Annotated in this window: 50 protein-coding genes, 2 pseudogenes, 1 CRISPR repeat array and 2 riboswitches (2 of these 55 only partly in view); of the genes and pseudogenes, 6 read left to right on the top strand and 46 right to left on the bottom strand. The window is 37.1% G+C overall.

The genetic code is table 11. The features are described 5' to 3' along the window. From JZO76_RS01340 to JZO76_RS01315, 6 genes are all read right to left on the bottom strand, one after another. On the bottom strand, window positions 1–730 hold the 5' portion of the coding sequence (locus JZO76_RS01340; protein WP_206902366.1) for a glycoside hydrolase family 3 protein. 443 nt of this gene lie to the left of the window's left edge; the window shows 730 of its 1,173 coding nt (coding positions 1–730); its start codon is at window positions 728–730; its stop codon lies off the left edge, out of view. 280 nt (window positions 731–1,010) lie between these two features. After that, window positions 1,011–1,538 carry a folate family ECF transporter S component gene (locus tag JZO76_RS01335; protein ID WP_206902365.1) on the bottom strand — a complete coding sequence of 176 codons (528 nt, stop codon included), beginning with the start codon at window positions 1,536–1,538 and terminating at the stop codon, window positions 1,011–1,013. Window positions 1,539–1,577: 39 nt separating this feature from the next. Further along, window positions 1,578–1,679: riboswitch (THF riboswitch) on the bottom strand. Window positions 1,680–2,250: 571 nt separating this feature from the next. After that, window positions 2,251–2,874 carry a hypothetical protein gene (locus JZO76_RS01330; protein ID WP_206902364.1) on the bottom strand — a complete coding sequence of 208 codons (624 nt, stop codon included), beginning with the start codon at window positions 2,872–2,874 and terminating at the stop codon, window positions 2,251–2,253. A 341-nt stretch (window positions 2,875–3,215) separates the two neighbouring features. Continuing rightward, a complete protein-coding gene (gene rsmA / locus JZO76_RS01325; protein WP_206902363.1) occupies window positions 3,216–4,103 on the bottom strand; it encodes a 16S rRNA (adenine(1518)-N(6)/adenine(1519)-N(6))-dimethyltransferase RsmA in 888 nt (295 codons plus the stop codon). Continuing rightward, a complete protein-coding gene (gene rnmV / locus JZO76_RS01320; protein ID WP_206902362.1) occupies window positions 4,087–4,680 on the bottom strand; it encodes a ribonuclease M5 in 594 nt (197 codons plus the stop codon). The genes rsmA and rnmV overlap by 17 nt, the downstream gene beginning before the upstream one ends. Continuing rightward, window positions 4,677–5,447, bottom strand: coding sequence for a TatD family hydrolase (locus JZO76_RS01315; RefSeq protein ID WP_206902417.1), 771 nt, complete (start codon window positions 5,445–5,447; stop codon window positions 4,677–4,679). The genes rnmV and JZO76_RS01315 overlap by 4 nt, the downstream gene beginning before the upstream one ends. Before the next feature lie 547 nt (window positions 5,448–5,994). Between JZO76_RS01315 and JZO76_RS01310 the strand changes: the two genes are divergently transcribed. Continuing rightward, the gene (locus JZO76_RS01310; RefSeq protein WP_206902361.1) at window positions 5,995–6,597 is read left to right on the top strand and encodes a hypothetical protein; all 603 of its coding nucleotides are present in this window, start codon (window positions 5,995–5,997) and stop codon (window positions 6,595–6,597) included. Window positions 6,598–6,790: 193 nt separating this feature from the next. Beyond that, window positions 6,791–7,642: pseudogene (locus JZO76_RS01305) on the top strand (metallophosphoesterase); the annotation flags it as partial. Between the two features lie 344 nt (window positions 7,643–7,986). Here the strand turns inward: JZO76_RS01305 and yfcC are convergent. The 10 genes from yfcC to JZO76_RS01255 form a co-directional block, all read right to left on the bottom strand. Continuing rightward, entirely contained in the window at window positions 7,987–9,711 is a 1,725-nt protein-coding gene (yfcC, locus tag JZO76_RS01300; protein ID WP_206902359.1) for a putative basic amino acid antiporter YfcC, read from the bottom strand. A gap of 384 nt (window positions 9,712–10,095) precedes the next feature. Then, window positions 10,096–11,124: a 3-deoxy-7-phosphoheptulonate synthase gene (locus JZO76_RS01295; RefSeq protein ID WP_206902358.1), complete on the bottom strand. Its 1,029-nt coding sequence runs from the start codon at window positions 11,122–11,124 to the stop codon at window positions 10,096–10,098. A gap of 371 nt (window positions 11,125–11,495) precedes the next feature. After that, complete coding sequence (locus JZO76_RS01290) at window positions 11,496–12,173, bottom strand: uroporphyrinogen-III synthase (protein WP_206902357.1); 678 nt, start codon at window positions 12,171–12,173, stop codon at window positions 11,496–11,498. 117 nt (window positions 12,174–12,290) lie between these two features. Next, a complete protein-coding gene (locus JZO76_RS01285) occupies window positions 12,291–12,593 on the bottom strand; it encodes a nitrite reductase (NAD(P)H) small subunit (protein WP_206902356.1) in 303 nt (100 codons plus the stop codon). Further along, complete coding sequence (nirB, locus tag JZO76_RS01280; RefSeq protein ID WP_206902355.1) at window positions 12,593–15,022, bottom strand: nitrite reductase large subunit NirB; 2,430 nt, start codon at window positions 15,020–15,022, stop codon at window positions 12,593–12,595. The genes JZO76_RS01285 and nirB overlap by 1 nt, the downstream gene beginning before the upstream one ends. Window positions 15,023–15,205: 183 nt before the next feature. Further along, the gene (locus JZO76_RS01275; RefSeq protein WP_206902354.1) at window positions 15,206–15,664 is read right to left on the bottom strand and encodes a precorrin-2 dehydrogenase/sirohydrochlorin ferrochelatase family protein; all 459 of its coding nucleotides are present in this window, start codon (window positions 15,662–15,664) and stop codon (window positions 15,206–15,208) included. After that, the gene (locus tag JZO76_RS01270) at window positions 15,645–16,358 is read right to left on the bottom strand and encodes a CbiX/SirB N-terminal domain-containing protein (protein ID WP_206902353.1); all 714 of its coding nucleotides are present in this window, start codon (window positions 16,356–16,358) and stop codon (window positions 15,645–15,647) included. Before JZO76_RS01270 ends, JZO76_RS01275 begins: the two co-directional genes overlap by 20 nt. A gap of 25 nt (window positions 16,359–16,383) precedes the next feature. After that, complete coding sequence (locus JZO76_RS01265) at window positions 16,384–17,016, bottom strand: response regulator transcription factor (RefSeq protein WP_206902352.1); 633 nt, start codon at window positions 17,014–17,016, stop codon at window positions 16,384–16,386. Between the two features lie 12 nt (window positions 17,017–17,028). After that, window positions 17,029–18,012, bottom strand: coding sequence for a sensor histidine kinase (locus tag JZO76_RS01260; RefSeq protein ID WP_206902351.1), 984 nt, complete (start codon window positions 18,010–18,012; stop codon window positions 17,029–17,031). Further along, window positions 18,009–18,446: a GAF domain-containing protein gene (locus JZO76_RS01255; protein ID WP_206902350.1), complete on the bottom strand. Its 438-nt coding sequence runs from the start codon at window positions 18,444–18,446 to the stop codon at window positions 18,009–18,011. Before JZO76_RS01255 ends, JZO76_RS01260 begins: the two co-directional genes overlap by 4 nt. A 97-nt stretch (window positions 18,447–18,543) precedes the next feature. Here JZO76_RS01255 and JZO76_RS01250 point away from each other — a divergent pair, with 97 nt between their 5' ends. After that, window positions 18,544–20,025 (top strand): amino acid permease, encoded by a 1,482-nt coding sequence (locus JZO76_RS01250; protein ID WP_206902349.1) that lies wholly within the window; start codon window positions 18,544–18,546, stop codon window positions 20,023–20,025. 265 nt (window positions 20,026–20,290) lie between these two features. On the opposite strand, the gene JZO76_RS01245 is transcribed toward JZO76_RS01250, so the two are convergent. The 3 genes from JZO76_RS01245 to JZO76_RS01235 form a co-directional block, all read right to left on the bottom strand. Then, window positions 20,291–21,619 carry a DUF438 domain-containing protein gene (locus JZO76_RS01245; RefSeq protein WP_206902348.1) on the bottom strand — a complete coding sequence of 443 codons (1,329 nt, stop codon included), beginning with the start codon at window positions 21,617–21,619 and terminating at the stop codon, window positions 20,291–20,293. Beyond that, window positions 21,620–21,850, bottom strand: a complete 231-nt coding sequence (locus tag JZO76_RS01240; protein WP_206902347.1) for a DUF1858 domain-containing protein — start codon at window positions 21,848–21,850, stop codon at window positions 21,620–21,622. It abuts the gene before it with no gap. Window positions 21,851–22,106: 256 nt separating this feature from the next. After that, the gene (locus JZO76_RS01235; protein WP_242595716.1) at window positions 22,107–22,850 is read right to left on the bottom strand and encodes an oxidoreductase; all 744 of its coding nucleotides are present in this window, start codon (window positions 22,848–22,850) and stop codon (window positions 22,107–22,109) included. Between the two features lie 185 nt (window positions 22,851–23,035). Here JZO76_RS01235 and JZO76_RS01230 point away from each other — a divergent pair, with 185 nt between their 5' ends. Further along, window positions 23,036–23,875: an aldo/keto reductase gene (locus tag JZO76_RS01230; RefSeq protein ID WP_206902346.1), complete on the top strand. Its 840-nt coding sequence runs from the start codon at window positions 23,036–23,038 to the stop codon at window positions 23,873–23,875. A gap of 114 nt (window positions 23,876–23,989) precedes the next feature. Here the strand turns inward: JZO76_RS01230 and JZO76_RS01225 are convergent, their stop codons facing one another. From JZO76_RS01225 to JZO76_RS01185, 9 genes are all read right to left on the bottom strand, one after another. Next, entirely contained in the window at window positions 23,990–24,775 is a 786-nt protein-coding gene (locus tag JZO76_RS01225; RefSeq protein ID WP_206902345.1) for a Cof-type HAD-IIB family hydrolase, read from the bottom strand. Between the two features lie 174 nt (window positions 24,776–24,949). Beyond that, window positions 24,950–25,973: a CRISPR direct-repeat array (repeat unit 36 nt; unit sequence GTTTTGGAGACATTCAAAACAACATAGCTCTAAAAC). Window positions 25,974–26,089: 116 nt separating this feature from the next. Continuing rightward, the gene (gene csn2 / locus JZO76_RS01220; protein WP_206902415.1) at window positions 26,090–26,749 is read right to left on the bottom strand and encodes a type II-A CRISPR-associated protein Csn2; all 660 of its coding nucleotides are present in this window, start codon (window positions 26,747–26,749) and stop codon (window positions 26,090–26,092) included. Then, window positions 26,739–27,080: a CRISPR-associated endonuclease Cas2 gene (cas2, locus tag JZO76_RS01215; protein WP_206902344.1), complete on the bottom strand. Its 342-nt coding sequence runs from the start codon at window positions 27,078–27,080 to the stop codon at window positions 26,739–26,741. Before cas2 ends, csn2 begins: the two co-directional genes overlap by 11 nt. Further along, the gene (gene cas1, locus JZO76_RS01210; protein WP_206902343.1) at window positions 27,077–27,943 is read right to left on the bottom strand and encodes a type II CRISPR-associated endonuclease Cas1; all 867 of its coding nucleotides are present in this window, start codon (window positions 27,941–27,943) and stop codon (window positions 27,077–27,079) included. The genes cas2 and cas1 overlap by 4 nt, the downstream gene beginning before the upstream one ends. Further along, on the bottom strand, window positions 27,944–31,924 hold the full coding sequence (gene cas9 / locus JZO76_RS01205) for a type II CRISPR RNA-guided endonuclease Cas9 (RefSeq protein ID WP_206902414.1): 3,981 nt from the start codon (window positions 31,922–31,924) through the stop codon (window positions 27,944–27,946). It abuts the gene before it with no gap. Between the two features lie 334 nt (window positions 31,925–32,258). Continuing rightward, window positions 32,259–33,530, bottom strand: coding sequence for a hypothetical protein (locus JZO76_RS01200; RefSeq protein ID WP_206902342.1), 1,272 nt, complete (start codon window positions 33,528–33,530; stop codon window positions 32,259–32,261). A 15-nt stretch (window positions 33,531–33,545) separates the two neighbouring features. Next, on the bottom strand, window positions 33,546–34,061 hold the full coding sequence (locus JZO76_RS01195) for a hypothetical protein (RefSeq protein ID WP_206902341.1): 516 nt from the start codon (window positions 34,059–34,061) through the stop codon (window positions 33,546–33,548). 221 nt (window positions 34,062–34,282) lie between these two features. After that, window positions 34,283–35,248, bottom strand: a complete 966-nt coding sequence (locus JZO76_RS01190; protein ID WP_206902340.1) for an AEC family transporter — start codon at window positions 35,246–35,248, stop codon at window positions 34,283–34,285. A gap of 18 nt (window positions 35,249–35,266) precedes the next feature. Then, window positions 35,267–36,889 carry a malolactic enzyme gene (locus tag JZO76_RS01185; RefSeq protein ID WP_206902339.1) on the bottom strand — a complete coding sequence of 541 codons (1,623 nt, stop codon included), beginning with the start codon at window positions 36,887–36,889 and terminating at the stop codon, window positions 35,267–35,269. A gap of 159 nt (window positions 36,890–37,048) precedes the next feature. Here JZO76_RS01185 and JZO76_RS01180 point away from each other — a divergent pair, with 159 nt between their 5' ends. Then, the gene (locus JZO76_RS01180) at window positions 37,049–37,960 is read left to right on the top strand and encodes a LysR family transcriptional regulator (RefSeq protein WP_206902338.1); all 912 of its coding nucleotides are present in this window, start codon (window positions 37,049–37,051) and stop codon (window positions 37,958–37,960) included. Between the two features lie 36 nt (window positions 37,961–37,996). On the opposite strand, the gene JZO76_RS01175 is transcribed toward JZO76_RS01180, so the two are convergent. The 8 genes from JZO76_RS01175 to JZO76_RS01140 all read right to left on the bottom strand — a co-directional run bounded on the left by JZO76_RS01175 (window position 37,997) and on the right by JZO76_RS01140 (window position 47,136). After that, window positions 37,997–38,320, bottom strand: coding sequence for a hypothetical protein (locus JZO76_RS01175; RefSeq protein WP_206902337.1), 324 nt, complete (start codon window positions 38,318–38,320; stop codon window positions 37,997–37,999). Between the two features lie 9 nt (window positions 38,321–38,329). Next, window positions 38,330–38,424, bottom strand: a riboswitch (SAM riboswitch). 55 nt (window positions 38,425–38,479) lie between these two features. After that, window positions 38,480–38,947 (bottom strand): flavodoxin domain-containing protein, encoded by a 468-nt coding sequence (locus JZO76_RS01170; protein WP_206902336.1) that lies wholly within the window; start codon window positions 38,945–38,947, stop codon window positions 38,480–38,482. A 259-nt stretch (window positions 38,948–39,206) separates the two neighbouring features. Beyond that, window positions 39,207–41,054 carry an ABC transporter ATP-binding protein gene (locus JZO76_RS01165; protein WP_206902335.1) on the bottom strand — a complete coding sequence of 616 codons (1,848 nt, stop codon included), beginning with the start codon at window positions 41,052–41,054 and terminating at the stop codon, window positions 39,207–39,209. A 12-nt stretch (window positions 41,055–41,066) separates the two neighbouring features. Next, window positions 41,067–43,457, bottom strand: coding sequence for an ABC transporter transmembrane domain-containing protein (locus JZO76_RS01160; RefSeq protein WP_206902334.1), 2,391 nt, complete (start codon window positions 43,455–43,457; stop codon window positions 41,067–41,069). Window positions 43,458–43,471: 14 nt separating this feature from the next. Then, window positions 43,472–44,164 carry a TetR/AcrR family transcriptional regulator gene (locus JZO76_RS01155; protein ID WP_206902333.1) on the bottom strand — a complete coding sequence of 231 codons (693 nt, stop codon included), beginning with the start codon at window positions 44,162–44,164 and terminating at the stop codon, window positions 43,472–43,474. Window positions 44,165–44,737: 573 nt separating this feature from the next. Then, window positions 44,738–45,475, bottom strand: a complete 738-nt coding sequence (locus tag JZO76_RS01150) for an alpha/beta fold hydrolase (RefSeq protein WP_206902332.1) — start codon at window positions 45,473–45,475, stop codon at window positions 44,738–44,740. Window positions 45,476–45,490: 15 nt separating this feature from the next. Further along, a complete protein-coding gene (locus tag JZO76_RS01145; RefSeq protein ID WP_206902331.1) occupies window positions 45,491–46,012 on the bottom strand; it encodes a dihydrofolate reductase family protein in 522 nt (173 codons plus the stop codon). A gap of 164 nt (window positions 46,013–46,176) precedes the next feature. Beyond that, window positions 46,177–47,136 carry a DUF4767 domain-containing protein gene (locus tag JZO76_RS01140; protein ID WP_206902330.1) on the bottom strand — a complete coding sequence of 320 codons (960 nt, stop codon included), beginning with the start codon at window positions 47,134–47,136 and terminating at the stop codon, window positions 46,177–46,179. Window positions 47,137–47,389: 253 nt separating this feature from the next. On the opposite strand from JZO76_RS01140, the pseudogene JZO76_RS01135 reads away from it, so the two are divergent. Next, window positions 47,390–47,551, top strand: a pseudogene (locus tag JZO76_RS01135) (site-specific integrase); the annotation flags it as partial. A gap of 90 nt (window positions 47,552–47,641) precedes the next feature. Here the strand turns inward: JZO76_RS01135 and sufB are convergent. The 10 genes from sufB to JZO76_RS01085 all read right to left on the bottom strand — a co-directional run. Further along, entirely contained in the window at window positions 47,642–49,033 is a 1,392-nt protein-coding gene (gene sufB, locus JZO76_RS01130; protein ID WP_206902413.1) for a Fe-S cluster assembly protein SufB, read from the bottom strand. A gap of 63 nt (window positions 49,034–49,096) precedes the next feature. Beyond that, a complete protein-coding gene (gene sufU / locus JZO76_RS01125) occupies window positions 49,097–49,594 on the bottom strand; it encodes a Fe-S cluster assembly sulfur transfer protein SufU (protein WP_206902329.1) in 498 nt (165 codons plus the stop codon). Continuing rightward, window positions 49,581–50,816, bottom strand: coding sequence for a cysteine desulfurase (locus JZO76_RS01120; protein WP_206902328.1), 1,236 nt, complete (start codon window positions 50,814–50,816; stop codon window positions 49,581–49,583). The genes sufU and JZO76_RS01120 overlap by 14 nt, the downstream gene beginning before the upstream one ends. After that, window positions 50,813–52,093, bottom strand: a complete 1,281-nt coding sequence (sufD, locus tag JZO76_RS01115; protein ID WP_206902327.1) for a Fe-S cluster assembly protein SufD — start codon at window positions 52,091–52,093, stop codon at window positions 50,813–50,815. Before sufD ends, JZO76_RS01120 begins: the two co-directional genes overlap by 4 nt. A 16-nt stretch (window positions 52,094–52,109) precedes the next feature. Further along, complete coding sequence (gene sufC / locus JZO76_RS01110) at window positions 52,110–52,880, bottom strand: Fe-S cluster assembly ATPase SufC (protein WP_206902412.1); 771 nt, start codon at window positions 52,878–52,880, stop codon at window positions 52,110–52,112. A 186-nt stretch (window positions 52,881–53,066) separates the two neighbouring features. After that, window positions 53,067–53,972 carry a hydroxymethylbilane synthase gene (gene hemC / locus JZO76_RS01105; protein ID WP_206902326.1) on the bottom strand — a complete coding sequence of 302 codons (906 nt, stop codon included), beginning with the start codon at window positions 53,970–53,972 and terminating at the stop codon, window positions 53,067–53,069. Further along, on the bottom strand, window positions 53,962–54,960 hold the full coding sequence (gene cobA, locus JZO76_RS01100; protein ID WP_206902325.1) for a uroporphyrinogen-III C-methyltransferase: 999 nt from the start codon (window positions 54,958–54,960) through the stop codon (window positions 53,962–53,964). Before cobA ends, hemC begins: the two co-directional genes overlap by 11 nt. A gap of 120 nt (window positions 54,961–55,080) precedes the next feature. Continuing rightward, a complete protein-coding gene (locus JZO76_RS01095; RefSeq protein ID WP_206902324.1) occupies window positions 55,081–55,929 on the bottom strand; it encodes a MetQ/NlpA family ABC transporter substrate-binding protein in 849 nt (282 codons plus the stop codon). Between the two features lie 51 nt (window positions 55,930–55,980). Further along, window positions 55,981–56,667 carry a methionine ABC transporter permease gene (locus JZO76_RS01090; protein ID WP_206902323.1) on the bottom strand — a complete coding sequence of 229 codons (687 nt, stop codon included), beginning with the start codon at window positions 56,665–56,667 and terminating at the stop codon, window positions 55,981–55,983. After that, window positions 56,660–57,671: the 3' portion of a methionine ABC transporter ATP-binding protein gene (locus JZO76_RS01085; RefSeq protein ID WP_206902322.1), read on the bottom strand. Its footprint extends 23 nt past the window's final position; only the last 1,012 of its 1,035 coding nucleotides appear in the window; its start codon lies beyond the right edge, outside the window — the gene reads right to left on this strand; its stop codon occupies window positions 56,660–56,662. Before JZO76_RS01085 ends, JZO76_RS01090 begins: the two co-directional genes overlap by 8 nt.

Below are 57,671 nucleotides of genomic sequence, written 5' to 3'. Positions count from 1 at the left end.
GATTATTCCCATAACCGGGAAAATGTTTTAACGTCGAACCACTTTTTTCTCCCTTAAGCGCCTTTACCACTGTCTCGACATACTCACTTGTTCCCTGTGCATCTAGCCCAATCGTCCGATCATAAATAAAAGCATTCGGATCTGTCGCCACGTCAGCAATAGGAAATAGTCCTGCATTAATGCCAAAGTCGTGCAAAACTTTTGCCTTATTAATTGTATCTGACTTAATCGCTGCAAAACCACCTGCGGCATAAAGTGCTTGGGGTGAGGCGAAAGGTTCAGCGACTAAATTAGCATTCTGACTTACCCGCGTGACAGTACCTCCTTCTTCATCTGACCCAATTAACAATGGTATTTTGCTAGCAGATTGATAACTTGCAATTTTTTGTGTCAGACTTGTTTGGCTTTCATTTTCCATATCGCGGCCAAAAAGAACATAGCCACCTAAATGATAGGTTGTTATATCTTCTACCTGATTGACTTCTGGCACGCGAACGAAAAATAATTGCCCTACTTTTTCTTCCAAAGTCATGTTTGCCACTACTTCTTTTATCGGATCTTTTTTCTCACTACTAGAAGTTGTTGCAACACTTTCATCCACAGCTGTAGAACTAACGGAAGTTTTCTCATTTGTTTGATAATTTGTAAAACCAAAGAATAAATTCAAAATAAAAAAACCACCTAATACTAAAATAATTGCAACTAAAAGAATGATCAAAAATCGTTTCATAATTTCCTCCAAAGGATACGTATAATCTCATCTTTCATTTTAACATGTTAGCGAAAAATTTTTGGTGAAATATGCATAAAATCTTCGTTTCATCTTCTTTTTTATCCTTAGTAGTAAATCTTGGTAGCAATAAGGAAAGTGTATTTGCAATATGACATGTTGCATTGATCATGCTTAAACGATTTTGCTTTAGTAGCATTTATAACCATCAAAAAAAACTGTAAAACTAGAAAATTTACTAGTCTTACAGTCTGCGCCCTGGGATGGAGGACGTTAGTGATTAATTTGAGTGTAGTTTTTTTGCCAAACGTTGATAAGGTAATGCTCGGCCTACGATATAGATAATCATCGTTTCTAAAGGAATCATGATCACCGCTTTAATCAAGCGGGTTGTCCATAATCCCGGATTAGTTAAATCCATGCCGTACATCAAAGATAACCACAGTGGCGTTAAGCAAAAACTAAAGACCACGGTGTTAACTAAGACACACAGAAAAGAATTTTTTAACGTAATTTCTTTTTTGTAAAAGAAAAAACCATAAATAAGTCCACCTAAAAAGGCATTAAAAGTAAAGCCAATAAAAAATGGGGACTTAGCCAATAAAGTATTTCCGATAACATCGGCTATTACTGCCCCAACCCCAGTCCAAAATGGACCAAATAAAGTTGCCATCACCACTTCTGGTACAAAGCTAAAAGTGATTTTTAATAATTGGGTTTCAAACCCGAAAACTTGCGATAAAACAACCATCAAAGCAATTAACATTGCCATGACCGCAATCTTATAGGCATCTAGTTTTCTTTTCATAACTCAGCATCTCCTTAATAGAGCTGCCGCATAAAATAATGCAGCGAATGCGAAAATAAAACCGCGAATTGCATGCAATCCTTCGTCCCAAGGGCAACATCCCATCCCTCAGACACTTAACGCTTTATTTCCTACTCTGTCATATTTGAGGTTTAAAAACCTCGCCTAAAATATAGCACGAATAAACTGCTACAACAAGCTAACGAACTTTTGTGCTTAAAATTTTATAACGAACGTTAGGAATCTAACCGCTTGCAGTATTAAAAACTGAGAGCACTCGGGCAACTCTTTCGCAATAAGACGGAATCTTGATAAATTGCTTCTCAAATTTCTCAAGATTTGGGCTTATTGTCGCTAAGAGTTAGTGCGTGAAGTTAGATATTTAAAAGCTGAATAAACTGCCCTCAGCTCGTAAAAAATAAATAATAAATTTCCGGAAATTGTTCCTCAAATTTTTGGAAATTTTGTTTTATTTCTTGACGTGCTAGTTTATGAAGCTAGATATTTAAAAACTGAGAGCACTGGGGCAACTCTTTCGCAATAAGACAAAATCTTGATAAATTGCTTCTCAAATTTCTCAAGATTTGGGCTTATTGTCGCTAAGAGTTAGTGCGTAAAGTTAGATATTTAAAAGCTGAATAAATTGCCCTCACCTCACAAAAAAATAAAAAAATCCTGCCGTAAGTTTACGGCAGGAAAATATTTTTAGCTATTATCGGGCAGTTTTCACATTGCCAGCAACTTCTTTTTGTAATTTCAGAGCTTTGGTAAAGACCGGAATGTCAAAGTGTTTACTTAAAGTACCCGCAACAAAGTACGCAATATTGTAATCCACCAAACTGTGAATTACGCCACCAAATCCTAATAAGACAAAGTAGAAGTAAAAAACACCCCCATCATAGGTTCCTGGTGTACCCAAATTAATCATGTTAAAAGCTAAAACGACCACCACTTCTGCTGCCGCATGAATTAAACCTAAAACGACGTTATACATTTGAAAACGGACATTGGCTAAAGTAAACTGGCCATTTTGCAACACGATTTGAGGATTTTTTTGCAGATATAATGCCCCAATTGTAGCGAAAATTACATGAGTTAAGGCCCGTAATGCAATTACAACAGGTAACCCAGAAACTAAAAACCCAAAAGTTGTTCCCAACGCAACTGCAATCGCTACAGCTGGGGAAAAGAACATCGCAATAAATAATGGCACATGGCTAGCTAATGTAAAAGATGCTGGTCCAATCACAATTTTAGGCATTACCATTGGAATCATGATCCCAAGGCCAATTAGTAAAGCAGCAATCGTTAAATGACGCACAGAATTATTTCTCATTTTTTCCTCCTCAAAAAACTCTAACATTTATTTTTTCGTACTCAACCAACGTGTCAAGACACTTAAGTCTTTTTCATTTTAGTGGTATTTATTTTAAGTGTCAAGACATATATTTCGTTTTTACGAAAAGAGTCTGAAAAATTTCACTTATTTTTTTAATGCAGTTAAATTCAGGTGATAGTTATGTACGCCTTTATTAAAATTATCCTCAAAAAAAGACCACTGCTCTATTCTATTACCTTTATTTTTTTCGCTAAACAAAACAAAATCAGAGGCTACGACAATTTTTCTGTCATAACCTCTGATTAAGATACATTTATTCTAATTTCAAATTGTCTTTTTTATTTACTGATTGTCATCATGGCATTGCTTAAAGCTGCAAATTCAGCTAACGATAATGTTTCCCCACGGCGTTTTGGATCAATGGCTGCTCTCTCTAAGCTTTTTGTCAACCAAGCTTTGGTGGCATCATCTTTTCCATAAGCGTGCAGTAAGTTATTCCATAATGTCTTACGGCGCAATTGAAAAGCAGCCTTCGTTAATTTGAAAAATTCTTTTTCGCTAATAACCTCTACTGCTGGTTGACTGCGACGTGTTAATTTTAAAATTGCGGAATCAACATTTGGTTGTGGTACAAAGACGGTTTTGGGAACGATGAAGGCTAATTTGGCTTCCATAAAGTATTGCACCGCAATCGATAAAGAACCATAGGCTTTTGTGCCCGGCTCAGCTGAGATACGATCTGCCACTTCTTTTTGCATCATCACGACCATTTCAGCTACAGGTAAATCACTTTCCAAAAAGTGCATCATAATTGGCGTCGTAATGTAATAAGGTAAATTTGCGACAACTTTTAGCGGCAGCGAATTATCCGTAAAGTTTTCTGCTGTCAATTTCAGCAAGTCCGCTTTTAAAACATCTTGGTGAATGACGTTAACATTTTTATAGGTATGCAAGGTATCTGCTAAAACCGGAATTAGTCGCTCATCAATTTCAAAAGCTAAAACTTCTTTGGCAGACTTGGCTAATTGCTCTGTCAAAGCCCCAATCCCAGGTCCTACTTCAATGACGTTTGTCCGATCGTCAATTTCAGCAGTGGCAACAATTTTTCTTAAAATATTTGGTTCCGTTAAAAAATTTTGGCCTAAACTTTTTTTGAAGGTAAAGCCGTGTTTTTGTAAAATTTCTTTGGTCTTCGATGGTGTTGCAATATCACGTGTGTCTTTCAAGATCGTCCTCCAGCTCTTTTTTGATTTCTAGCATCGCTGTGTCTAATTCTGCGGCGGTAATGCGAAACATTGCCAGCCGTTTGGTTAATTGTTTACTGTTTGTATAGCCAATTCGCAATTTATCGCCGAGTTTTTCCCGTAATAATTTGGCAGAAGCTCCCGCTATTAAACCATAGTCTATTAAACTTTGTCTACTGATTAATGGAATTTCTTCACTTGTAGTTACAGGCGTCACAACTTTTTTTAACGCCTCCAAAATTGCGGCATCACTCGCATGTTCTACTCCTAAAGAACCATGACTGCGATTAGGTGTCGCTTCTTTGCGTGGTAAAAAAGCATGCTTGGCAGCTGGCACGACTTCCATAATCGTTTTGCGAATTTTCTCACCGGAAAAATCTGGGTCCGTGAAAATAATGACTCCACGTGTTTCTTGGGCATGTTCAATCTGGGTTAAAATGTCCTCATTGATGGCCGAGCCAATCGTTTCAATGGTGTCTGCTTTGACAACTTCTTGCAGGCGTCTTGTATCGTCTTTTCCTTCAACGACAATAATCTCTTCAATGACTGGCTTTTTCATCGATTAATCCCAAAGAGACGATGTGCATTAGCCCGTGTAAGTGCCGCGACTTCTTCAAAGGGCATTTCTCGCAGTTCTGCAATTTTTTCTACGACATAACGGGTATAGCCCGGTTCATTGCGTTTACCCCGATAAGGTACCGGTGCTAAATAAGGCGCATCCGTTTCGACCAAAAGACGATCAAGGGGTACAACCGTTGCCGCTTCTTGCACATCAAGCGCCTTTTTGAACGTCACGACACCACTGAAGGAAACATGCATTCCCAGATCCAAAAAGCGTTTTGCCCACTCGCCACTACCGCTGAAACTATGCATAATCCCGCCGATGTCTGCTATTTTTTCATCTTTTAAAATACGATACGTGTCTTCAATGGCGTCCCGGGTATGAATGCTGATTGGTAAATGCATTTCTCTGGCGATGGCAATTTGGCGGCGAAAGATTCTTTCTTGCACTTCTTTTGGATCTTCCATCCAATAATAATCCAATCCAATTTCCCCTAAAGCTACCACTTTAGGTAAGGTTAGCTGTGTTTGCAATTTTTCTTCAATTTCTTTTGTATAGCTACCTGCCTCAGTTGGATGCCAGCCAATAATGCTATATATGTCAGTATATTCTTGACTTAAAGCTAAGCTTTTGTCGATTGTTGGCGTATCAAATCCCACGACTGCCATTTCAGTGACGCCAAGTTCTTTGGCTCGTTGAATCGTTTCTGGGATATCTTCATTAAATTGTTCGGCATTTAAGTGTGTATGAGAATCAAAAATCACCAAGTTCACATCCTTCATTAATATCATTTCGTAACATTACGCTAAACAAACACAAGTGGTGACAGTCTACTGTAAAAATTTACCCCTTGTTGTCATTTCATTAGTAACTTTAGCACAAAACCGCTTGTGTCTAAAGTAAAGGCCCCGCAAAAAAATGACTTTTGTAAAAATTTAGTTTACTCGGCTGAAAAGAAAAAAATCTCCCACACCACAAAAGATTAAGTAAATGCCCACAATTCTTAAAATAGGGATAAAATGACTGGCCAATCTTCTGTTTTTAGCAATTCCATCTTTTTAGTAGGAGCGATTGCAACATTGTCTCCTGCAATAAATCCGTCTTTGGTCCGATTTATAATTCTCCTTACTCTTTATAATTAAAGTAGCTTTTTTATTAGAAATTAAGCTTACCAAAAATGATTTTCCCGCTTCACAAGTTAACAAACAAAGGTATCGTAAAAATCATTTCATCGGTTTTTTATCACTTACAACCTTGCTTTAAGCACTATCTTACACCAACGTTTGATCGTTTATATAAAGGAGTTAAAACATGGAAAATTTCAACCATAAGTATCCGCAGTTGGCACAATATCTGCGCCAAAAGTATAAAAAAAATACCAAAGATCAAGTTTTGACTTGGAGCCATTTTGCTATTTTAGCTTTATTTGGTCTCTTATTAAAATTTAGTTTTACTGGACAACTGCTGTTAATTTTTAGCTTTATCGCCATTGCAGCACTTGTTAAAGGCCCCCTAATGCTTTTATATAGTTCAATTTATCTCTTTTTAACAAGTTTATTTCCGCCACTAGGAATTCTCTTATCGACTGTTTTATTCGTCTTATCCTTCCTGGAATTAAAACGCAATTGGCAGTTGAACCTCACCGCTTTTTTCTTTTACGGACTGCCGTTACTTACGACGCTCTTATTAACGTTTGATTTTGGCAATTCTTTTTGGTTAAAAAATAGTTTGTTACTAATCGGGATAATTACGCTTCATTTCTTATTGCAAAACCTCTATCGTCAAGATTTCACAAGTTGGTCCCTAATGTGGTTTCTCATTGCCGCACCTTATGAAATGTTGTTATTTATCATTCCAAAAAAGAACAGCCGTTTGCGTCACAATCCTTCAAAAAAACTTCGAAAATTAAAGTGAGGCTGTGCTTTTTTAGATTTCAAATCATTTCAAGCGTCTCCTGTCAACGTTTCGGAGACGTTTATTTTATTTGTAACAAAAACGAAATAATTTTCATCTAAATTTAGCAAAATCTTATCTGATGTTCGATTGCTTTTTCTCAAACTATCTTATATTCTATACTAGTTAGCAGAATTTTAAAGGGGGCCGTTTTGTGCAGTTAATTCTAGGTATCATCGCTATTTTACTAGTATTTTCAATTTATGCATTTTTCATTGAACCTAGCAGGCTCAAACAACGGCATTACCTCATTCGCAAAAATAAACAACGGGTATTGGATATTTCAGATGCTTATGACATGTTCGCCCATGAAGGCGATGTAACAATTGCTCATATTAGCGATCTTCACTTTTCTCGCTGGTTCAAGCCACGCAAAATGAATAAAATCATTCGTTCTGTCATGGAGATGCAACCAGATATCATTGTTTTTACAGGTGACTTAATTGATGATTATAAGCATTGGCCAAAAAAACAAACCGATCGCTTAATTGAAAAATTAAAACGTCTAAAAGCTCCGATGGGAAAAATTGCAGTATTAGGCAATCATGATTACAAGCACGGTGGCCAATACTTTGTCAAAGAAGTATTAAAAGAAGCTGGTTTTACTACCTTAGTTAATGAAGAAGTTTTTGGTTCTGATGCGAAGATTTCCATGAATATCGTCGGAATTGATGATTTAAGTGGTGGGAAACCCAACTATAATTTTGAATCAACATTAGCTGAATGGCATATTTTATTAGCCCACCAGCCTGATCAAATCGATGCTATTAATAATTTGGAACAATACGATTTGGTTTTATCTGGTCACAGTCATGGTGGTCAAATCCGACTACCGTATTTATACATCAAAACAGAAGGCGCAAAGCACTATACTGACAGCCTGTACTTACCAACGAAAAATACAATTTTATCTGTGAACACCGGTATTGGCACCACAATGATCCCTGCTCGTGTTGGTGTGCCACCAGAAATTGTTTATTATCATCTTTCCAATAAACGCCAAATCTTTGAAAATTTTGATGGCAATTTTAATTTTGAAAAACAAATTACGGTCGAAAAAAATGAAGTTGTGCAACAAGAAGAAAAAAATGACTATCTTACACCCGACAGGACAACTGTTCCACAAGAGCCAGTTGAAACACCGACTGATACCCCAGCCAAAAAAAAGACGGATAAAACCGATAAAGTAGTGGATATCAACTTATTCCGCCGTCGTTATAAAAATAAAAAAATTATCTAATACAAAACAAAACGACTTTCAAAATTTGATTTTGAAAGTCGTTTTTTTAGCCTATCCATTCTAGCCTACAACAAAAAAACTTCCTCTAAAAAGAGGAAGTTAATTGCGTGCTATTGTAGACCAATTGCAATTGCGATCACGATGAAAATTGACCCTAATACAAAGAAGAAACCTTGCATCTTGATTTGGAATTTCGCCCATTTGGCCCATTCAATATGTGCGACACCTAAAACCCCAATTAAACTTGCTGAAACTGGTGTGAAGGCATCAACAAACCCTGCACCTAATTGATAAGCTAAAACTGCAACTTGGCGAGAAACGCCCACAAGGTCAGCCAATGGCGCCATAATTGGCATTGTTAAAGCTGCTTGTCCTGAATTTGATGTTACGACTAAGTTGAATAAACTTTGGAAAACATACATTGCCCAAGCACCAACCATCGCTGGAACACCGCTTAATAAACCGCCTACGCCGTGTAGCATTGTGTTTAATGCAGATGGCATGTTCGCATCAGAACCACCTAAGACAAGTAGAATTCCTTTTGCCATCCCTACAACGATCGCTGTGCCGGCTAAATCAGCCGCACCGCTTTGGAAACTTTTGGCAATATCATTCCAACCCATTTCGTCCAGTTTGAACAATACTGCAATAATACCGGCAACTAAGCCCATTACAAAGAATTGAGATGCAATTTCAGGAATATAATACCCTTCTTGGGTTACTCCCCAAACGATCCAAATTAAAACAACTAACATTTCCAACAAAATTAATTTGTGACCTAATAAGAAAGGTTTCTTTTCATCTTTCGTTTTTTGAATTTGATCACGGAAATGCGCATCTGATTCATAAACTTCTGATTTCATTGGATTTTTACGAATACGTTCTGCATATAATGATAAGTAAAGTGCAGAAAGTGCGGTAATAACAAACCACATAACTAAACGGAAGGTTGCACCAGATAAGACTGGAATTCCGGCAATCCCTTGGGCAACTGCCACACTAAATGGACTCATCCAAGAAGCGGCATTCCCCACCTGCGAGGCAACATAAGTCACGGTGACCGCCACAATAGAGTCATACCCCAGCGCTATGACAAAAGGCACCATCACCATTGAAAACGGAATAACTTCTTCGGCCATCCCAAAAGTGGCACCACCAAAAGAAAAGGCAAAGAATAATAACGGAATCGCTAGCCGTTCTAGACCACGCGTTTTGGAAATAAAGGCAAAAATACCAGCATCAATCGCGCCTGTACGCATAATAATCCCAAAGGCACCACCGACGACGAGAATTAAAGCAACAATCCCAACAGCTGAACCGTACTTGTCACCAGAAACTAATCCTTCAAAAACAAAGTTCAAGAAACCAAAACCATTAAAATCATCGGTTCCCCAAATCTTAGCTGTCTTGTGAAGCTTTTCTGACTTATCATAAATTTTGTCACCGTATAATTTATACAGCGCATCATCGGTCAGATTAATGCCATCTAGTGTTTCTTGAGAAAGTTTACTTTCCCCGTCTTTTATGACACCTTCAACATCTTCTTTGGCAACATCTAATTTTTCTAATTCATTTTGATTGCCCGCTAAATCTTCTAGTTTATCAAAGACAAACTCTTTATTTAACGGATAATCATAGCGGAAGGTATCTTGTTCCAAGACCGTCCGTGTTGCTACTTCCCCATTGGCATCTTTGTACTCAACTTCAGTGGTAGAAAACTTACCTGCTGGTACAATAAACGTCAATAGCCACGCCGCGATAACAACCATAAAAATAATGACATAAGTATGGGGCGTACGCATTTTTGTTAAATCACGTTTTTTCTTGTTCTTCATATCTCTATCCTCTCTTTATACGATGACAATATTATAAGTTATTCTAGTCAAAAATCATACGTTTCTTTTGTAATTTTTTTTAGATAAGCTGAATAATTATTGAAATTCCTTTTACAGCAATACCTTGATAGAACGCGATTTTAAAAGTTTTTAATTTCTGAAAATTCAAATTATTACCGCTAACAATGATGCTTTTTCCTTATTTTAATTAATTGGGTAAAGTTATCTTATACAAAATAAATGATAGCTATAAAATAATAATAAAAAATTAAGGGTTGATAATTCCCACCTTTTTAGGCAAAAGAATAACCCAAGATAAATTTTATTTTTTATCTTGGGTTATTTTATTGTCTGTTTCCTGCATCAATTTGTTACTTCAAAAATTTATTCGGCATGTTTTGCAATGTAGCGAACTAACTCTTCTGTTTTTTCCCAGCCGAGACAAGGATCGGTGATCGATTGACCAAAAACGGTTCCATCTGGTTCTTGACGACCATCTTCTATGAAACTTTCAATCATAAAGCCACGAACCATTTTTTTAATTTTTTGATTGTACTTGCGGTTTTCTAAAGTTTCTTTGACAATTCGAATTTGTTCGAAATACTGTTTACCAGAATTATCATGATTGGTGTCCACTACCACAAAAGGATTTTTAAAGTTTCCTGCTTCATAACGATTTGTAACTTCGATTAAATCTTCATAGTGATAATTGGGAATATTTTTCCCTACTTCATTTAGTCCCCCTCGTAAAACAACGTGGGCTAATGGGTTAGAAGAAGACTCCACTTCTGCGCCATTATAAATGAACTCTTGTTTTTGTTGCGCAGCATATAGTGAATTGAATAGAACGGTTAAATTTCCACTCGTAGGATTTTTCATCCCCGTTGGCTGGTTGATACCACTGGCCACAAAACGATGTTGCTGATCTTCTACAGAGCGGGCACCAACTGCAATATAACTTACCAAGTCTTCAACGAACTCTAAGTTTTCAGGGTAAAGCATTTCATCAGCAGTCGTTAAACCTGTTTCAGTTAAAACACGTTTGTGTAATTTACGTACGGAAACAATCCCCCGAATTAAATTACTTTCTCCATTGGGATTTTGCTGATGCAACAGGCCTTTGTAGCCATCGCCATTGGTTCGCGGCTTATTCGTGTAAATGCGTGGTACCATGAATACTTTATCAGCGACTTCTGCTTGTAATTTTGCTAAACGATGTACATATTCCATCACAGCTTCTTCTTCATGGGCTGAACACGGACCAATGATTAATAAAATACGTTGATCTTCACCGGTAATAATTTTTTCTAATTCCAAATCACGTGCTTTTTTTTGCGCCGCCTCTGCTTCTGATAATTTTGCTAATGACTTTACTGACTCTGCGTTAATTTTTTTACTGATTGCTTTAAACATGTCCTTTTACCCCTTTATTTTAAGATTTAAATACAAAGAAAAAGACCTCATCCTTTCAATTTGAAAGGACGGGTCTTGAAATAGACTCGTGTTACCACCTTTTTTTATAGTCTGCTTGCGCAAAACTACCTCATTAGGTACAAAAATACTTATACCCTGGCAAATTTAACGAAGGCACACCATCCGTCGCAGCCTACTTGATTCGGTGCGAAGTTCAAAGAGGAATTCAGTAAAAATAATTGCGCGCCTCTCAATTACCGGCAACTTCCTGTCTTCTTATTTTTACTTACTATTTCTTGTCATCACTTTTATTTATTGCACTTATTGTATACAGCTACTTTTTAATTGTCAAGAAAATTCTAACAATTATTTTAATCAATCTTTTCTACGTCACTTTTCAATCGTGCAGTATACCCGGCTTTTTCAATTGCTTTTTTTGTTGTTTCGCCAATAGCAACAAACTGTAACGGCAAAGCCGAATAATTTTTATAAACCTTAATAAAACGGCGCCAAGCAGAAGGACTCGTAAAATATACGGCGGTGATTTTTTTTGTCTCCAACACCTTTTCTAACTTTTTTTGACTCGTCAGTGGAAAAAGGTTGTCATACGCAATAAAACTCTGTACCTCGTAATTTGCCAGCATCTTTTCCACATTATTATCTGCCAATTGACTTTTCGGATATAAAATACGTATTTTTTTAGGGTAGGCTTTTTGCCAAGTCGTTAACAGCATTTCCTTTGTCTCTTTGGGACTAATAAAAGTAGGGGTAAAACCTGCATTTATCACTGCTTGGGCAGTTTTTTGTCCAATTACAGCGATTTTCACACTAGATTGGGCATGCTTTAAAACACTTTCAACCGGGACTTGACTTGTAAAAAAAAGCCACTGGGTTGCTTTAATTTCTGCAATTTCGTTAGCGGATAATTTTCGTAAGGAAATTTCAGTTAAAGGTAAAATTTGCGTCTGATAACCCTTGGCTATAAAAAAAGCTTGATCCACTTCATTTAAGTCAGCTAAACGTGTTAGCAAAATGCACGCTTTTTTCATGATGTTTCCTTTCTAAAATAAATACCCAAACCATTTTTTAGGTCACAAAAGTTAAAATTGTCGCCACCTAAGCTTAAGTTTGGGTATTTTTGTCATTTTGAGTTACACACGCCAAATTTAGATTTCAACGTAAACTTCATCTTCGTCAATCATAACTGGAAAAGTCTTGATCTGACCTTCATCAGGTTCTTGAATCCTACCGTCAATAAGGGAGATTTTGTAATCCCGCATCGGTTCATAGAGGTAATCCCCTGCAACCATGCCTTCTAAAATCGGTCCTTTTGTTAAGGGACAGTAATCAGCTAAAGCGTAAATTTTCCCTTCAGAAGTCGTAAAAATCGCAATTTTTTCATCCTTAAGGGTGACCGAACGCCCCACTCGTGGAATGAGTTTACTTTTTTTGGTGGCTAAAACTTTCATTACGAAACCTCCACTTTTTCCGGTTTTTCAATCGTATACATTTTTTCTCGTAAATCAACATCTTTTGTAATTGGTCCCCACGGATCCCGCTGACCTTTTGCCTCTAATGATTCACGTAATGCTGTCCATAGCTCTACTCTTTTTTTCGTATCCAATAAGACGGTCTTCACATTATCAAAGCCCATCCGTTCAACCCAAGGCGCTGTCCGTTCACCGTAAACGCCTGTTTCACGATAATATTGCAACATTGCACCACAGAGTTCAATAACTTCAGCTTCTGTTTCAAAAGTCCCTAACATTTTGGCTTCGACAAGTTCTGTTCCGCCGTTGCCGCCAATCATTACTTGAAAGCCATTTTCCACACCAATAATCCCAAAGTCTTTTACCGCCGATTCGACACAGCTGCGAGGACAACCCGAAACACCGACTTTAAATTTGTGGGGCGTATCCAAATACTCAAATGTCTCTTCCAATTTTACCCCTAAGCCCATTGTATCTTGGGTACCAAAACGACAGAAGCTTTTCCCCACACAAGTTTTAACAGAGCGGAATACTTTGCCATACGCTTGGGCTGCAACCATATCTAATTCTTCCCATATTTTTGGCAGGTCAGCTTTTTTCACACCATAAAGGCCGATGCGCTGAGAACCGGTGACTTTGACCAATGGGACATTGTATTTTTCCGCTACTTGTGCCAATTTTAATAATTGTTGCGGTGTTGTTTGACCACCACGCATCCGGGGAATAACCGAAAAAGTCCCATCTTTTTGAATATTGGCATGCATCCGTTCGTTTACAACCCGCGATTCACGTTCATCCTCATGCTCTTTTGGCCAGGCCACATTTAAATAGAAATTGACCGCCGGACGACATTTAGGACAGCCCTCTTTATTTTTCCAGCCGAGGGTTTCAAATACTTCTTTGGTACTCAACAAATGTTTGGCATAAATTTGTGTTACCACTTGATCTCGATTTAAATCTGTACAACCACAGATTCCTGTTGCCGCTGTAACACTATCGCCCAGTTCAGCTTCTAACAAAGTTTGTACTTGCGGTTTACATTTACCACATGAAGTTCCCGCTTTTGTAACTTTCCCAACTTCAGCGACACTGGTTAATCCTTTTTCCCGGATTGAACGGAGAATATCGCCTTTTGAAACACCATTACAGCCACAAACCGTTTCATCCTCATCCCATGATAAAACATCATCGCCTGTGCCAGCACCTTCGCCAATCGCTTGTAAAACTGCGATTGTTTGTAACTCATCTAAAGATTGTCCTTTTTTCATCATGTTGTAATAGCGACTGCCGTCTTCTGTGTCGCCGTACAAAACGATACCGGCAATTTTTCCGTCTTTTAAGAAAATCTTCTTGTATTTTTTACTGCTACTATCAAAAGCTTCAATACTTTCTAGACCTTCTGTATTTACAACATTGCCCGCAGAATAAAGATCTGCCCCCGAAACTTTCAACGAAGTAAACGTCGTTGAACCTTGATAAGGCTTAATATCGGCTTGTTGTGTTAATTTATCTGCTAAAACTTTGCCCTGTTCAAATAAAGGTGCCACCAGACCATAACAAATACCATTATGTTCAGCGCATTCCCCGACTGCGTAAATATCTGGTAAATTGGTTTCCATATAGTCATTTACCACAATTCCACGATTAACCGTCAAGCCGATTTCTAGTGCCAACTCTACTGCCGGACGAATTCCAATCGACATCACAATTAAGTCGGTTGCAATCTCACTACCATCACTAAAGCGCATCCCTTCTACTCGTGTATCCCCTAGAATTTCTTTAGTGTTGTGTTCTAACAAAAATTTCAATCCTTGATTTTCAAGCTCAGCTTGTAATAACTTGCCTGCTTTTTCATCTAGTTGAGTTTCCATTAACCACTTGGCTAAGTGAACGACGGTAACGTCCATTCCTTGGTCATATAACCCTTTGGCTGCTTCTAAACCTAATAATCCACCACCGATTACGACTGCTTTTTTATATTTTGCAGCAGCTTGTAACATTGCTGCTGTATCATCAATCGTACGAAAAGCGACCACACCTTCTTTATCAACACCAGGAATTGGTAAGAGAAATGGATGTGAGCCGGTTGCAAAAAGCAGTTTGTCAAAAGGAACGACTTGTCCAGAATTGGTAGTAATAATTTTGTTTTCAGTATCGACTCCGACAGCTTCATCATGATTAATTAATTGAATGTGGTTTTCTGTATACCAAGCAATTGGATTAGTAATAATTTCTTCCACTGTCATTTTATTTTGCAAAACATTGGATAACATAATGCGATTGTAATTTGGATAAGCTTCTTTACCAATAATAGTTACTTCATAGCGATCTGGATCACGACTGATAATTTCTTCAATCGTTCGAACTCCCGCCATTCCGTTTCCGATTACGACTAAACGTTCTTTCATGGATTTTCCACCTTTATTGTTAATAGCTTCACAATAAAAGAAATCACCCTTGAAACCTATTGGGGAATCCCCTATATTTGTTGTTTATTTCACAAAGCAACCAAAAAAATGCTGCCTTTTCCTGCAAACACCAAAGTAGCCCATCACCTTTTTCTTATCCTTCGGTCAGATAAAAAAACAGCCTCAGCTATTGAGACTGTCTTCATTTCTTAAGATTTGCTGCAATTTTTCTTTTAACTCTTTTGTTTGACTTGGGCTTTTCCCCTTAGAAGAAAGTGCAATTTCAAAATCATGATACGTAAAACTCGCCAAATTAAAAAAATTACTGTTGGCTTTATTTGTCGTATCATTCACAAGTTGTGTTGGTAAAATGTCTCTTGTGATTTCATGATTCACCCTATCGTCATTGGTACAAATGAAAATCATTTGAAAATCAGCAGTGTCCCCTATTTGGTAGATTCGCTTGTGCCACGTTATCTTTTTTGCCACTGCTGCTTTTTGCACATAATCACTGGCAACAGGTGCAATTACCGTCGGACTATTTCCGGCTGCCACTAGTTTTTGAATTTTTCTAGTAGCAATCTTCCCTGCCCCGACAACTAAAATTTTCATAGTGACAACATCAAGCATGATCGGTAACATTGCTATCTGCCAACCTTTCTAAAATCGCTGCGACCACTGCTGGACTATCCGCCAAAGTGGGTAAAATCGTATCTTTAGTTCCTCGTTTTGTCACAATATCTTGTTTAATTTTTGTCGGTAAAAATCCTTCTGTGAGAAAAAGCCGTTGAACAATTAAGGGTGTCGGGATTTGGTTTAAAACTGCTGTATAAAGATGCTCACCATGGTAATTGGCAGGATAAACTTTACGTCCAGAAATTAACGTCAATTTCTGGGCAATCTCTGCTAGCTGCGCATAAGGTTCCAAAAAATGAGGCGTCCCGTGGGCGATTAATAAAACAGATTGTGGTAAAAGTTTTGGTTGCGCTGCTAATTGCTCTGCTAAAAAACGCAAAACAGCATGGGTTGTGCCAAGGGGTTCTAAATAAGTTGCAATAGCCTCTTTGGGCAAAACAGCTCCCGCGCGCATTGGCAACTCTACTTTAACGTGGGTAGCTGCAAACAATAACACTGGCAAAAAGATAAATTCCTGGCAGCCTTTTGCAACAAGTTTTGCAATGCTATCTTCTAACGTTTGATGTTTTCCTTCTAAAAAACCGATGGCAAAAGGAACTGATACTGCTCGCGCTGCCTGTTCAATGGCAGCAATATTCGTTTTGACAATGTGATCTTGGCGTCCGTGTAAAACAAATATAACCCCTTTTTTTGCTGGCACAACTTTTCCTCCTTTAAAAAAACTACTAAAAATCGATCAAATGGTGCTTTAAACTATATTGCAATAAGCTAGCATAACTATCCAACTGCAACTTTTTACGAATATTGGCCTTATGGACTTCCACTGTTTTCACAGAAATAAAAAGTCGTTCGGCAATTTCTTTATTGTTATACCCTAATGCAATCAAAGGTAATATTTCTTTTTCTCTTTTAGATAAGCTGGCATATAAACGATCTTCTTGTCCATGAGCAATTTCATTTAACGCCTCTTCATCATAGCCAGCATAATAACGTTTGCCTAAAAAAACGTTACGAATTCCTGTTAATAGTTCTTCATCAGTGGCACTTTTTAATACGAAACCATCCGCATGTGCCGCTAATGCACCACGTATATAAGATTCTTCATCATGCATTGTCAAAAGAATAACTTTTACATTAGGATGCGCTTCTTTGACCCGTTTAGTCGTAACCAACCCATTTTCTCCTGGAGGCATACTGATATCTAGCAAAACGATATCTACCGGCAAATTTTCAATTTTCATGAAGACCTCGTTGCCATCGGCAGCATCGCCAATAACTTCCATGTCCGCTTGTGCATTAATCATAAAAGCCAATGCGTTACGAACCAAAGCATGATCGTCTGCAATCAAAATTTTCATGGCGCTCCTCCTTTAATTCTTTGCGGCATCACTATGCTCTAATGGTACCGTAATTTTTATTTTTGTACCTTGATTTGGCTCAGTAACTAAACTAAAGCTGCCATTTAAAGCGTGAATTCGCTCTTGCATGTTCATTAAACCTAAGCCTTTTTTTTCCTGCAGTAAATGAAAGCCCCGACCATAATCAACAATTTCAATTGTTAAAAAAGTTTGAAAAGTCAAAGTTAATTGCACTTGATTCACACCCGCATACTTCATAGCATTGGCCACTGCTTCTTGTACCACACGATATAAAGTCGTCCGTACAGTTTCAGATAAGGAAGCTTGCTCTCCTGTAACCGTTAAGTCAATTTCAAATCCCGTCATTTCTTCTGTGCGGGCAATAAATTGCTCCAATGCCGGTACAAGACCAAAGGCATCTAAGGACATGGGACGCAATTCACCAGCTAAATCGCGGACTTCTTCAAGTACCTCAGCAAAATGGCGGTCAATGGCTTGCAACTTTTCAGGCTGCATTTCTGGTGTTATCCACTTTAACCCCCTTGTTTCCAACATCAAACTGTAAATACTTTGGGCAATCCCATCATGTAGATCTTTGGCAATTTTTTTCCGTTCACTTTCTCTAGCGTCATTTAAATACCCAAAAAGCGAATTCACATTATCTGAGGCTTTTTGTAGGGTAATTTGAAGCAAAGTTGCCTGCTTGCCAAAAGTAACTTGCCCCCAAAATTCATGGGGATTTTTATCTTGATCTAGTAAAATGAGAGGAAAGCCAGCTGGGGTAATTTCACCTACAACAAAAAAATTACTTTTCTTTTCAGGCACAAGCTCAGAAGCGGTATTCTCTTCTTTGGCAATCGCAATTATTTTTGCCAAGTCAAGACGATAGCTTTTTTCTAATTTTTTTGCCGCTAATGTCCGGTGCCATTTATTGTCTGCTAAAAGCCAGATAGCTTCAGACAATTGAGCAAAAAGATTTTCCTCAAACATAATCATGACTCCAACTCCTTTAAAGTTGGTGCTAATATTTCAGCAGCTGTCACTACAGCTTTTATTTCAGTGGGGGTAAAGGCGTGAGTATGGCGAAAACCAATCGCCAAAATACCGATTACTTCGTTTTTTACGGTGACTGGAACGGCCAGCATGCTATCCAATGCCTCCACTCTGGCAATCGGGTACTCTAATAATTTATCTGGCTGACTAAAAATAGCTTCATCTGCTTGCGGACGTCCCGTTTTCCAAACCATTCCGGCAATCCCACGCCCAACTTTCAAACGAATCTTCTGATAAGCTTCACTTTTATTTCCGCTAACATAACGCCAACGAATAGTTTGTGGGGCATTTGCAGGTGCACAATTCACCGCAATCCCAATAAAATCGCAGCGCCATAAACTTCTTTTTTCTTGCAACCAATTTACTATATCTTTCATCTGCTACTCCAATTCCCTATATTTCAACAACCAACTTGTAGTTTGTTACAAAACTCACTAATATAATACCGTAATCTTACGAGGAGGCAATCACTTGATGCAAAAAAACATGTCCATCACAACATTAATGTTGCTTATTATTACTACCGTTTATTCATTTTCAAGTATGGCGACTGCCTTTTTTATGCTGGGGACCAAATCATTGGCATGGTTTATTATTAGCGCACTTTGCTATTTTATCCCCTATGCTCTTATTGTAGCGCAATACAGCAAAAAATACGCCCATCAAAAAGGCACTATTTATGATTGGTTAAAAGATTCCTTCTCCCCTAAAGTTGCCTTTATTACTGCTTTTTTATGGTATTGCAGTTATTTCACTTGGATGGTCAGTCTCTTTATGAAATTGATGATTCCTTTATCTATTTTGCTGTTTGGCAGTGATATGACTGGCCAAATGAATTGGTTCAACTTGCCCGCCCAAGTCTGGTTAGCACTTTTAGCTATTCTTGCTGTTTTATGTTTAACCTATTTATTAAGTCGCGGGTTTAAAACTATTTTATCTTTTTTAAAAATCAGTAGCTTGGCCATGGTTGCACTTTTACTACTTTCGCTTTTTAGTAACCTGACTTTATTAGTATTACAACCTGCCAATTTTATTCCAAACTTAGTTAAAAGTTGGCAGGCACCCAGCTTTTTTGCCGGAACGTATGACCACTTTTTTAGCCAATTACCCTTTTTCATCTTTGCAATCACAGCATTTGGTGGTTTAGATACTGTCGCTAGTTTAGCAGATAAAACCAAAGAAAGCCGCAAAAAATTTCCTCAAGCGGTTATTTTCAGTGCAGGAATTATCGCTTTATTATACATCTTAGGCATCATTTTATGGAGTGGAACAAACGATATCACAGCTTTACGTCAAACCAATCAAATGCACTTGGGAAATCTGATGTATGGCTTAACTGGTAGCTTAGCAAAATCATTGGCACAAGCTTTCGGTTTTAATTACTGGCAGACGAATCTTTTGTATCAATTTTATATTCGCTATACAGCTTTTACCTTATTAACAGCTTACTTAGGGCTGCTTTCTTCCATTACTTACGGACCTTTAAAAAGCTTAATTACCGGCACGCCAAAAGAAATATGGCCGAAGTCTTTTATTAAACTCAACCACAAACAAATGCCAGATAATGCCCTCTGGCTACAAGCAGGTGTGATTAGTATTTGTATTGCCGCATTATCTTTTAACAATCAAATTATCGGAAATCTATTCAATCAACTTACCTATATGACCAATGTTTCCCGCGCATTACCCTATTTTGTGGTGGCCGCAAGCTTTCCTTTTTTCATTAGAAAAAATATCGTCGGACAAGAAGAACTTTTAATTTCTGATAAAAGAGTCAATCATCTGCTTTCTATCAGTGTTTGCCTCTGTGTAGCAGTCGCAATTTTTTTTCAAGTCTATGAACCTCTGAAAGCCGGTGAATATAACAATGTGCTCACGTTAATTTTAGGACCAGGCTTATTTGCACTACTAGCCGCCAAATTGTACCAACGCTTTGAGCGTAGCCAACCTATTTAGCCAAAACTTGCTTACAATCAATTTTGTTAAGAAATTGCGGTTTATCTTAGCTAAATAAGAACCGTAGAAATTTAGCTAAGCTTACTTAAAAAAATGCTCATGTTAAAAACTTGTTGTCTTTTTACTCTTTTAGCTTATTATCTTCAAAGTTCTTGTATAAATAAAACTGCGCTAACATTGGCAAAAATATTGGCCTGAAAATTTTTTCATCTCTTAACAACAAAAAACCTAGCGTAACTTNNAAGTTACGCTAGGTTTTTTAGTATTATTTTTGATCTAGTAGACGATTTTGCCCGTTGATAGCTTGAATTTCAGTAATATCTTGCGTGACTTCTAAACATCCCATATATTTACCTTCTTCATCTTGTAACGCAAAATAGCGAATGTATATTTTTCGCTCTTTTAAATCAATCCAAAAATCGGCAGTTTGTCGTGTGCCACTTTTAAAATCATTTAAAATCTGTTCGACAACATGCATACTTTTGGGAGGATGACAATTTACCACTTCCCGACCAATCACTGAACGGGTTCGTGGAAAGACGCGTTTTTGACCTTCCGAATAAAAACGTACCCGATCGTCTTTGTCTACAAAAGTTAAATCTACTGGTAGCACTTCAAAGATTGCAAGTAACTGCTCTAGTTTTAAACTTCCGGTGGGGAAAACTACATTTTCAGCTGAGCTTTGGTCTTGCCAATCGTAGTGTTTGCTTGGAGTTTCTTGGGTGATAGCATCGTGTGCTAATCCTGCAGCAATTTCTGCTGTTGTCTCTTTGGCCTGCGCAATCGCAGCTAAGCGGGCTGGTTTTTGATCTTGTTCATCTGCCAAAGCCTTTTGACTTGCTTTAAAAGCCAGTGGCTCAGGAATAAAGGCAAACCCAATCTCAAAGCTGTCTTTGGCGATTTCTTCCCAGTCCTTCAAACTAAAAACATCTAATGTCATCGGCGCCATGATTTCTTCTTCTTTAAAAATCATTTCTTCGATTTCTTCTTTTAGTGCTTGCCATTTTTCAGATAAAGGATTAAATGCCGCTTTTTCACTGCCAGCGTACTGGATCAAATCTTTTAACATTGCCCGTACTTGGTCGTCCACCCCCCACATAACTTGTGGTGGTGCAGTGATGCCATATTTTTCCATATAGCTAAAAATCAACGTTTCTTTGCGAGCATAATGCTTTTCGATTTGACCCAAATCTTCTAAAGCAGCCAATAAACGCTCCTTGTTTGACCAATCACCTTTTTTCATTTTCTTTAATAGCTCATCCACTTCATCTGTCAGCAAAGACTGCAACACCTGATTTTCCAATTTTAACGTGTGAATGGGATGTCCTGGTTGTTCATGCTCCAAATTAGAACGATGAATCTCATTGATTGCCCCTTTAAAGACAGCAGCATGAATATTGCATAATCGTTGTATTTCAGCTGGATTCAAACCAGATTTAATCAATGCTTTTTCGGCCGCGATAATTTCCGTTACATCGACTCCATCAAATTCTTGATTAAACAAATCTTTGGCTTCTGCAAAGGAGCCACCCTCATGTAGTAAAGCTAAAATTTCTACAATTCGCTCTTGGCGTTGTGCGCGTGTACGTTCCATTTATTTTCCTCCTGTCACGGTAAATCCTGCCGCTTCAAAAGCAGCAATAATTTGCGACAATGGTATTTTTTTCAAGCGGGCACCTTTTTCAATTGTCATATAACGACCGGCAGTTTGTAGCATCCCCGGTTTTTCAATCGCAGCAAAACCAAGCTTTGCCATAATTGCTTTCACTTCAGGATACTCTGTTACCACATCAAAAAGACTGCGCGTCAAATCAAGTTCTTTCAAATTATTCCATCTCCACAGACTATTGAGAATGATTCTCACTGACATTATACCGTGAATTGTGAAGAAAACCACTAGGAGATTTCCCTAATTAAATTTTCCATTACGTCGCTTTTACAAATAAAAAATGAATCAGGCGCTGATTTTTTTCAACTCAATATCACAAAAAAATACAGCAACGACAATCATAGAACAGTCGTTACTGTATTTTTGCATGATGGCTAGTATTTTAAATAAAATAGACTAGTATCACAGATACTCACATCGCCTTTTCAATTTTGTCTTGTTGAAGAATAATTCCCTGCAATTTCTTTGCTTGTAATTGAACATTCGTCAATCCTTTGACGGTCTTCATTTCCGCTATCGGCACAACAATCTCTTTAGCTGCAAGATAGTCTCCAGCCAGCAAGAGTTCTTTGGCCGCCAACAACTCTTTTTGCAATGACTCTTCTTTTGTAGCTACTGCCGTTTCAAATTCCAAAGCCAAGGTATTGCGTTCTTGGCAAATAGTAACCAAATGCGCTGCTTGATCACAAGCTTTATTTAAAATTGTCAATTCACTTTCAGCTTTTACCAAATCGTTTTGTCTCAAGGCTGCTTGTAATTCTGTCAGATTATTATGAAAGGCCTTTTTCTCCTCCTGAAGTTCTGCAACTTTTTCTTGCATCGCTCTAGCCTGTGCTTTTAATTCAGCGGAGCCTTTGGGGATGCGCAAAATCTTTTTACTCTGTGAGGTCACAAAATCAACGTCTAGATCTTGCCCTTTAAGTGCCAGCGCAGGTTCTAACTGCGCTTTATAAGCCAGGGCCTCCTCATCATTTTTTTTAAGAAAAAGAGCCCGTTCCACGTTAATCGCTGCATTACGATAATCCTTTTTTTCAATCGCTGCCTCTGCAGCTGCGAGTGAATCATGGTACAGCTGCTTATTTTGATACAAAAAGTAGCCGCAAGCACCACTTGCTAACACAAGTAACGTTCCCAACAAGAGAAATATCTTCTTCATTTTCGCACCCTCTCTTTCATTCCACTCATTTTTTTCTAATCTAATTGTAACGATTATTAAAAAAGATGACAAGGAAAGTGATGATCACTTTGACTATAAAAGATTAATCAGCCACGACCTATCATTTCACTCAAAATCAATTTAGTGGTAAGTTAAAAAAAAGCACATTTTAAGGAGGAAAAATCATGACAGTACCAAATCTTGTTTTAAACGATGGAAATTATATTCCTGCTCTTGGTTTTGGGACGTATAAAATTCGTGGCGATCATGGCATGCAACAAATTCTAAGTGCCATTCGTGATGGCTATCGTGCGCTTGATACTTCCACAAACTATGATAATGAGGGCATTGTTGGTGAAGCTATTAGACGCTCTGGTATACCAAGAGGAGAATTTTTTGTCACTTCAAAGTTGCCGGGAAAATATCATCATTACGAAGATGCTTTATTGTCAATTCAAGAGTCCTTACGTCGGATGGGATTGGATTATTTTGACCTTTTTCTAATTCACTGGCCTTTACCAAAAAGAGGGCTTTATCATGAAGCCTGGCAAGCACTCGTTACCGCACAAAAAATGGGCTTAGTTCGTTCCATCGGGGTTTCCAATTTTGAGCCAGAGCATTTGGACAAAATTATTGCAGATACACAAGTGATACCTGCAGTTAATCAAATCGAGCTTCATCCTTATTGGACACAAGAAAAAATGCTCGCAGAAAATAAAAAACGCGGTATTATTACGGAAGCTTGGAGTCCGCTAGGTCGGGCTAGCGCTTCTTTAAAAGAACCCTTAATTCAAGATTTAGCGAAAAAATACAATAAAAATGCCGGTCAAATCATCTTACGTTGGCATTATGAACGAGGGATCATCCCAATTCCCAAAGCAAGTTCATTAATTCATCAACGATTAAATCTTGATATTTTTGATTTTGCTTTAATGCCAAATGAGATCGCGGCAATTACAGCTTTAAATAAGCCCGACGGTCGGATTAACGACCAAGATCCTAACGAATACGAAGAGTTTGAATAAAATATAAAACACCTGCTGATATTTATGCTTAAATGTAGCGACCGCTAAAGATTAGATCTTAGTCTAACTTTTGAGGTAGCTACAAAAAACATAAACTTCAAGCAGGTGTTTTCTTTATTTAACTAGCCCTAGCATCTCACATGCATGCCAAATCCCGTCATCTCCGACTCTTTTGGTTACAAACTTCGCTTTTGCTTTTAGCGCTTGGCAGGCATTTCCCATCGCGACCGGATAACCGACAGCATCAAACATCGCCAAATCATTTTCCTCATCACCAAAAGCCAAGGCTTCTTCTGGTTGAATGTTTAATTTTTCCAATATTTCATGTACACCCGTTGCCTTTGAAACTTGAGCTAAGTGAACATCCATTACGACTGGTGCCACTTTTTCAGCTATCAGTAAATTATTTTCCACTTGGAGATAGTTACGATCTTCCATGCGGACAATTAACTGAATAACATCTTGCGGTAATTCTTGAATATCTTTAACATATTCAATATATTTTGCAGCAGCATCTTCTGTCGCAACTTCCATACTTGTTGCTAAAAAACGTTCCGGTGTTTCAATAATGTAACGAATTTTCTGCCGATCAAATTCCGCCATCGTCGCTTTCAATGTCTGCTGATCAATTGGATGAAGCGCTAGCTCTGCTCCTTTATACAAAACCTGTGTACCATTAGAAGCAACTAAACTTTCTACCCCCAACTCTGCTGCAAATTCCCGCAGCATCAAATGATTTCGACCTGACGCAATGACAGGCTCAATCCCATTTTGCTTTAGTTGCCGTAATGCTTCTTTAGCTGATGCTGGAATTCTTTGCAAAATTCCCATCTCATGGGGCAATTCATTGTCAGCTAGTGTTCCATCAATATCAAAAAATGCAATTTTAAATTGTGTCATAGTAAACCTCTTTCTACTTTCTCTTATCTCAATTTTATCAGTTAATGAAAGAGATTACATCGGGAAATAGAAAATACAACTAACTGAAAACAACATAGCTCTAAAACACACTAGAAGCCTGTTCTTGCAACATAGCTCTAAAACGATAGTTAAAGCATCAATAAAAATTAATTTGTTTTGGAGACATTCAAAACAACATAGCTCTAAAACATGGCAATAGTCAGGTTTTACCGAAGGATTGTTTTGGAGACATTCAAAACAACATAGCTCTAAAACTAAGAAAGGACGGTTTCTGCTGTAGTACCTGTTTTGGAGACATTCAAAACAACATAGCTCTAAAACGCCTAAATATCTGACTGATTGACCAGGGTAGTTTTGGAGACATTCAAAACAACATAGCTCTAAAACCAATGAATAACTTGTGATTTCTTCGTTAAAGTTTTGGAGACATTCAAAACAACATAGCTCTAAAACCATCCCAATCCTTGAAAAGAGGTTTTCCATGTTTTGGAGACATTCAAAACAACATAGCTCTAAAACACTCATTTTTGTAGTTAAAACTACCAAAAAGTTTTGGAGACATTCAAAACAACATAGCTCTAAAACTTCAATTGTTTCTTCAACTTTTTTAGCCAGTTTTGGAGACATTCAAAACAACATAGCTCTAAAACAGTTAATTCGTTTGGTGGAAATGTGGAGGAGTTTTGGAGACATTCAAAACAACATAGCTCTAAAACTTTTGAGGTGACTGAATATGACGATTAAAGGTTTTGGAGACATTCAAAACAACATAGCTCTAAAACATATTCATGATCCTAATACTGGCGCTACAGGTTTTGGAGACATTCAAAACAACATAGCTCTAAAACAGTAACAGTAGATGAAATCAAACAGGTTAGTTTTGGAGACATTCAAAACAACATAGCTCTAAAACTTGTTGAGGAAGCTAAAGCAACTAAAGAACGTTTTGGAGACATTCAAAACAACATAGCTCTAAAACGAGGGACAAGATGTTCAAGGTAATTCTATTGTTTTGGAGACATTCAAAACAACATAGCTCTAAAACTCAGGTGAAGGAAAAAAGTTGCAAAGTGATGTTTTGGAGACATTCAAAACAACATAGCTCTAAAACAGTCGGTAAAACTGATGAAACATGTAGATAGTTTTGGAGACATTCAAAACAACATAGCTCTAAAACCTCGTAGATTTTTGGGGTTTCGTAATCGCGCTACTAGTCCATAGCAAGACTTCAATAAAGAATATCTCCGTTTTGTTGAAATTTTATATATTTAATTTTCAAAGAACAAAGAATTACTACACATCTTTTTCTGTTAAGAAAAAATCTTCATCCAAAATAAATTGTCTAACATCTTCTATTTTTCTTGGTTCAACGAAAAAAACGTCCACATTATTCAATGAAATATACTCTTGTAATTCATCAACTTCATCATGTGTTAAATATGAACATGTATTCAAAAAGATTAATAATTTCTTCTTGGAAAGATACTTGTATACTTGAATAATCTCTATCATCTTTTCAAAAATTGTATCACTTCTTGTTTCAATTTTTACACCTAACGCCTTAAAAAGTTCGTTAACTGTAATTTCATCTTCTTCTAAATCTAGTTCATGCTCTAACAATTCATAACCAATCAATTCACTGATTGTAGCTGTCAATTTATCAATCATTGATTTCACTTCTGGCTTTTCACCCAATTGCAGCTCCAAGTCTGCATAAATTAATTTTAGTGTGGCTGCCGAATTAATATCATAACCAAGTACGTCAGTAATCAACATTATTTCAGTCATTTTTAAATTCTTTTGATTGTTATCAAATAGTTTAAGCTCGCTAGTTTCATCATAACTGTAAAGTAGTTTAACAAAATGAGCAAAAGCTTTTACATCCTCGATACAAAAAAAAGTAGCATTTTCTATCTCAATTGCTTTTTCGATTAAATTAAAATTAAACTTCATCATAAGCATCACCTAAAAAGACTAACCGCGTATCTGTATTTCCAATACACTCGTCTCTATCCCCACAAAGATAAACCATTCGTGAAAACTGTTTCTCTGTTACGGTCAAAATATTCACTAACCCTTTACGAGGGTTATTTTGTTTTAATCTCGCCACCATAGCAGTCTTAGCTGACCCATTTAATAAAATTTTACTATAAACAGAAAATTGATGCATGATGAATCCTTCGCTAAGTAGAAACTTGCGAAATTTACGATACGCTTTTCGATCATCACTTGTATCAGTTGGAAGGTCAAACATAACTAACATTCTCATATAACGATAACTCATATCCTAAATTCAGGAACTCCTTTCTTTTCATTATTTAGAACTTTTATAACCTTTTTTGTATAGTCATTGATGATGTTACTTAAAAACATTTTTTGTTTATTGTATTCATAGTTCTCAATGAATAAATCAAACAACATTCGTTTGATTACCGGAAATTCTTCACTTCGATTTTCATATACAATTTGATCTACTAATGGGCGAAAAGGTTCCATCAAATCACTTGCTAGGTTAAAATCGTTAAATTGATTTGAATGCTTTAATCCTAATTGTGTAAAACAACCAGCCTTAACAATCTCTCTGGCAAACATACTCATTAATAATGTGTAGCCATAATCCAAGCCCGCGTTAATTGCTGTTTCCTGTTCCCTAGTAAATGTATTACCAAAAAGCGTATTAAAGTAAATTCTAGCCGCATGTCCTTCTCTATTAGAGGGATCAAATCGTTCTAATCCCTCTAATAAATTCCGTAGTGATTCAACTTTTTCTAAAAATCCACACAACTCTAAATGAATCATCTGATTTCTAATTTTTTGACTGATTATCTCGGTCCAAACATCACCTTGTAAATCAGCATCCCATTGCAATTGTCTTTGTAATTGTAAACTGCTATCATGTCTCGCGTAAAATGGTGCCAATTTTCCTACAGGTAACCGCTTATCATCACAAAAAATAATATCAACATTTTCATCAGCTAGTCTTTTTATCAACATTGTAGTGATAGAAATGTCTGTTGTTTCCAACAACAATACATCAATTTCGGATAAGTGGATTAATTCACTCTGATTAACAGTTTTGTACACCAGATGATTATTTTTATAGGATAATTTGGAATGTGTGTTAACAATGACTGTCCGCCACCCCATCTAATCACCTAGCTTTCTTCTTGTTTCATGTAATCCTGTAATTGAATAGTCGATTAGAATTGATTCATTTATTGTCAATTTATCTTTTTTGCTAGTATAGCGAGTTCGTCCAACTACTGTCATCTTTTTATCATTTTCATCTGTGTACGTTCCTACGGCTGTTGTCCCACTGCTCGTAATATTTAATAGTGAAACAATCACTTCAAATTCTTGTTCTAAAGTTCTATTCTCCGGTATTTTAATTTTCTGAATATCTGCAAGTTGATTTTTTTCAATAAAGGCAAAAATTATATTTTTTAATTCAGTGAAGTACTCGCGATTTTGAAGAATAAAATTCTGATTTTCTTCAGCTGCATCCCCAAACCGTTTTAAGAAGTAAATATATTTCACTAATTTTGGTTCTAAAAATAATTGATTCCATTTTGCTGATTCATTCAAGCTCGATGTATATCGATAGAATCCTTCCGGCTGTAAGAAAACTTGATTTCGTAAAATTTTCAATTGACCTTTATAATGAATTTGCTCAGTCCTCTTTATTGATTTTAATTTACCCTTTTCAATACCAATAAAAGCCTCTTTTTCTTCAATAAAACCGCCATATTTGCTAATTTCTAGTGGAATAAAACTACCATCGCTTCTTTTAAATTTAGACTTAATACAATTCTTACCATTTCCACCTCTGCCACTGATAGATTGTTTAAATAGTAATTTACCATCTTCGTTGGATGCCCTATTTTCTAGTTTTTTAGTAAAATTCATTTGACGGGAACTTAAGACTTTCTTCACTACTTTAATAGAATTTGGAGACCATAGTATTTCTCCTGTTTCTTGATTGACTATCGTTTCTCCTGACGTAAAGAATTTCATCAGATTTGTCATCATTTGTTTTCGCGCTGTAGCTTTATTTTCTTTAAATGAATTAAATTTACGATAATCGCCATATACAAATTCCGGCTTTAGTTTTGGATAAACTTTTAATAAAGTAATAGCTACAACACCATTTAAGTATGCGTCATGGGCATGGTGATAATCATTGATTTCCCGAACTTTATAGAATTGAATTCCTTTTCTAAATTGACTAGTCAAAGCAGATTTAAGCGTCACAATATCTACACGATCATTTTCATCTACGTTAAATCGTTGATTTAAGATTCTAGCGACATGTTTGGTTATTTGACGTGTTTCGACAAGTTGGCGATGTATAAAGCCAGCTTTATCTTCATCAGTTAGCTTCCCACGGGTCAAATTATCGTATTTGCGTTGCGTCATCAAACCAGATTTCAAAAATGAATCCCAAACAGTACGCATTTTTCTAACTACGTCCTCGCTAGGTACATCGTCTTTTTTACCTCGATTCTTTTCAGAGCTTGTTAATACACGATTATCAATCGAATTGTCTGTAATAAAACTTCGCGGAATAATATGGTCAATATCATACTTTGATAAATTTTCAATATCCAATGCTTCACCAGTATATATATCTTTGCCATTTTGTAGGTAATAAAGGTACAGTCTATCATTACGTAACGAAAGATTATTAGTAGGATACTGATCCAGAATCTTACTACCAAAATCTTTCATGGCATCTTCCAAACGTTTTAAACGAGCGCTTGAGTTTTTTCTTCCAGTACTAGTTGTTTGATTTTCTCTTGCCATCTCTACAACGATATTTTTAGGCTTATATCCCATAATTTCTACTAATTCGTCAACAATTTGCAAACTCTGCAAGATTCCTTTTTTTATTGCTGGACTACCGGGTATATTTTGTACTATATCAACTAAATCTTCATTGTCTTCTTTTTCCAGCTCTTTTTGAATTATTTCTTTAAACGATAAACGATCATCATTAATTAATTGCATAAAGTTACGATTACGATTTTTAGGACTATCATCATCATCGATTAAATAGTCTAAAATCGTTTTACCGCTCTGTGAATCTGTGATTCCGTTAATCAATTGTTTAGACAACCGTCCCCACCCAGTATAATGACGACGTTCTAATTTTTTTAACACCTTATCTGAAAATATTCCACGATATTCTATCAACTGCTTATGAATCATTTGACGATCTTCAAAAACAGTCAGAATTTTAACTAAATCTTCCAATACGTCTTCATTTTGTTGCTTGTCTAAAAAATCGGCATCGATACCTATTTTAATAAAATCATGATACGTATTGAATTTAGCATTAAATTCTTTTTCTACACCAATAATTTCTGCGGTTTCAATGTTGTATTCATTTCTTAAAAATACTTCCAAATCCCTTTTACTTACTTTTCGGTTCTTTTTGAAAAGTTCGTTAAAGATTCGTACTTTCTCAGCACTGGAAAAATTCACTTCTATGCCTTGATCATTTACATACTTTATTTTAGTTAACTCATTATAAACTGAGTATTTTTCATAAAGCATGCTATGCTTTGGCAAGACTTTTTCAGTTGGTAGATAACTATCAAAATTTGTCATACGTTCGATAAATTCCATAGCTGACTGATCAATATCCACTACTTCTGTCAAATTCCAAGGACGAATTGCTTCCTCAGATTTTCGAGTTAACCAGGCAAACTTTTTATTTTCTTTACTTAATGGTCCTACAAAATAAGGAATTCTAAACGTTACTAGTTTCTCAATTTTATCTTTATAGTTAGAAAGAAAAGGATAATACTTTTCTTGGTTGTGGATAATCACTTTTAATTCATCTAAATGGATTTGATGGGGAATGACACCATTATCAAAAGTCCGTTGCTTTCTTAAAAAGTTTTCTTGCTCCATTTTATTTATAAAGTAATCTGCGTTTTCTAACTTTCCTAATATGCCTTTAAGGTACTTATAAAATTCTTCTTGTGTAGCTACTTTATTTCGTACATTTTTCGTTGCTACATAACCCGCATAACCATTTTTTGAAGGATCATCAAAAACTTCTTTATATTTTTCTGGAACATACTTTTTTATAAAAGATTTCAGTTTCTTCAAATCTGCTTGATGGTCTTTATATCGCTCAATCATACTACTAGAAAGCTTAGCTCGCGTTGCCTGATCATTAACAGTTAAAATACCAGCTAGTTCAACTGCATCATAAGCATTTTTCGCAGCTATAAATACATCGGCGTACTCATCTCCTGCTACGGCCAATAATGCTTCCAAATTCTCTTCATAATCCTCTTTAGAAAATTGAATGGTATACTCTTCTTCTAAATCAAAAACACGCTTAAATTTAGCTGAATTTCCGGCGATAAGTTTTAAAAACAACATGAAAGTACCATTGGTTTTTTCTCCACTAAATAACTTCAATACATTTTCAGCTTTTTTACTTCTAGAAAATTTTGCTGTAAATTCTTTTTCAACACGAGTAGTTTCATCCACAGGATTAATCAGGCTTCCATCTTTTTGATAAGTAAAAGCTTGATTATAAGCCTGTAAAAAATGTTTAAAGGTTTCATCAATAGAAGAATTTTGAGTATTTAGCTTACCTTCAATCAAAAAATGACCGCGATATTTCACAATATGAGCTATTGCTAAATAAATTAGTCGTAAATCAGCCTTTTCAGAAGAATCTACCAAATTTTTACGAAGATGATAAATTGTTGGAAAATCTTCATGATATTTTATCTCTTCTTCGACCGTCGCAAAAATCGGTTGTTTGCCATGCAACTTATCTTCTACCACTATAAAACTTTCATCTAAACGATTAAAGAAATTCGGATCTATTCCCTTCATTTCTTCATAAAAGAATGAGCGTAGATATTCAATCCGATTTCTACGTCTTTGTATTCTTCGTCTGGTAGTCCGACTTATTCTTCTACCTTCTGCAGTCTTCCCTCCATCAAATAAACGGACACCCCAAAAATTTTTCTTTATGTACGGTTTATCTATCTCACCTCTTACTTTCATTTTCTTTCTTACTAACTGATAGTCGTCTGTTAAAACTGCATAACCAACAGAGTGCGTTCCTATATCTAGCCCAATTGTGTAGTCCTTATTCAAATTTTCCATCTCCAATTCATTTTATTTGCAACGCTTACATTATTTGGTATAATTTACTTGTTGGTGACATTCAAATCAACATAGCAAGTTAAAATAAGGCTTAGTCCGTTATAAACTTCTAAAGTGGCGCTGTCTCGGCGCTTTTTTTTATGCTTTAATTAACGCAATAAGATTTTGTAATCGCTTTATAAATATTTTATCACAATTATTAATTTTTCTTAAACTAATATCTATTGTCAATTTATGTTACGAAAATCCTATTTTTATTCAAAAAAAAGGTAGACTACTGTCTTATTCGACTTCGTCTACCCTACACAATTTTTTTATTATTTTTTTACTGCTTCGCAGATCCATTTCCATGCCCCGGTGTATAATTCGCCGCCTCGGCAAGTGTAATTTGACGGAAATTATTAGGATTTTTTACTTGTCCATAGGTTTTGCCACTTTCTACTTTTAAAAACTTATAGCCTGGCGGTGCTTGGTGCCAACCGCCAGCGCTTGGAGTTGGGGCTGGTATTTCATTATTTGCTGAATTGTTGTCCTCTTCTTGTGCTGATTTTTCTTGTGCTGCTTTACGTTCTGCAGCTTTCTTTCTAGCAGCTTCTTCTGCTTGGCGCTTTGCTTCTATTTTGCGCTCATTGCTTACTTTATACGAACTATCATAATTTGTTTTTAAGGCTGTATAGTTACTGGATAAATCCCCTGGTTGGTAATTTTTCAGGCCCAGTGCGTCATTTAGTGCTGTCCTGACTTGGTTTAATTCTGTTTTTTCAGTGGGATTTAAGTCCCCTTTAGCTAATAATTCATTTGCAGCTTGAATTAACTTACGTGCGACTTCTTCATTTTCACTAAAATCTTGTTCGGTATCTTTTGCCCGGTCTTGTAATGTAAAAAGTAGGCTATTAGAAGCTTCGCGCCGACTTTGCAGCGTTATTAGATCATCAGCATCTTTAAAATATTTTTCGTTTTCTTTTTGTAGTTTTCCTAATTCATTTTTATCTGTTTTAGCTAAAAATTTATTTTTTTGTAGTGCCACAGCTGCTTGGTTATCAGCTTTTAGATTCGCAACGAAATTTTTCATTTCAGTTTGGTTATCTGACATTTTTTCTGCTAATGCTGCTGTTTTTTTAGCCAGTTGCCGCACTGGTTTTACTTTTTGTGGTGCGGTAATTTCAGCAAGCTCTGTTGCCAGAACTTCAACTTGCTGCTCATCTGCTTTCTCAATGAAAACTTCCTGACTTTTTTTCGTTAACATACCTAATTCGTCAATTATCTTGTTATATTCGTGAGCTGCTGTTTTGGCTTCATTTATTTCTAGTCTACTATTAATTTTTGCGAGTAATTTTTTTTGTTGCTTAATTTTATCTTGTAGTGAATCACGATTTTCTTTAGTTTTGGCTTCATCAAAAGCGACCACTGTTTGTTTTAATTCGTTTTTATCTTGTGGCGTAATAAATTCTGAAGCAATCGCTTTTTGTACTTTTTGTTCTTGTTTAGCCTGTGTATCATAAACTTCTTGGTAAGCGCTGGCATTCATCCCCGTTGCGACAAAGCCGGCACTCATAAATGCCAGTACTACTCCGATAACATCGCGTTTTAACTTCATATGTATTTCCCCTTTTTACACCAAGTCTTGTTTGCGGTTTTCAATCGAATTTCGATACCATTGCAAGGAAATCTCGATATCTTCTTTTAGTTGTTGGTCGTAGGCAATGTAATTATAGTAAGCGGTAATTTCGCCAATAATCTCATTCAAATCAGCAATTGCTTGCGCGTCATCTGTAGTATTTTTATTTTTTAACCTAGCAAATAGTTGGCCCGCTTCGTAATCAAAGTAATGCTTTAATTGATAATCAATAAAGAAAACTAGCACGTCATTTTGCAAAATTTCAGGCTGATAATTTTGCAAGAATTCGATCAATTGATGATAATATTCACTTTCTGGCTTCATTTTCTTCATTTGAAATAAAACAATCCCCATTGCAATTACGTACCAGATAAACGGACTAATTCGAAATATATCCAGTGCTGCAATAAAACTTGCCACGCCTAATAAAAGCGCAGATAAAAGAATAAGTTTTGTTAAATAGCGTTTTTTATTCTTATATAGCGATAAAATATAATAGTACTCGCTCATTTTTTACTCCTCCAATTCACTTTATTTTTTTATTTAATTTCATTGTAGCTTATCCTTTAAAATAAAAGCAAAAAATAAAATAATTATTTAATAATTGAATTTGAACTGTTTATTTTAACGACAAAAAAACTCAAACACGCAAGCTCCTCTTACTGCTCCTTAATCAAGGATAAAAATAGCGCTGTGTTTGAGTTTATTTCAACTTTATGATCTTACTTTTACTAGATATATTGCACAATTGTCATTAAAATTGGGACAACGACAACAAATAAGATGGTACTGGTAGTGACTAGATTTGTGGCGTATTTAACATCTCCATGGGCATCTGCTGCCAAAATTGGCAAGACCGCTAACATTGGTGTTGCCGATTGAACGACTAGTGTTTGTTTCAGCAAGCTGACCAAGTGAATGCCAAACATAGAAGACCCCAAACTGATTAATCCAATTAAAATAATCGGTGACAAAACAAAGCGACCAATTAAAGCAACCACGGTATCGCGGTCAAAGCGGATACTTTTTAATCCAGCATCATATAAGACAATCCCAATATAAAGTAGCGACAATGGTGTCACGATACCTCCAATGTAACCAAGCGTTGCATTTATAAAACTTGGTACTGGAATGCTAAAGATCAAAAAGATTAATGCCACAATAAAGCCCAATAAAGGTGGTGGCAGTAACTTTTTCCAATTCAATTTTGCTTTACTACTACCTTTTTCCTTCGTTGGATCATCATTGGAAATTAAGAACACACCAAAGGCCCAAGTCGACACCGTATTGGTAACATAATAAACCAAAAAGTAAGGCAAAGCTTTTTCCCCAAAAAGGGCAATGTTTAATGGTAAGCCAATAAATATCGTGTTGGCATTTACCACTGCATTCATAAAAATCCCACGTCGTCCCGGTCGGATCTTCATAATTTTAACTAACAGATACGCGATAAGATAGCCAATTACAACTCCTAAGAGGGGAAATAATAAACTCCCTGACAAAGAAATCAAACTGTCTTTCGTTAAATACTTTAACACCGAGACAAAAATTGAAGCAGGTAGGGCTACTTTTGTAATTAGTCCTGAAATATTTTTGCCAAAATTCTCGTCAAACCAACCTTGTCTTTTCAAAATATAGCCCAAAGCAATCATCAAAATAATGCTAATGACACTTTGAATAGATTGGAAGAAAACCACAATAAACCCTTCTCTCTTTTAATATTCAGGAATCCATTTTGTTGCTTTAACAGCAGTTTTAATGTCGCTGATTTCTTCTTTATTTAGTTTTTGATCTAAAACACTTTGACCAACTACTTCGGCGATTTTTTCAGAAAATGCTGCTAATTTTGCTACTGGTGGTAAGACAGGCGCGCCAGGTTGTGTCGTATCTACAATTCCGCCTAAAGCATGACTTGCTTGGGATAACATTTCTCCATTTACACGACTGGCGGTAGAGGCGATGATCCCCAAACCAAGACCTGGATACATTAGTGCATTGTTGGCTTGACCAATTTGATAAGTAACACCATTATATTCCACGTCTTTTGCTGGAATACCAGTTCCTATTAAGGCTTTCCCATCCGTCCATTTAATCAAATCTGCTGCAGTTGCTTCAGCTAATTTTGTTGGATTTGATAATGGAAAAATAACTGGACGTTTGGTGTGAGCAGCCATTTCTTTCACAATACTTTCGGTAAAAGCACCGGGTTGTGTGGAAGTTCCAATCATAACCGTAGGGTGAATAGCCTTCACCACATTTTCTAAATTGGTTAAATCCAAATCAGTAGAAAATTCACTCCGTTTACGGGCAAAAGCTTTTTGTCCATTGGTTAAATCAGCTGTATCTTCAAATAATAGACCTTGTTTATCCACCAAATAAAAACGGGCACGCGCTTGTTCTTCACTTAAACCTGCCCGCATTAGTTCATCTAACAATTGGTTGGCAATTCCAACACCGGCCGTACCAGCACCAAAGGTTAGAAAAATTTGATCGCTTAATTTTTCTTGGGAAATATTCATTGCTCCTAAAACACCTGCCAAAACCACAATACCAGTACCTTGAATATCATCGTTAAAGGTTGTGATTTTATCTTGGTATTTTTCTAAAATTGTGGCAGCATTGCTACGGCCAAAATCTTCCCAGTGTAACAACAGTTCTGGAAATAATTTTGTAGCGGCCTGAACAAATTTATCAACAAAATCCATATATTTTTCACCATAAATCCGTTGGTGTTTATTGCCAAGGTACAAAGGATCGTTTAACAATTTTTCATTATTTGTTCCCGCATCTAACGAAACAGGTAATACTTGGCTTGGATCAATTCCTGCGGCGGCGGTGTAAACCATTAATTTACCAATGGCGATATCCACACCATTGACGCCCCAATCTCCCATGCCCAAAATACCTTCTGCATCCGTTACAACGATTAAGCGAATATCGCGGCCTGCAGCTGCATTTTTTAAACTTGCTTCGATATCTTCTGGTGCATCAATCGATAAAAAAGCTGCATCTTGAGGTTCAACGAATAATTCATTGTATTGTTCAATTGAATCTGCCACCGTTGGATCGTAAACAATTGGCATAAATTCCACGATATGTTGTCCCATCAATTTGTAAAACAATGTGCGGTTCGTATTAAAAATGTTCATTAGAAAAATCCGCTTTTCCAAATCACTAGGTTTACTTAAATATTGTGCATAAGTTTGAACTGCTTGCTCTTCTAGCGTTTGAATACGACTTGGCAGCATCCCAGTTAAACCTAATTTTTCACGTTCAACTTTAGTAAAAGCTGTTCCTTTGTTTAAAAATGGATTGTTTAAAATTTCCATACCTTTCATTTTGAAAGCCTCCTCTTAATTTTGCGGTTATCCCTCGTTGACAATGACAAGGTTAATCCTTATTCCTTGCTATAGTCAAAAGCTGCAGTTATGATAAATTTAATTTATATGATAAGACTACCAAGAACTATTCATTCCAAGCAAATAGGAGGCTTTATCATGAATATTCGTGACTTAGAATACTTTCAACGCCTAGCTTTAGAAAAAAATTATTCTAAAGTAGCCGACTTTTACCACGTTAGCCAACCAACGATTACTTATGCCGTTAAACGCTTAGAAACTGAGCTAAATGTCAGTTTGGTCAATCGCAATCAGGCTCACAAAAATATCACCTTGACCCCAGCCGGTCGCCAATTTTTATTACATGTAAATAGTATTTTGCGGGAGTTGCGAATTGCCAAACAAGAGATGACACATTTCACGGCAAAAAAATTGCCTTTGGGATTGCCACCGATTATCGGCAATTATTATTTTCCAAAATTATCTCCGAAACTTTTACAAGCAGATATCCTTCCCCATCTCATTATTCAACGAGAAGGTTCTGAAAACTTATTGCGCCAAATCAAATTAGGCCGTCTGGATGTTGGCTTAATCGGCTCTTTAGATGCCATTCATGAAGATTCTTTAAATACCGAAATCTTAACTAAGAAAAAATTCAAGATTGTGGCTGCACCAACACACCCCCTAGCTACAAAAAAAACAGTAGCTTTCGCTGACTTAGGGGACGAAAAATTTTTATTACTAAGTGAACAATATGTACACCACCATGCCTTTGCTCGCTTAAGCCAAAGTAGTAACACAGATCCAAAAATTATTTATCAAAGTGATGATTTGGATATCTTAAAAGGTATGATTAAGTCTGGTATGGGAATCGGCTTTTTAGCTGAACTTGCCGTTAGTCCTGATGATAACTTAGTAACGATTGACTTATCGGATTTAACACAGCCGCAATTTCTGATTTCTCTCATCCATCGCAACAGCAGTATCGTAACACCAATTATGGAGGAATTATTGGCATTAATTCGGCAAGTTGTCACTGAAGATGAAAATAAAAAAGTTCAAAAAGACTAAAATCCATGTCTTTTTGAACTTTTTTGATAGATTGCTTTATTTTCTAGGTCTAAAGGGAACTACATTATCCGGCAAATGCTCTGGCGGAATTGGCGTTCTGTTATTACTTGAGAGAAAATTGTTAGCACTTTTCTCCGGTTGAAGTAGCCTCGCCTTCATTTGTTCAAGTTCTCGTTTTCCTTCTTCTTTTTCTTCTGCCATTTGTTCTTTAATCGCAACTATATCAGCGGGATCAATCGTTAAATGCTGATACTTTTCCTTAAGGTGATGAAAAGCCATGGCTTCAGCAAAACACTTCGGACCACCACATGCGACAATTTTCAAATACGTTGCATACTGTCCTGTAAATCTTTTTTTCATCTTAAATTCCTCCTATCTTTCCTTTGGGCAGGATGGAGCACCTTGCTTTTAGCAGGTTGCTGAAGCGTCATAGAGCCTGTTCTCTCAGCTTCTCGTGATAGATGAGTTCAGTATAACATAAATTTTTTAAATTTTTTTTAACAATATTCGATTGCAGACTTAACTAAATATCTTAGCTAATTCGTCAATTTTTTCATGCTTAAGCAGATTAGTGTAATTGGTTAATCCCGCTACCTTTTTTATAATAAGTCTACTAAAAAAAGGACATTGTTTCGGATCATAAATACCACCCACAAATGTTTTTATAGTGGCGTGTTGTAATAATTCTGCAGGAAAATTTTGCTCAAAAACTTCTGTCGCCTTTTCTGGCTGTAGCCCACAAAGAAATAATCCCAGTCTATATTGTTTCAATTCTTCTTGATAGGTTGTCATAAAAGTTTTCATTTCTTTACTAATCATGCCGGCAGTTACAGGCGATCCGATAATGATTGTCTGATACATTTTCAATTCATTGAAATCAGTTCCTTTTAAAGGGAGTGCAACAGCATCAGGAATCTTTGCAGCAAGTTGTGTGGCAACTTGTTTTGTCGTCCCCTGTTTTGTCGTGTAAACAATTGCAGTCTTCATATTTTCTCTCTATTCATCAGTATTTTTTACTATTTTATTATACCAAATAATTTTGTAGACTTATTTTCTGAACTTTCGTGATTATTTTATTCTAGTCATCACTTTCCTGATTAACTATACTAACGCTAAATTTTGTTTCGTGTTTTATAAATCATTTTAGAAAAATTGATTTAAATGATCCTTGTCATAAAAAAACGTCCCACACTTAGACAATTAAGTTAAGTGTGGGGCGCCATTGTATTTCTAAATAAATTTTAATCTAGCCTGCCAACTCTTCAAATTGAGAATTGTAAAGTTGTGCGTAGTAGCCACCTTTGGCTAATAATTCTTCGTGGGTACCTTGTTCTTTGATATCCCCATCTTGCATGTAAAGAATTTTATCGGCATCTTTAATTGTCGATAAGCGGTGGGCGATAACAAAGGAAGTTCGTCCGGCCATTAAATTGTTCATAGCATTTTGAATTAAGACTTCTGTCCGTGTATCAACAGAAGATGTCGCTTCATCTAAAATCAAAATTGGTTTATCGGCTAAGATTGCTCGGGCAATGGTTAACAATTGTTTTTGTCCTTGGGAGATGTTAGAAGATTCTTCGTTTAACTCCATGTTGTAGCCACCAGGCAATGTTTCAATAAAGTGATGAACATGGGCTGCTTTTGCTGCTGCGTAAACTTCTTCATCTGTTGCATCTAAGTTCCCATAACGTAAGTTGTCCATAATAGTTCCTTTAAACAACCACGTATCTTGTAGGACCATCCCGATATTTTCCCGTAAGTCGGCACGATTGAAATCGCGAATATCATGCCCATCAATTTTAATGGCACCTGAATTCACATCGTAAAAACGCATCAACAATTTGACCATTGTTGTTTTACCAGCACCAGTTGGTCCAACGATGGCAACAGTTTGCCCAGGATCAACATGACTGCTGAAATCGTTAATGATGATTTTATCTGGTGTGTAACCAAAGTGTACGTGTTCAAAGTCCACTTCACCTTTAACTTTACCGATCTTCACTGGATTTTCGACTGTTTGTGCTTCTTCTTCTTCACCTAAGAATTCAAAAACACGTTCAGCTGCGGCTGCCATAGATTGCAGCATATTCGAAACTTGTGCTAATTGGGCAATAGGTTGTGTCAAGTTACGAACGTATTGGATAAACGCTTGAATATCCCCAACGGTAATTGTACCGTTATACGCCAAGATACCCCCGATAATCGCGACTGCAACATAACCTAAGTTACCAACAAAGTTCATAATCGGTTGCATCAAACCTGAAAGAAATTGTGATTTCCAAGCAGATTTAAAAAGAATGTCATTTTGTTCTTTGAATTCATTCAACGCATTTTCTTCATCGTTAAATAGATGAACAATATTATAACCACCGACAGTTTCTTCTACTTGACCATTAATTTTACCTAAATATTTTTGTTGCGTAGCAAAATATTTTTGTGAGTATTTTACGACAACCATAATTAGGAGTAACGAAATGGGTACGATCAAAATAGAGATACCAGTCATTTTAACAGAGATCGATAACATCATGATGATTACACCAATAATAGTAAAAGTTGACGTAATCAACTGCGTAACCGATTGGTTTAAAGATTGTCCCAGCGTATCCACATCATTTGTGATACGGGATAAAACTTCACCAGTTGTCCGGCTTTCAAAGTAATTCATTGGCATCCGGTTGATTTTCTCAGAAATTTCTTTACGCATACGATAGGTAACTTTTTGCGTGACCGTGGACATAATCCAACCTTGCATCACACCAAACAGTGCAGCTACTAAGTACAAACCTAACATGAAGAGTAAAATTTGGCCGATTTTATCAAAGTTGATGCCGCCGGTACCTTGATATTTTTTAATTAAACCATTAAAAAGTTCTGTAATGGCTTTGGATAAGATTTTTGGTCCCCAAATATTGAAAACAGTTGATGCTGCCGCGAATATCATGACGAACAAGACAGCAATCTTATAATTTGCCATATAGGAGACTAATTTTTTGATAGTACCTTTGAAGTCTTTGGCTTTTTCGCCACCGGCCATACCGCCGCCCATTGGTCCATGTCCGCCCCGCGGACGTTGTTGTTTACTTTCTGCCATTTTCTTCGCCTCCTATTCTGCTTCCAAACCTAATTCAGCATTACTCAATTGTGATGAAGCAATTTCTTGATAAACAGCAGATGTTTCCATCAATTCATCATGTGTACCTTGCGCCACAATCCGACCTTCATTTAAAACGATAATATTGTCAGCATGCAAAATAGTAGAAATTTTTTGTGCCACAATAATTTGGGTAATATCTTTAACATTTTCTGCTAATGCGCGTCGCAGTGCAACATCCGTTTTATTATCCAAAGCAGAAAGTGAATCGTCAAAAATCAAAATTTTCGGATCTTTTGCTAACGCACGTGCAATGGACAAGCGTTGTTTTTGACCACCAGAAACGTTTGTCCCACCTTGTGAGATGGCGCGATCATAACCGTCATCATTGGAGTCGATGAATTCTTCTGCTTGGGCAATCATCGCAGCTTTTTTCATTTGTTCGTCTGTAATACCTTCCACATCACCAAATTTAATATTAGATTTAATATCGCCAGAGAATAAAATTCCTTTTTGCGGTACAAACCCGATTAAATCATGTAATTTATGCAAACTCATTTGGCGAATGTCTACGCCATCAATGGTAATGCGACCAGTCGAAACATCAAACAAACGGGGAATCAAGTTGACAACCGTTGACTTACCAGAACCCGTGGAACCGATTAAAGCTGTTGTTTGTCCAGGTTTAGCAGTGAAATTCAAATGATGCAATACATCTTCATCTGCATCTGGGTAACGGAATGTTACACCTTCGAATTTTACTTCCCCATTAAAGTCGTGATCATCTTGTGGTTGTTCAGGATTAGTAATTGTTGGTTTTGTTTCTAAGACTTCGTCAACACGACCAGCAGATACGTTAGCACGTGGTAAAATAATTGAAACCATTGAAAGCATCATGAAGGCCATTACGATTTGCATTGTATACGTAATAAAGGCCATCATATCCCCAACTTGTAATTGTCCGGCATCCATATTGTGACCGCCGACCCAAACGATTAAAACAGAAATACCATTCATCAACAACATCATAATTGGCATCATAATAGACATCGCCCGGTTAACGAACATTTGCGTTTTCATTAGGTCTGTATTGGCACCATCAAAACGTTTTTCTTCGTATTTTTCACGGGAGAAGGCCCGAATAACTGGTAAACCAGTAATGATTTCACGGGAAACTAAGTTCACCCGGTCGACCAGTTTTTGCAAGCTCTTGAATTTTGGCATTGTAAAACCAAGTAAAGTCAAAACTAAAATCAAGACTAAACCAACGGCAACACCAATAATCCAGCCCATACCAGTACCTGTTTTATATACTTCGTAAATCCCACCTAAACCTAATATCGGTGCGTACAGTACCATCCGAATTGTCATAACCAAACCCATTTGGATTTGTTGAATATCATTTGTACTGCGCGTGATTAAGGAAGCTGGTGAGAATTTTTCCATTTCAGCATTTGAAAATTGTAAAATCTGATTGAATTGTCCCACCCGCAAATTTTTACCAACAGAAGAAGAAACCAAGGAAGCAATTAGACCAACTAAAATTGCAGCGGCAGCAGAGATTAACGTTAAAATAATCATTTGCGTACCTTTTTTCACCATATAATCAGTTTGAATTTGCTTAGTATCTTTATTCAAGGCTTTATACTCGGCTAATGTCAATTGGACTCCAACTGTTTTCATGGAATCACTTCCCATATCGCCAAGCTCATCTTTGGTTTCTTTTCTTGCAGCTGCTAATTTTGCTGGCATCGCATCATTGGTTTTTTTCAACTCGTTTCCAAGTTCTTGGGCCTCGGCACCTTTGGCTTTGGCTTCATCCCCAAGTTTTTGGGCCTCGGCACCTTTTTCTTGGGCGATTGCCATATCACCACCTGCTGCAGCTTGCTGAGCTTGGGCTGCGGCTTGTTGGGCTTGTTGTCCCAATGTTTTAGCTTCGTTACCAAGTGCTTGGGCTTTTTTGCCGTCTGTGCCTAATTTTTGGTAGGTCGTTAAAATTTCTTTGGCAGCATTCCCGTCTTTTGAATCTTTGGCTTGAGAAGAAGCCAGCATCATCATTGGCAATTCAAAAATCTTGGCCAATTTTTCTTTTGTCATACCATCTTTTAAATCAAGATTGTAAACATCAACTTTTTTACCATCTACTGTTTTTGTAGTGGCTTTATAATTTTCTTTAATCGTATCTTTTTCAGCATCCGTCATAAATAACTCGATAGCTGATAACGTGGACTTGCGAATTGTTTCTGGTGTCGCAGTTTCTAGTCCTCCTTGTTGAATACCTACGTCGACGATGTCTGACGTAATACTTGGTAATGTCAAATCACTATGCGCTTGGATTCCTAAAAGTACCAGTGCTGCTAGGATTGCATACCAATATTTTCCCAGATATTTAAATAATTTCACGTCTGCAACCTTCCTTATCTACTTAATTTTTCATCTTTAGGTTTTGTAGCACCACTTTTTAGCCAATTGAGCTTTAAAGTAAAATCCTTTAAAACTTCTTCCATATCAAAATCGTCTTTTCCAACTAACTGGCGATACCCTTCTGCAACAGACGAAAATACCATGTGCATCAACATTTTGACTAAAATTTTCAACTCATCTTCGTTTGCAACTTTTAAAGTCGTCAGATCAATCATATTGTAAAATTCCTGCATGGTTTCTTTATGTTCTTGGCGTGCCTCTTCAGAATGAAAAGCCACATGGGGATGATTTCGTTTATCAAAATGGGGTGAAACCTTATGGAAAGAACGATAGTCCATATTCATAAACAAGTTCTTATAAAAGGCTGCATTCTCACCTTGCAAAACTTCTTTCACCATTTTGATAAAGTAAATTTCAAAACCGTCAAAAAGTTGTCCTTTTGCCTCTCTCATGGCATTATTCAACTCATGTTGGGTATTGCGCCGCATACTTTGAAAATAATAGAAATATAAATCTTCTTTATCTTCAAAATATTGATAAAAACTTCCCCGGGGAATCCCGGCATCTTTAATAATTTGCGCAATTGACGCATCCACTAAAGGTGCTCTGGAAAACTCTTTTTTCGCAGCTTTCATAATTCGTTGCTGCTTTTCTCTTGTCAGATGAAAAAAGGTTTCCTTTGGCATGATCTCTCCTCCTTACTTTAAAAATTTTCACTTTAAATAAATGACGCTATGTCATGTGACAATGTGTCATTATACGCTCATTTTTGGCAATTGCAAGCATTTTGCATAATTATTTTCATAAAAACCTTCAAACGAAAATTGTTATTTAAAAAGTTAAAAATATTGATTTGTCAGTATTTAAACGTAAAACGTATATTATCTTTTGAAATAAAGCCAGCATTTTACTATTTTCAAACAAAAAAATTTCATACTTTCTTCATATATCAATTTGAAATAACGGTTTCAATTTTATCAAGACAATAACAATTGATTATATTTCTTGCAAAAAAATATACCAATTTGTTTTCACGTTTTTTAATCGTTGACGTTAAGGTTATCAAGATTTTGTTTTTTAAATTTGCCAAGCCATCTCGCCGTTTTTTCAAGCTGAAGATTAAACTTTAGTACTTTTAATTTTGATTGTCTTAAAAAAAATCCTCACATAAAAAGTCGTCTTAACTTTCAAAACTTAAAAATTACACCAACTTACCATCTTTAGGTTTGCTACTACGACTTAATCCTTGAGAATTTTTCCTATTTTATTTCTTGCAACCAATGAATAATAATCTGACCAATTTTCCTTTGTTGTTCATCATTGGAGATTGTTGCTTGTCCATCACCTTTTTGTGCTCTGTAACTGCCAAAACCAGCATGATTGCCACCTTTAATGATTTCATAAGTAGCCGTCTTTGGTAAATAGTTTTTGGCTTTTTGATACTGTTTATGATTTAATACCTGATCTTTACTAGCTGTAATTGATAAAACCGGTATATTGTTCTTTACAAGTGACCCTTTCTCATCAGGATAACTAGCTAAAAAAATCATACCCGCAATATCTTTGGGCTGGTTATGTGCATAACGACTTGCCATCACCCCGCCTAATGAATGACCGACTAAAATATTTCTTTCATGTGGATTCATCACAACATCTGCTTTATTTGGGGCCATTACAGCCAAATTCAAAGGTAACTTCAAAATATAAACTCGATAACCTGCTGCAGCTATTTCTTGAGCCCAAATGCGATAACTCGCCGGATTGACCAAAGCCCCCGGATAAAAGATAAGATTTGTCTTTTCTTTTGTTTTATCTGCCTCTTGACTAGTAAATAATTCGTAATCTTTTGTAACTTTTACCGGCTTAATTGCACTTGCAGTACTTGTGGGGGTGTAGGTGTTCACTTTTAGATAGAAAACACCACCTGCTATTACTAAAATAAAGGCAACAAAAATTCCCAGCAGCGTTTTTTGCCACCAACGCCATTTCTTCAACATAAAACCTTCCTTACGTCATTTTTTACGATAATGTAATTCCACCAATTCACCCATTTGCGTTGTCGCAACAAACGTCAGCCGTTGTTGATAATTGCCGGTTGGAAATAACCGTTTACCACTGCCTAGTAACACTGGCGCAATTTGTATCCAATATTCATCCAATAGATCAGCTTTCATTAATTGAGTTAATAAATTGCCGCCGCCAACAATCCAAATATAGTCCTTGACTTGATTTTTCAAATCGCCAATCACTTTGACAGGATCTTCACTGGTAAAATACCCCTCATGAATTTCGTCTGTTCGCGTGCGGGAAAAAACGATCTTCTGTTTATTTGGATACAAGGATTCCTCTTGCAGTAATTTCAATACTTCATCGTACGTAACACGTCCCATAACGACCGTCGCAACTTTTTCTGCAAAACTTTCATAAGTCGAAACACCAGCTAAATCCGTATCAAACAACCATTGCAAATTATCATTACTGTCTGCTAAATAGCCATCCAAACTAATCGCACCATAAAACACGACTTTACCCAAGTAAATACCTCCTTTATGTATTTAAAAATTTACGCAAAAGAAGACCACTTCTTGATTATAGCAACAAGAAGCAGTCTTATAAAAAGATACGACTGAAAGATTTTTATTATTATAAGCAAACTCATTTCATACTCAAAAATTATAAGCATTCACAAAATTTTTACTTAATACATTTCAGTTAACTCCAAAGCATCGCGAATATCGCCATTTTCATAAACACGGACTTGAGCTAAAGTTCCAGTTCCACCTTGAGCTCGCCATTCTTTACTTGCTATCTTGATTTGCCAATAATGACCATATTCATCATTTCCTTCCCCCATATCATTATATAAAAGATCATCATTATAATTGTCCTTTGCTCGCAAATGCTCATAGGCTTGTTTCACATTGGTAATTTTATTTTCCGTCGGTGCAGTTTTAGAGGCAGTATCCGTCTGCCCATTCTTCACAATATTAGTAAAACCATTCCGCAATTCCATGTTTTGCGTTTCAGCAAAATATAAATAGTTATCTGGATTTCCTTGATTTTGTTGGGTTATAAAAACTTTAGGCACACCATTTTGTAACGTAAAGAAATAAACATGGGCTTCTCCCATCCTTGTCGCATTCTCTGCATCCGAATATACCGCCACCAATTGATAGTCCGCATTACCATTACCATCATCAGACCACGCCACTGAAACAGGTTGCCCATCAACAGCCATTGTCCAATTTCCACTTAACACTGTATCGGGTAGCCTTAAACCATATAAATCTGTATTATGCCCAGGACTAAATCGATTATACGACTGATTCATTGTCTTCCCCCAAGATGCCATGAAATCTGCTAAAACATTAGCTTTCTCATTATCCCAAAGGGTAGAACTTTGCTTTTTAGCTACAGAACTTTCTGTTTCTTTAGTCGTGCTAGCTGTTACTGAACTAGAACTATCATTACTTGTTTCACTTACTTCAGTGCTAGTACTCGTTTTACTACTTGTACTTTTAGCAGTCGCTGATGCCGTCGTTGTGGTGGTTGTTGCATTAGCGGACTTTTCACTGCCCTTTGTGTTCCCCTCTGTCGCGCCACAGCCAGCCAAAATTATCACCATTACGCCAAACACTAACCAACTTTTTCTTTTCAAATTTCTCACTCCTTTAAACAAATAAAATTTCACTAACAACTAAATATCTAGTTCAATTTTACCATTTGTGGAGATTTGAGACTATTTTGGACTACACTGATAATTATTACCTTTCAATAATTTTATGATTTCAATAGTCTCAGTTCATGCCCGCAAGTGAGGAGCGACCAGAACCACCCAGTCCGGACAACCCGCAACGGGAATTTCAATCCACACCCCTCAAGTGAGGAGCGACGTGAAATACACCAATCTCACCACCGTATGTTTGTTATTTGAATCTGGTGCATCAATCAAGGAAGTCCAAGCAAGATTAGGCCATAAAGACGTTCAAACTACGATGAACATCTATGCTTGTGTAACTCCACAAATGATTGAAAATACTGGAGAAAAATTTGCAAAATATATTGGATTTTGACGGAGTAAGTTTCGGTGTAAGCTTTGAAAATCGCGAAACAAAAAAACTAGGAACCCTATAATGTCAAGGTTCCTAGCCTGTATTTAAGTATTACCCCACAGACCCTTCCATCTCATAACTAATCAAACGATTTAGTTCGACGGCGTATTCCATTGGGAGCTCTTTGGTGAATGGTTCGACAAAGCCCATGACAATCATCTCGGTGGCTTCGGATTCTGATAGGCCGCGGCTCATCAAATAGTACAGCTGTTCTTCAGAGATTTTTGAAACTTTGGCTTCGTGTTCAAGTGATACTTGGCTGTTGTGAATTTCGTTAAATGGAATGGTATCAGATTTTGATAGTTCATCCATAATAATCGTGTCACATTCAATATGAGAAGCTGAACCGGTACTTTTCTTACCAAAGGTTACTTGTCCGCGATAGTTCACTTCGCCGCCATCTTTTGAAATAGATTTTGAAACGATTGAGCTTGAAGTGTTAGGTGCGTTGTGAATCATTTTAGCACCGGTATCTTGAATTTGGTTGGCCCCTGCAAAGGCGATTGAAAGCATGGTGCCGCGCGCACCTTCGCCGTCTAGGTAAACACTTGGATATTTCATTGTGGTTTTTGCACCGAGGTTACCGTCAATCCACTCTACTGTAGCCCCTTCGTAAGCTTTCGCACGTTTTGTTACCAAGTTGTAGACATTGTCAGACCAGTTTTGAATTGTGGTATAACGGCAGTAGGCATCTTTTCTAGTAAAAATTTCAACAATCGCTGCGTGTAAACTGTTGCTTGAATACGTCGGAGCGGTACACCCTTCAACATAGTGAACGCTAGCGCCTTCATCAACGATAATTAATGTTCGTTCAAATTGTCCCGTATTTTCGGCATTAATCCGGAAATATGTTTGCAATGGTGTATCCACCCGAACGCCTTTTGGTACATAAATAAATGTCCCCCCTGACCAAACAGCTGAGTTTAGGGCAGCTAATTTGTTATCAGTTGGTGGTACTAATTGGGCAAAATATTCTTTGAATAATTCAGGATATTCTTTTAAGGCTGAGTCTGTATCCGTAAAGATAATCCCTAATTTTTCAAATTCTTCTTTCATGTTGTGGTAAACCACTTCAGATTCATATTGAGCAGACGCGCCCGCCAAGTATGCCCGTTCGGCTTCAGGAATTCCGATTTTTTCAAAGGTATCTTTGATTTTATCGGGAACATCATCCCAATCACGAGCTGGTTTATCACTTGCTTTTTGGTAGTATTTAATTTTGCCAAAATCAATATCTGAAAGGTCTGGACCCCATTTTTGCATCGGCATTTTGTTAAATGCTGCCAGTGATTTCAAGCGAAAATCTAACATCCATTCTGGTTCGCCTTTAACTGCTGAAATCTCCCGAACAACTTCTTCGGTTAAACCTTCGCCGGTACTAAAGACGGGTTTGACGTCATCATGGAAGCCAAATTTGTATTCTTCTAATTCAGGAACACCCATGCGATCACTACTCCTTACTTTATTTAGGTATTGATTTTTCTCTGAAATCAATGCCACATCTTCTTATTTATTTTCCCCTAAAATATCTTCTTCATGGGAATGTATGGAACTTGTTTCGGCAATGCCACTGTTTGTTTCAACGACTGCTTTTTCCAATGCTTTCCAAGCTAAAGTCGCACATTTAATTCGCGTTGGAAATTTTGCGACGCCGCTTAACATTGCGGCATCTCCTAATTTTTCAGCATCAGCTACGTCTTTTCCTTGCACCAAGTCAGAAAACATCTGCTCTAAATTGCCGACTTCTGATAATGGTTTGCCAATAACTGCGTCAGTCATCATAGAAGCACTGGCGGTACTGATCGAACAGCCGCTGCCATCAAAGGCAATATTCGAAATAATTCCATCGTTTACTTCAACTTCCAAATGAATGACGTCGCCACAAGTGGGGTTATTCATTTCAATTGTCACATTAGATTTTCCCAACGTCCCTCTATGATGAGGATGGCTAGAATGATCTAAGATGACTTGGCGATACAAATTGTCTAGTTTAGATAGTGCCATGTTGGAAAAACTCCTTTGTTTTATGAATCGCATCAATTAAGCGATCCGCATCTTTTTTTGTATTATAAAAATAGAAACTTGCCCGAGCTGTGGCAGGTACATTCAAGTACTTCAATAATGGTTGCGCACAGTGATGTCCTGCTCTAACTGCCACGCCTTCCATATCTAGCGCGGTTGCCACATCATGGGGATGAAGACCGTCAATGTTAAAGGCAATAACACCGGTATGATCTTGTGGATCTTGCGGGCCATAAACTGTGACACCGTCAATTGCTTGTAATTTAGGCATGACATAGTCTACTAAGCTTTGTTCATAAGCGTGGATTTCATCCATCCCAATGGCAGACAAATAATCAACTGCTGCTCCTAGGCCGATTCCTCCGGCAATGTTAGGTGTACCCGCTTCAAATTTCCAAGGCAATTCTTTCCATGTACTGTCGTATAAATTAACAAAATCAATCATCTCGCCACCAAATTCCACAGGCTCCATTTGATCCAACCATCGACGTTTGCCATATAAAACACCAATACCAGTTGGGCCACACATCTTATGACCACTAAAGGCATAAAAATCAGCATCCAATTGTTGAACATCCACTTTCATGTGGGGAACAGATTGTGCGCCGTCTACGACCATAACAGCATCATTTGCGTGGGCTAGAGCAATCAATTCTTCAATTGGATTAATCCCACCTAAAACATTTGAAACATGGGCAATCGAAACAATTTTAGTTTTTGGTCCGATTTTACGCTTGGCATCAGCTAAATCAAGATAACCTTCTGGCGTAATATCGATATAAACTAATTTAGCCTTTTTTTGTTGCGCCAATTGCTGCCAGGGAATGATATTGGAATGATGTTCCATATAAGAGATGACAATTTCATCACCAGCTTCAACAAATTTAGCGCCAAAACTTTTGGCAACCCAGTTTAAGCTAGTCGTTGTGCCTCGCGTAAACAAAACCTCTGCTGTTTCTTTGGCATTAATAAAAGTACGTACTTTTTCTCTGGCACCTTCATAAGCTTGTGTTGCACGTTCTGCTAAGGTATGAACACCACGGTGAACATTCGCATTATCTTGATGATAATAGGCAGTCAATTTATCTAACACAGCTTCAGGCTTTTGTGTTGTCGCGGCATTGTCTAAATAAACGAGTGGTTCATCGTTGACCAATTGATGTAAGATTGGAAAATCTTGTCTTAATTTTTGGGCATCAATCATCGATTCAACTTCCCTTCAATCACTTCAATAAATTCTTGTTGGGCCTCTTTCACTGGAATTGCTGTAATAACAGAACCTAAGAAACCACGAATAACTAAGCGTTCTGCTTCTGTTTTAGGCAAACCACGACTCATTAAATAGTACATTTCTTCTGGATCAACGCGACCAACACTGGCTGCGTGTCCGGCAGTGACTTCATTTTCATCAATCAAAAGAATTGGGTTAGCATCGCCACGAGCTTTATCAGAAAGCATTAATACGCGACTTTCTTGCTGCGCGTCTGCACCTTTGGCCCCTTTTAAAATATGACCAATACCGTTAAAGGTTAACGTACCTTTTTCACGGATTACACCGTGTTGCAAGATATGGCCGATAGAATGTGGTGCTTTATTGGTAACCCGGGTATCAATCCCTTGAATTTGTTTGCCTGCTGAAATGGCAACAACTTTAATTTCAGAATGGGCCCCATTGCCAACTAAATCTGTATCAAAGTCTGCTACGACATCCCCGTCATTCATGACACCAATTGCCCAATCTACCATGGCATCTTGCATTACGTAACCACGACGATTCAAATACGTCGTCAAGTCTACACCTAAGCGGTCAATTGCAGAGTATTTCACTTTGGCCCCAGCTTTGGCGATAACTTCTACAATAATATTAGCGGCTTGTTTTTGTGCTACTTCTTTTTCAGAATTAAAACGCTCCAAGTAAGTAAACTCACTATGCTCATCTGCCACTATTAAAATATGTTTAAAGAAATGCTCTGTACCAGATTGATTTAAAATCGCTTCGATTGGTTCTTTAATCACTACATTTTTAGGAACATATAAAAACACGCCACTATTCATAAAAGCGGTATGGGCAGCAGTTAATTTATCTTCAAAAGGTGTCACTGCTTTTTTCATATAATACTCGTGAACTAATTCGGGATATTCTTGCATGGCAGTAAAAATATCCGTGAAGATAACACCTTGATCCACTAAATTTTGGGGTAACTGTTCAAAAACAGTAGTGTCGTCTGCTTGTACTAATAATGGATTGTCCTGCATGACATCAAAAGAGGGGACACTTGTTTCTTTTGGTTCTCCACTTAAATGGTCACTGGTTATATTTAATAGTGGCCAGCGGTGAAAACGAACCCGTTCAATTTGTGGCAAAGCTAATTCGTCCACTTGTTCTAAAGCCTGCAAACGCATTTCCAACATCCAAGCTGGTTCTTCTTTATAAGCAGAAAAGGTGGTCACATCAGCCAGTAGCTTTTTCAATTCTGTCATCTAATTGACCTCCTTTTTAAACTTCTTCCTTGTAATCAATACCTAATTCTTTGCTGATTCCAGCATAACCTTCTGCCTCCAAGCGTTTGGCAAGGTCAGCGTTACCTGTTAAAACAACGCGACCGTCCATCATGATATGAACGACATCAGGCGTAATATAGTTTAACAAACGTTGATAATGGGTAATGATTAAAGCACCAAAATCATCGCCGCGCATTTCGTTGACCCCTTTTGCCACTACTTTTAACGCATCGATATCAAGACCTGAGTCAATTTCATCTAAAATAGCAAAAGTTGGTTCCAACATTAATAGTTGTAAAATTTCGTTACGCTTTTTCTCCCCACCGGAAAATCCTTCATTCAAGTAACGTTCTGCCATTTCTTCTGGCATATTTAATAATTCCATTTTTTTATCTAGCTTTTTTAAAAATTCCATGACTGAAATTTTATTGTCTTCATCTCGTTTTGCATTAATTGCTGCCCGCATGAATTCTGCGTTGGTGATGCCTGGAATTTCACTTGGATATTGCATTGCTAAAAATAGCCCTGCCCGTGCTCGTTCATCAACTTCCATCTCCAATAAATTTTCACCATCTAGCAGGATTTCACCTTTGGTTACTTCATAATTAGGGTTTCCCATAATCGCAGCAGATAAAGTAGACTTCCCTGTTCCGTTTGGTCCCATAATGGCATGAATTTCGCCAGTTTTCAGCGTCAAATTAACACCTTTTAGAATTTCTTTATCTTCGATTGCTACATGTAAATCTTTAATTTCTAACGTTGCCATCGTCTCGCCTCCATCATTTTCATTCTCACTCATTTTACGCTAATTGAGAATGATAAGCAAACTTCCCTCAATAAATTTGCTTATTCTTTTATTATTATAAAATCAATAATTTTCAATTTAGAATGATTATAAATTAAAAGGTCCAAAACGAAAACTTCCTCGTCTTGGATCTTAGTTATTTCTCATTTATTCTAGTGGCCAATTAGCCAGTTTTTGCAATGCTCGTGCACTATTCTGCCCTAAAATCACCGGATTAGCACCAACTTGAACAAGAGAATAAGATGCACCTGTCTTACTGCCTAACATTGTGCTCAGTTCAATTTTCTCCCCAATCACTTTGGCATGAGCGGCTAGTGGAACGTTACAACCAACCCCAAAGACAGATAAAAACGCACGCTCACAAGTAATTGCGCTTCGCACATTTTTGTCATCAATAGCTGCGGCGATTTTTGCTGCAGGTGAATTTTTCACAGCTTCAACTGCAATCACACCTTGGCCGACAGCTGGCAAAAATTCATCTAACGCTAAGGAAACTTGATGCAGTTTAAAATCACCTAAAGCTTTGGGATGGCGTAGTAGTGCAGCTTGAGCCATCATGATACCGTCGTATTCTTTTTGGGCTAATTTTTTTAAACGCGTATCGATATTGCCCCGCAAAGACTTAATCATAAAATCCGGACGTAGCGACAATAGTTGAAATTGGCGGCGTAAACTGCCAGTACCAATCACAGCGCCTTCAGGCAAATCTGTTAATGTAGTAAACTCATTGCGTAAAATTAAAGCATCCCCTGCCGGTGCACGTTCGGGAAATGCCGCTAAAGTTAACCCTTCTGGCTCTGTGGAAGGTAAATCTTTCGCACTATGAACGGCCAAGTCAATTTCGCCAGTCAATAGCTTTTGCTGAATAGTTTTAACAAAAACACCTTGTCCTGCCATTTGGCTTAAAGCGGTTGTTTGATCCTTATCACCGGTAGTTGTAAGTAACACTTTTAAAAAGCGATGTTCCGGAAATAAGTTTTGTAAACGCGCAATCACATTGTCCGTTTGAATTTGAGCTAAGGGACTTTTTCTAGTACCAATTTTAACGTCCATTTTGGCCTCCTTTAATTTCTTTTAGGAAGTCTTGAAATAATGCTGGAGCATTTTTGCCTTGGTAGATGATTTCGTACTCTTCTTTTAAAAGGGGTAACAATAAACGTTGATGTAAAGAAATAAACCGTTCATCAAATGCTGCCCCCACAAAAACGGGATACAAGTCTGCACCTTGATCGGTATAAGTTAACAGTTCATCAAAAGTAAGTTTTTTTTCACTGACTAAAATCGTTTTTTGACCAAAACGGGGTAATTCTTCAAACCAGGATTTTGTCGCCGCTTTTGCTGCTACTGGTCCAATAAAAATCAATGCAGGATTATGCAAACCAGCTTTTTCCACTGTTTCATGAATTGTTGCAAGTGTTGCCACAACTTTTTTTTGTCGCCCCCAACTCCCCCACTCCACAACTGTAACAGGCAGACTTTCACTGGCACCTTGGGTTAACATAATTTTAACGACAGCTACTAATTTTTCCATTCCCATGTATAAAACGATTGTTCCACCAGCAGAAAGTTGAGCTAAAGGCTCTTGGGCAAATTCTTGCAACTGGGCTGTCGGTGTAGCTAGAAACACTTTTTCACTGACATGGCGCTCTGTAATCGCAAATCCGGCATAGACAGATACACCAGAAGCACTGGTTATACCTGGATATACTGCATATTCTATCCCGTGTTTTGCTAAAGCCTGCACCTCTTCTTCAACGCGGCCAAAAATACCGGGATCACCGCCTTTTAATCGGACAACATTATCATATTTTTTAGTAGCACTAATTAACTTTTCTTGAATTTCACTTTGGGTATAGGCATGGTGTTCAGGTGCTTTTCCTACATAAACAAGTTTGGCATCCTCAGGGGCTAAATATAATAAAATTGGATTTAATAAGCGGTCATAAAAAATAATATCGGCATTTTGCAAGGCTCGCAATCCGTGGTAAGTGATTAAAGCAGGATCGCCTGGGCCTGCACCAATTAAAGCAACTTTTCCCATTTTTTTGCTCCTTTTAAGCTAAATTTTTAGTCATTACTTCTAGGCTATTATCCCTTATCTTAAACAAAAAAACAAAGGCGCAACTCACGACTTCGTAAGTGCGCCTTTACTTATTTTTTATTATTTTGCGTCAACGATTTTAACAGAGCCTTTCCATTTATCGTCAACAAATTTTTTCACTTCATCGCTGTGTAATACTTCCAACAATTTTTTAATTGCAGGTTTCGTTTCATCACCTTTGCGTACTGCGATAATGTTAGCATAGGGTGAATTATCATCATCGTGCATCAAGGCATCTTTTTCTGGATTTAAACCAGCAGTTAAAGCAAAGTTCGCATTAATTGCAACCAAGGCATCTTTTTCATTTTCATAGGTTGGAACCAATAAACCTGGGTCGATATCGTGTTTAAATTTTAAGTCTTTTTTGTTTTCAGCAATATCATCGAAGGTCGCAGTTGTTTTTTCAACACCGTCTTTTAATTTGATTAGGCCCGCATTTTCAAGAATTGTTAAGATACGACCCCAGTCAGTATTGGAGTTTGAAGTAATGACAGTCGTACCCTCTTTAATGTCATCTACACTTTTAATACCTTTTGAATAAATGCCCATCGGTTCAATATGAACGGCACCTGCATCGACAAAGTCATAACCATTTTCTTTGACTTGGTCATTGAAATACGGTTTGTGTTGGAAATAGTTGGCATCAATTTCTTTTTCTGCCAATAACTTATTTAACAATGTGTAATCGGTAAAAGATTTCACTTCCAAGTCCACGCCTTCTTTTTTCAATAAAGGTTTGGCTTCGTTTAAGATTTCCGCATGAGGACTTGTTGTCGCCCCAACGATTAATTTTGTTTCTTTGGCATCTGATGAAGAACTAGCTTTCTCATCTTTTGATCCGCCATTGCCACAAGCGGCTAACGTAATTGTTGCAAGCAATACTGTCGCTAAACCAAATAATTTTTTCATTTTCATTTCTCCTCTACAATTTAATAATTTAATTGTGAAACTTCGCCGCAATTAGCGCTTGTCTAATTTTTGCGTGAAGTAATCTCCCAAGCCTTGAACAACAAAAACGATTAGTAACATAATCACCGTTGCAACTAAAGTGACCGTTTGATTGCCTAATTGGAATCCTTCTGACCAAGCAAGAGAACCTAAGCCACCAGCGCCGATTGCACCAGCCATAGCGGTAAAACCAATCATAGAAACAGATGTCACGGTAAAGCCAGAAACCAAAGCCGGCATACTTTCAGGCACTAAAATTTTATAAATAATCTGCCAGTAGTTAGCCCCCATCGCATTGGCGGCTTCAATCACCCCTGAAGAAACTTCGCGAAAAGCAATTTCCACTAGGCGAGCATAAAATGGCACCGCCGATAAAATCAAAGCTGGTAAGGCTGCACTAGCACCGATCATACTCCCCACCAACGTTTTGGTAAATGGAATAATTAATACCATTAAAATCATAAAAGGTGTAGAACGAAAGATGTTACTGATGATGGACACCACATTATATAAAATTTGGTAACCGGCACTTTTTTTTCGTCCTAAGCTATATAGTAATAAGCCTAACAAAATTCCTAAAACAAAAACCACAACCATGGAAACAATTGACATATAAAGCGTATCAACGGTGGATGTTTGCATCTTTGCCCAATCGACTTTGTCAAAATTTAAATATGTTTCAGCAAAACTCTTATCCACGATGCAACACCTCCACTCCTACTTGTTGGGCAGAAAAGAATGCCATGGTTCCATTAACCGCGTCGTCGTCTCCGGTAATCAAGACCGTCAAAGAGCCAAAAGAGTTGTCTTTTGATTGCCGAATATTCCCATAGACGACGTTAATATCAACATCAAATTTGCGAATTGCTTGTGAGATTACCGGTTCATTGGCATTATCGTCTTTAAAAATTAACGTCGCTAACACACCATTAGGATTTTCAGCGATAAATTCTTGTAAAACTTCTTTTGGTTCTTCACTTGGCTGTAAGTCTTGTTGAACAAAACGTTTGGTAACAGCCTGTTTAGGATTACGAAAGACCTCAGAAACTTGACCTTCTTCCACAATCTTACCCAATTCCATCACCGCTACTTTATTACAAATTTTGCGGATGACGTTCATTTCATGGGTAATTAATACAATTGTTAAGTTTAATTTCTGGTTGATATCTAATAATAAGTCCAGTACTTCGTCGGTCGTTTGCGGATCTAGCGCACTCGTCGCTTCATCACAAAGTAAAATCTTAGGATCATTGGCTAGCGCTCGAGCAATTCCTACCCGTTGCTTTTGCCCACCGGATAATTGTGCCGGATAAGCATCTCCTCGACCTTCTAAATTTACTAATGCAAGAAGTTCTTTGGCTTTTTGCTGCCGCTTCTCTTTTTTAATCCCTGCTAATTCCATCGGTAATTCAATATTTTCTAGAACTGTTCTGGACCACAAGAGATTGAAATGTTGAAAAATCATTCCCACGTTTTTACGAAACTCACGTAATTCTTTGCTCTTCAATTTGCCGATATCTTGTCCATCAACGACAACACTGCCGTCAGTTGCTAATTCTAGCCCATTTAACAGGCGAACCAATGTCGATTTACCAGCACCAGAGTAGCCGACAATACCATAGATGTCACCTTTATCAACAGTCAGAGAAACACCGTCTACAGCCTGGATTGTCTGTTTTTTGACATTAAAACTCTTTTTGACA

It is taken from the genome of Candidatus Enterococcus myersii, from assembly GCF_017316025.1.
GTDB lineage: Bacteria > Bacillota > Bacilli > Lactobacillales > Enterococcaceae > Enterococcus_C > Enterococcus_C montenegrensis.
Note: the sequence above shows the minus strand (reverse complement) of the source record. Positions and strands in the feature narration are given on the sequence as shown.

Excerpts from the sequence above, each read along its gene's own strand:
- sufD (WP_206902327.1), bottom strand. The coding sequence starts at position 52,093 with ATGACAGAATTGAAAAAGCTACTGGCTGATGTGACCACCTTTTCTGCT.
- sufC (WP_206902412.1), bottom strand. The coding sequence starts at position 52,880 with ATGGCAACGTTAGAAATTAAAGATTTACATGTAGCAATCGAAGATAAA.
- hemC (WP_206902326.1), bottom strand. The coding sequence starts at position 53,972 with ATGGACGTTAAAATTGGTACTAGAAAAAGTCCCTTAGCTCAAATTCAA.
- JZO76_RS01185 (WP_206902339.1), bottom strand. The coding sequence starts at position 36,889 with ATGAAAGGTATGGAAATTTTAAACAATCCATTTTTAAACAAAGGAACA.
- JZO76_RS01150 (WP_206902332.1), bottom strand. The coding sequence starts at position 45,475 with ATGTTGAAGAAATGGCGTTGGTGGCAAAAAACGCTGCTGGGAATTTTT.
- JZO76_RS01165 (WP_206902335.1), bottom strand. The coding sequence starts at position 41,054 with ATGGCAGAAAGTAAACAACAACGTCCGCGGGGCGGACATGGACCAATG.
- JZO76_RS01170 (WP_206902336.1), bottom strand. The coding sequence starts at position 38,947 with ATGAAGACTGCAATTGTTTACACGACAAAACAGGGGACGACAAAACAA.
- sufB (WP_206902413.1), bottom strand. The coding sequence starts at position 49,033 with ATGGGTGTTCCTGAATTAGAAGAATACAAATTTGGCTTCCATGATGAC.
- JZO76_RS01290 (WP_206902357.1), bottom strand. The coding sequence starts at position 12,173 with ATGAAAAAAGCGTGCATTTTGCTAACACGTTTAGCTGACTTAAATGAA.
- JZO76_RS01230 (WP_206902346.1), top strand. The coding sequence starts at position 23,036 with ATGACAGTACCAAATCTTGTTTTAAACGATGGAAATTATATTCCTGCT.
- JZO76_RS01095 (WP_206902324.1), bottom strand. The coding sequence starts at position 55,929 with ATGAAAAAATTATTTGGTTTAGCGACAGTATTGCTTGCAACAATTACG.
- JZO76_RS01260 (WP_206902351.1), bottom strand. The coding sequence starts at position 18,012 with ATGATTATGTTTGAGGAAAATCTTTTTGCTCAATTGTCTGAAGCTATC.
- JZO76_RS01175 (WP_206902337.1), bottom strand. The coding sequence starts at position 38,320 with ATGAAAAAAAGATTTACAGGACAGTATGCAACGTATTTGAAAATTGTC.
- JZO76_RS01225 (WP_206902345.1), bottom strand. The coding sequence starts at position 24,775 with ATGACACAATTTAAAATTGCATTTTTTGATATTGATGGAACACTAGCT.
- JZO76_RS01310 (WP_206902361.1), top strand. The coding sequence starts at position 5,995 with ATGGAAAATTTCAACCATAAGTATCCGCAGTTGGCACAATATCTGCGC.
- cas2 (WP_206902344.1), bottom strand. The coding sequence starts at position 27,080 with ATGAGTTATCGTTATATGAGAATGTTAGTTATGTTTGACCTTCCAACT.
- JZO76_RS01295 (WP_206902358.1), bottom strand. The coding sequence starts at position 11,124 with ATGTTTAAAGCAATCAGTAAAAAAATTAACGCAGAGTCAGTAAAGTCA.
- JZO76_RS01330 (WP_206902364.1), bottom strand. The coding sequence starts at position 2,874 with ATGAGAAATAATTCTGTGCGTCATTTAACGATTGCTGCTTTACTAATT.
- csn2 (WP_206902415.1), bottom strand. The coding sequence starts at position 26,749 with ATGAAGTTTAATTTTAATTTAATCGAAAAAGCAATTGAGATAGAAAAT.
- JZO76_RS01265 (WP_206902352.1), bottom strand. The coding sequence starts at position 17,016 with ATGAAAATTTTGATTGCAGACGATCATGCTTTGGTTCGTAACGCATTG.
- nirB (WP_206902355.1), bottom strand. The coding sequence starts at position 15,022 with ATGAAAGAACGTTTAGTCGTAATCGGAAACGGAATGGCGGGAGTTCGA.
- JZO76_RS01275 (WP_206902354.1), bottom strand. The coding sequence starts at position 15,664 with ATGTTACCGATCATGCTTGATGTTGTCACTATGAAAATTTTAGTTGTC.
- cobA (WP_206902325.1), bottom strand. The coding sequence starts at position 54,960 with ATGGGAAAAGTTGCTTTAATTGGTGCAGGCCCAGGCGATCCTGCTTTA.
- JZO76_RS01200 (WP_206902342.1), bottom strand. The coding sequence starts at position 33,530 with ATGAAGTTAAAACGCGATGTTATCGGAGTAGTACTGGCATTTATGAGT.
- JZO76_RS01335 (WP_206902365.1), bottom strand. The coding sequence starts at position 1,538 with ATGAAAAGAAAACTAGATGCCTATAAGATTGCGGTCATGGCAATGTTA.
- JZO76_RS01180 (WP_206902338.1), top strand. The coding sequence starts at position 37,049 with ATGAATATTCGTGACTTAGAATACTTTCAACGCCTAGCTTTAGAAAAA.
- rnmV (WP_206902362.1), bottom strand. The coding sequence starts at position 4,680 with ATGAAAAAGCCAGTCATTGAAGAGATTATTGTCGTTGAAGGAAAAGAC.
- JZO76_RS01255 (WP_206902350.1), bottom strand. The coding sequence starts at position 18,446 with ATGAAAGATATAGTAAATTGGTTGCAAGAAAAAAGAAGTTTATGGCGC.
- JZO76_RS01235 (WP_242595716.1), bottom strand. The coding sequence starts at position 22,850 with ATGAAGAAGATATTTCTCTTGTTGGGAACGTTACTTGTGTTAGCAAGT.
- yfcC (WP_206902359.1), bottom strand. The coding sequence starts at position 9,711 with ATGAAGAACAAGAAAAAACGTGATTTAACAAAAATGCGTACGCCCCAT.
- cas1 (WP_206902343.1), bottom strand. The coding sequence starts at position 27,943 with ATGGGGTGGCGGACAGTCATTGTTAACACACATTCCAAATTATCCTAT.
- sufU (WP_206902329.1), bottom strand. The coding sequence starts at position 49,594 with ATGGCACTATCTAAACTAGACAATTTGTATCGCCAAGTCATCTTAGAT.
- JZO76_RS01250 (WP_206902349.1), top strand. The coding sequence starts at position 18,544 with ATGCAAAAAAACATGTCCATCACAACATTAATGTTGCTTATTATTACT.
- JZO76_RS01155 (WP_206902333.1), bottom strand. The coding sequence starts at position 44,164 with ATGCCAAAGGAAACCTTTTTTCATCTGACAAGAGAAAAGCAGCAACGA.
- JZO76_RS01120 (WP_206902328.1), bottom strand. The coding sequence starts at position 50,816 with ATGATTGATGCCCAAAAATTAAGACAAGATTTTCCAATCTTACATCAA.
- JZO76_RS01285 (WP_206902356.1), bottom strand. The coding sequence starts at position 12,593 with ATGAAAGTTTTAGCCACCAAAAAAAGTAAACTCATTCCACGAGTGGGG.
- JZO76_RS01195 (WP_206902341.1), bottom strand. The coding sequence starts at position 34,061 with ATGAGCGAGTACTATTATATTTTATCGCTATATAAGAATAAAAAACGC.
- JZO76_RS01245 (WP_206902348.1), bottom strand. The coding sequence starts at position 21,619 with ATGGAACGTACACGCGCACAACGCCAAGAGCGAATTGTAGAAATTTTA.